Below are 57,671 nucleotides of genomic sequence, written 5' to 3'. Positions count from 1 at the left end.
GGACCAGAAAAAGCCCGTGACGCCGCGGCGGGGCAACTGGTGCAGACGCCCGTGCAGGCAGTTGGCGGAAAGATCCTTCACGTCGAGCGAGGTGATACCTTCGCCGAAATCCCAGGAGGCGACAAGACCGGGTGCGGCAGAGCCGGTGCGAGGCTGGCAGTCGTAAACCCTCAGCGCTTCGGCACTCAGCGCCAGCGACACGACCCGCGGCGCCTCGATCTTGCCGTCGAAGTGGGCAGTGTAACGTTTCGCGCCGTCCAGATGATGCGCTGCGATTAGAAAATCCAGGCCGCTGTCGAGTGCCGACATGTCGGAAAGGTCGAAAGTCTCGGCATGGGCAACAGCCGGACGCGTGCCGTCGGCAGGCACGATCAACGACAGCGTTGCAGTCTTCTTTGCGAAGTCGAGAGTTGCGGAGATGAAGGACCAGACACGCTCGCGCGCCTTGACGTCGAGGGTCAGGCTAAGGCTTCCGGTGCGCAGAACGGGATGGCCCTCGACATCGAGTTCGAGCGCATATCCTTCGGCTGTGCTTTCGCACCAGCTGCCCATGATACCTCGGGCGTTGTCGTCGATGCGGGTCGGATAAATGTAGCAGCCGAAAGACCATGCGGTACCGCTCGGTACGAGTGCGTCACCATGAGGGATCACCGCGCAGGAGCCGGGGCGGATTTCCTGGTCGAGGCAGGTGTGGACGCCATCGATGGTGCTATCCATCAGGTCGTACTTGAAGCCCGGTCCGTTAACGTCGACGTCACCGCAGCGGAGGCGCATGACTTCAACCTTGACGGCGTCGCGTTTGCTCGACAGCTGGAATTTGACGGTTTCTCCGGCCGGAACGCTGATGCGGTCGGGGTAGCCGAGATACTCGTTGGTCTTATAGATCACCTTGATACTCCGGGGGTAATGTTGCACCCGTCATGGCCTGCCAGCGGATCTTGAAGACATGCCATTCCGCCTCGGCCAGCGAGGTGAAGATGCGCTCGTCGACGAAAGGCATCGGATCGCCGCGCCGCTCGGGAATGCGCGACAGGCGCCAGGCCTTGCCGGCCTCCAGCACGACCAGCACGAGACGACCCTGGGCTTTGCCCCAGCGCATCTTGGCCAGCATCTTGCGAAGTTCGGCCCCATGCACGCCAAGCGGGCTGTCGCGGAACTCCTCCACCAGATCGAGCCGTTGCGGGTCGATGACATAGCGCAGCGCGTTCGGGTCACTGGTGTGATCCATGGAAATCGTCCTGTCGTTGCAGTCGTATGGATTTGCTTATCGGCATGTTGGGCCTTCCCCCCACAGACGGGGAGAAGGCGATGAGGAGCAGTTGTGACTGACCGTTTTAAAGCGATTAGCGGGTCAGCCAGGCTGTCCAGCGCTGACGCAGTTCGTCGCGATGGGCGCCGATCCATGTGAAGTCCGGTTTCACCAGCTTCTCGTAGTTCTCCGGCGAAGTCGCAAACAGCTTTGCTTCCTCCGGCTTCAGCTGGTCGTAGACGGTCTTGCTGCCGGTCGCGTAGTTCACGTCACGCATGAAAGGCACATGCGCTTCGGAATTGGCGTAGAAGAAGTCGAGATAGGCAAGCGCAGCATTCTTGTCGGGCGCACCCTTGAGGATCGCCATATAGCCGGTGTCGCGGATGGCTCCGTCCCAGGACATGGCAACCGGCGCGCCTTCCTTGACCACTGCCAGCGCGCGGCCGGAGTAGCTCATGGTCATCACGACTTCCTTGTTGCGCATGATCTGCTGCACCTGGTCGCCGGTCTTCCACCAGACCGCGACATGCGGCCTGATTTCATCGAGCTTTTTATACGCGCGTTCAAGATCGAGCGGGAAGAGTTCGGTCTGTTTCACTCCGTCTGCCAGAAGTGCGGCGACCGGAACCCACCAGTCGCGATCGCCCGTGTCAGGCAGGCCGCGCGGGCCGGGGAAGTCCTTGACGTTCCAGAAGTCCGCCCAGGTCTTCGGCGCCTTGTCCTTGAACACGTCGGTATTGTAGTTGATCAGCATGCCACCGGTGGTCCGGGCGACGCCGTAGGGCGTGCAAGCATCCGCAACGCCGAATTTCTGCACGCTGGGAAGCTGGCTACAGTCAATCTTCTCGAGCATGTTAGTGCGCGCGACGAGATCGGGGCCGGTGGCAGTGACGATATCGAATTCGACGTTTCCTGTGCGCGTCATCGCTTCCGCACGCGCCCACTGGTCGGGAACCTCGATGGCGACGGGCACCACTTCAACGTCCTTGGCCTCGGCGAACGGTTCGTAGAAATACTTGGCAAGCGAATTGCCCATCAGGCCGCCTGTCGTGGCGATGACCAGCTGCTCCTCCAGTTCCTGCGCGACGGCGGGCGTCGTGGCGGCTATTCCTGCGGCGATTGTGATCGCTGCGGTGGTCCATTTCCAGTTCTGTATCGGCATGATGGTTCTCCTCTTGTTTTTCAGTTTTACGCGTGGTTCCCAGTCAGGTTTTGGCTCGCGACCTCATGAGGAAGACGACGGCGAGTATTATTATGGAGAGGACGATCAGCAGCGTGGCGATCGCCGGAATGATGGGGGTCAGGTTTTGCTCGATGTCTTCGAACATCCGTCGCGGAAGGGTTTTGTAGCGGACACCGGACAGGAAGAAGGAAACGACCGGTTCATCGAAGGAGATGATGAAGGCAAACAGCGCGCCGCTCACCACGTTCGGCAGAATGAGGGGAAGCGTAATCAAACGGAAAGCGTTGAAACGGCTCGCACCGCAGCTCATCGCCGCCGCTTCCAGGTTCGCATCCACCTTCCCAAGTGCAGAGGCGGTTGTGAACACGACGAAGGGAAGCGCCAGGATGGTGTGGGCAAGCACAAAGCCTGGAACCGTCCCGGACAGCCCGATCGACTGGAAGAACAGGTAGAGACCGACCGCCAGCGCGATGTGCGGGACAATGATCGGGCCGATCAGCAGGATCTGGAAGAGCGTCGCGAGACTGCTCCTTCCGCGGACCATGGCGTACGTCGCCGCGGTGCCGATGACCGACGCCGAGATCGCGGTGAGGAAGGCAACCTGCACGCTGAGCCACATGGCGTTGCGCCATTGGCGGCTGGCGAAAAATTCCTCGTACCATTTCAGCGTAAAGCCGCGTGGAGGGAACTCCAGGTAGTCGCTTGTGCCAAAGGACATCGGGATGACAATGACCAGCGGAATGATGATGAAGGCGAGAACGGCGTAGACATATGCGCCGAGAGCCAGCGAGCCTTTGTCGACGGGTGGTTTCATGATTGCGCCCCCATCAAACGATCGAACCGGAGCGTCTTGCTGAAGATGATTGCGAGCAGGGTAACGAACAGCGTCAGGACGCCGACGAGTGCCGAGGCGAACGGCCAGTCCAGGACCTCGCGAATTTGCTGCGAGACAAGTGTGGCGATCATCAGTTCCTGCGGCGATCCGAGCAGTGCCGGTGTGATGAAGAAGCCAAGTGCGGTCAGGAATACCAGCAGCGAGCCGCTGGCGATGCCCGGCAGGCTGAGTGGCAGGATCACTTCTCGGAAGGTGGCGAACCGCGACGCGCCCAGAACTGCTGCGGCGCGTAGATAGTCGTTGGGAATGGCGCGCAGGGATCCGAAGATCGGCAGGATCATGAACGGCAGGAGCACGTGAGTCATCGCCACAACGACCGCTCCTTGCGTGTAGAGAAGCTTCAGCGGCTCTGATGTGATGCCGACAGCGATCAGGCCGGAATTCACTAAGCCTTCACGCTGGAAGAGGAACGACCACGCAGCAGTACGCACCAGCACGCTCGACCACAGGGGTAGAATGACGCAGGCGCCGACCAGGGCAGCCGTGGTGCCGCGGGCGCGGCTCATAAAGTAGGCGACCGGGAAGCCGAGCAAGATGCCAAGGCCGGTTACCAGCACAGCAGTCCACACGGTCCGCATCAGTACCCGCGCATAGACCGGATTTGTGACGACCCGTGCGTAGTTATCGAGTGTTGGGGCCGGTTCCATGAAGCTGATGTAAAGAAGCTGGGCGATTGGGTAGAGGAAGACGAATGCGATGATGGCGAAGAACGGCGCCAGCAGCAGCAGCGTTGCCAGTCCGCTGAGGCGTCGACCGTCAGAATGCCAGAACTGGGATCGGGTGCGACTGGTCACTTTGTCCCCTCGGCATAGAGCAGGATCGCTTCTTTCGGAACGCTGAAGGTCGCTGTCGCGCCGCGTGTCAGTGCGGCGAGATCGGAAGCGCCGGGAAGGCGAGCGCGGATTTCCGTTCCGTCGGGCAATGTGCCAATCAGCAGCAGGGCGGCCCCCGCATAGACGACGTCAGACAGGGTGACTTGCAGCGAGTAATCGGAAACACCGGTGCCGAGAGCCAAGCGCTCGGGCCTGAAGCCGAGAACGGCTTTCTGGCCAGTCTGCATTGTGTCGACGGCCGCAGCGGCCGGAACGGTCCAGCGTTCGCCCGACGGCAGCAGGACCGTCATCGTGTCGACGATGCTTTCCACCGTGACGTTGATGAAGTTCATCTCGCCGATAAATCCGGCGGTGAAGAGATTGGCTGGACGCTCATAAAGCTCGCGCGACGGTCCGATCTGCTGGATCTTGCCGTCCTTCAGCACCGCGACCCGGTCCGCCATGGTGAGCGCTTCGCTCTGGTCGTGGGTGACAAAGATCACGGTAATGCCGAGCTCGGCATGCAGGCGCTTGATTTCAAGCTGCATATCCTCGCGAAGGTTCTTGTCGAGAGCGCTTAAAGGCTCGTCCATCAGCAGGACACGGGGGCGATAGACGATTGCCCGAGCCAGCGCGATCCGCTGCTGCTGGCCGCCGGACAACTGGTTTGGAAAGCGCTCCCCGTAACCGGCGAGGCGTACGGTGGCGAGCGCTTCTTCAGCCTTGGCGTGTCGCTCGGCTTTCGCCATGCCACGCATCTTTAGGGGAAAGGCAACGTTGTCCAAAATGGACATGTGCGGAAACAGCGTGTAGTTCTGGAATACCATTCCCAGGTTGCGCTTGTTCGCGGGGAGATAGGTGAGGTCTTCCTCATCGACGACAATGTTTCCGCTCGTGGGAAACTCGAAACCCGCCACACTCATCAGGATCGTCGTCTTGCCGGAGCCGCTTGGTCCGAGCAGCGCCAAAAATTCTCCTGCAGCGATTTCGATGTCGACGCCGTTGACGGCGAAGACGCTCCCGAAGCGCTTCTCAAGACGACTTATGCGGATAGACGCGCCAGCCGCCGGTGCTCTGTTTGTTGCCATAGTCAATGAAGCCTGTTCCCACTTTTTTTGTTTGGCTTGGCTCAGGGCGCGAGACCCTTCAGAATGCGATTAGTATTGTACCTATACGTGGCGAACTCCGTTCGATATTTGATATATCGGGATGCTACTGCTTAATGAATGTTGCGACAAGGGCCATTTGCGCGTCGAGCATGGCTTTTCCGCCGATGGTGACGGCACCGCGCGCGCAGGCCGCATCCATCAGCCTGGTCACTGGCGGATTGACGATGATGTCGTAAACCACAGTAGAACTGGCGATGCCGCCGATCTCTGCCGGGACCGCATCCCCAGGCTTCATTCCGAGTGGCGTTGTATTGACGATCAGATCAAAGTCTTCCGGCGGAGCGGGTCCGGCCGATACCCTTGTTGCCGGGAACAGGGCCTGTACCGCGTCGGCGAGAGCGTGGCCGCGCGCTTCGTCACGATTGGAGATCCGCAGTTCCGCAGCGCCGGCTTCTGCAATTGCCATTGCCGTGGCGCGGCCGGCACCGCCCGCGCCGAGTTGCAGAACCCGTTTGCCTTCGACCGAGCATCCGTGGGCGTCGAGGCCGGCAAGAAAGCCTGGTGCATCGAGATTGTCGCCAACCAGCCAGCCGTCACGGCTTCGCCGGACGAAGTTCACGGCGCCAATCATCCGGGCCCGGTTGGTGACCTCATTTAGCAGCGGCATGATCGCCACCTTGTGCGGGATAGTGACGCCGAAGCCGACGACGTTGCCCATGCAGCGGATCGCGTCGACGACGGTGCCGAGGTCCCGCGGGCGAACGGCAAGCGGCGATGTCGCGAGGTCCTCGCCGCTCTCGGCGAAATAGGCATTCAGCACGGCGCTGGCGCGGACGTGGTCCACGGGATCGGCAAGTACGAACATGATCTTAGAGGTGCCGGTGATCTCCATGGTGCATCCTCCCCTTACGATCAGCCGGGCAACCGGCTGCGGCCGTAGCCCTTGTAGCGTTCCAGAACCCGTACGATCTCGTCGTCGGGAATGATTGCAGGCTCGCCGGCCTGACGGGCGAGAATGTACTGGCGGGCAAGCGTCTCGAGCTTCACCGTCAGGTCGAAGGCCTGCTGCAAGGAAGGGGCGGCAACGATCATGCCATGATTGGCGAGAAGGCACGCCTTCCGGTCCTTCAGCGCCGCGACGGCGCCATCCGCCAGCGCTTTCGTGCCGAACGTGGCGTAGGGTGCGCATGGCACGTCCGTGCCGCCGAAGCTGGCGATCATGTAGTGAAATGCAGGGATTGGCCTGGCGAGGCAGGAGAGCGCCACGCAGCAGTCCGCATGGGTATGAATTATCGCCTGGACATGCGGATAGGCTTGGAGAATTGCCTGATGCATATGCCATTCGCTGGACGGGATGCCATTGCCGACGTTGTCGCCATTCCGGTCCAGCCGCACCAGTTGCTCCACGGTCATGTTGCTGCTGTTGCCACCGGTCGGTGTGACCAGCATGTCGTCGCCGATGCGGCAGCTAACATTGCCGCTCGAACCGTGATTAAAGCCCTTGACTTCCAGCTTCGCGACGAGGTCGAGCATCGTCTTTCGCAGGTCCATCTCGTTCATACGATTTACTCCGGGTTCTTCATGGACGCCAGCGCCCGGGTGAAAAGGTCGACAGGGCCGAGTTTGCCGGACTTCAGGCAGAAAGCGACGGGATCGTCACCGTTCGTGGTTGCCGTGCCGACGCCCGGGCCGCCATAGGGACCGACATTCAGGCCGCGGATGCCAAGGCGCTCGACGACGGACCCGGACGTTTCTCCACCGGCGACGACGAACCGCCGCACGCCGGCGCCATGGAAGGCGACGGCAAGGTCGCCGACGATCTTTTCGCCAAGCGCCGCAGCGCCATCCCTGCCGTACCGCGCCTGCGCAGCGGCAACGGCCTCTGGCGCGGCGGATGTCGACAGTCCGACTGGGCCGGTCTCGAGTTTTGGCAGCGCCCAACGGAGGGCTGCATCGACCGCGGACTCGGCGCTGTCGATGTCAGTTAGATCGATCCGCAGGACGGGATGCGACCGCTCGAAGTCGGCGAGCTGTTCGAGTGTCCGTTCGGCGCAACTGCCAGACAGCACGACACCCTTGCCTGACACAGGCTGAAGGCTGCGCGTATGCGGTTCGCCGGTCAGGAGACCTCTCTGTCGCCACAGCGCCGGATAGTGCTGGACGATTGTGGCATTGCCGGTCATTAGAGGCCAGTCGCAGGTCAGTTCGGCGATGGCGTCGAGATCACGATCGTAGATCGTATCGGTAATGAAATAGCGGATGCCCTCTGCTGCTTGGTCGGCGACGGCCAGCCGGAGCGTCGTGCCGCCCTCGCTAACGGCGGGGTGGGCAAGTAGCCCGACTCGGGTCTTCGTCTGCCGCTGCAGCACGCGGACGAGGTCCGGATCGGTCATTGGTGTCAGTGGATCGTGCCGCTTGGGGGATTCCGAAATCAGTTGGCTGCCGAGAAACAGGTGCCCGTTGTAGACTGTACGCTTCAGTGCCGGCGAGGCAGGACAGAAGGCGGCATAGGGCGCGCCGGTGGTCGCCATCAGGATGTCAGCCACGGGGCCGATATTTCCGTCATCGGTCGAGTCGAACGTTGCGCAATACTTGAAGAAGATTTGGCGTGTGGCGCGCGCAAGCAATGCTCGGGCCGCTCTTTCGGTTCTTGCAACGGCTTGTGCCGCCGGAATGACGCGGGTTTTCTGCGCAACGACGATAGCGTCGACATCGCCGATTGTATCCACAGCCTCAGGATCGGTCACAAATGCGCAGTCGACGCCGTGCGCGACAAGCATTGCGGCAGTTTCCATTCCACCTGTGAGATCGTCGGCCACGACCCCGAACACCGGCTTGCCCATCATGTCTGCACGACCATCCCTGTTGCGCTTCAGATAGACGATACATGATATATCAAATATTTTATTTGGGAATGGGTGGCGGATAATTTTCCGCGGCATCGTGCCCGAGTTCGGCGTTGTCAACGGTTGCAGCCTTACCGATCGGACCGCTGGTGCCACGCATTTTCTCGCGCAAGACCGTCAAGAGGCCAGCGAAAATTATGATCGAGATACCGACAAGCGCAACGGCATCGGGAAATTCGTCGAAGATCAATGCGCCGAAGACCACAGCCCACGCCAGCTGCGAGTAGTGCATTGGCGCGATCTGGGTAGCGTTCCCGTGGCGCGTGGCCGACACGAAGGCCCATTGACCAAGGCCGTAAGACATGCCGGCAAGCGCCAGCAGGGCGCATTCCTTCAATGTCGGCACGATGGCGCCGTGGATGAGCATAACCCCCGCGTTGACTAGGAGAAGGTAGGCGATGAGTGTTCCCAGAACACTCGTTGTCTTAACCTTGCCGTTAACGCGCCGAAGAATGATGACCGCCGTGCCAGTGCCGAGGCCGGTGAATATCGCGACAAGATGGCCGCCCTCGAATGCCTCGTGGCCCGGCTTCACGACAAGGAGAACGCCGATGAAGCCGATAATAACGGCTGACCAGCGCCACATCCCCACATGCTCCTTCAGCACCAGTGCCGACATGATGGTCACGAACAGGGGCGCCATGAACACCAGCGCGTAGGCCTGCGCCAGCGGGATCGCGGTGAAAGCGTAGACACCTGTAAGACTGGCGACAACTCCGCAGATCGCGCGGCCGTGCACGGCAAGAGGATGGGCGGTGCGCCAGAAGTCGCGCCATCGTTCGCCGGGATGGCGGGTGAAGAGAACGGCCAGAGCTGCGAAGACGTTGACGATGAATGCCATCTGGAAGACCGACAAATGGCCGCCGCCGGCGGCCTTTACACTAGCGTCAGTGATGGAGAAGGCCGCATAGGCAAGGAGTGCATGGATGTTGACACGTCTCAAGACAATTCGATCCCATGGCATAGAGCATGGAAAATATATCATATTTCCACGCTTAGGGTCGCAGTTTCTGAGGATCCTTTATCTTGATCTGTTCGAGCTTCCCCAATGGTCATTCTTGATATGGTAAAATGTTACCGCGACTGACCGATCGTTACGCCACTCGCCCTTGCTGAGCCCTACTATGAACCGGCTCCTTCTTGCCGAGAGACCAGCGATTTGAACGCCTCTTTCTCGTTCAGATACGCGCGATAGGCGATCAGCCCGGACAGATAGTGTTCCACATCGTCGATCCTTACGCGAAACGCGTGGTGGCGGATGTAGAACGAACCCATGATCCGCCTTGGGTTGCGCATGAACATCGCCACCTCCGGGTAGAAATGACCGTTCAGCAGGTAATGAGCGCGTTTTTCGAGCGCTACCTCGAACGCTGCAAGGTCGATCTCGCCGAGGAGCGGAACCAGATCCGGGTGGTCAGCAATCCGCGACAGCGCCTGCCGGGTTGCCATCATCAGTTCCAGCAGTGTCGGAAAGGTGGTGATGCGATTGGCGACAAAATCGAGATAGGTGCTGACATTTTCGACGCAGAAGCGGAAATAGCGTTCCTCCGGCCGAAACAGCGTCAGTTCGTTGGCGCAATAACCCAGCCAGTGGTCGTGATATTGCGTGTAGTTCCGGCGCAGGAAATGCTCGAAAGCCTTTTCAACCGCGCCGAGCCAGCGGATATCGCGGGTGAGCGCATAAAGGCGCATCAGCGCGAAGGCGGCCTCGCCGTCGTAATAGACAGTGCGGAACTCGGCCTTGGTGGAAAGGTCCGGGTAAAGCAGGACGTGGCGGAATTCACCGGTCTTTGCGTCCTGCATATGAACGATACCGGTGGCGAGCTTATCCATCAGCGGCAGATATCGATTATCGCTCATGACACTTGTATATTTCGCGAGCGCCAGGAGGAAGACGGCATTGCCGCCGAGCTTTATCTCCGAACCGACGTCGATCAGAAAGGCGGCCTCGGCCCCATCAGGCAGTCTTGCGATCCGGGTAAGATGACCGGTTAGCTGCCCGAGCGAGCGCTCTATTGCCGCTCTCGTCTTGCTATCCCTCGTTACCTGGTAAGCTTCGATCATTGCATACGTCGTGCTTGCATGGCGCAGGACATTGTAGGTGCGGATCTCGCGGTCGAAGCACGGGTGATAGCCGTAGACGAACGCGCCGTCCGGCTTGACCTGAGACGCAAGATAGCTGGATGAGGAGTCGATCAGGCGATCGAGCATGGCACGATCAAGCGGATGACCTTCGCGCTGACCAATTCCCGCACCTTCGCCGCAAAGACGGTGGTGTCGGCCTTCCTCATCGAGAAAAAAACCCCTCGTTGTAAACGCCCAGAGCGCTCTCGCCTCGGCAAAATCCGTTTCGAACGCTTTTCCAAATCGTGTCTTCGCATAGAGCGCGAAGTTTCGTTCGTTTAGAACGCAGTGCTCGACCTTGTTGCCACCATAAAGCATGGCGTTGGCGTTCAGTTCGTTGTCCAGGAACGCGGTTTCGAATTGATTGTCCAGCGACAGTCCGAGCCGGAAGTAGTTTCTCTTGGTGCGACCAAGCTGTTTGTGGAGGGTCTCGACCGTGATCTTCTCGATCCGCACCGGCCAGTCGATCCGCAACAGACGGCCGTCGAGCCTCTGGCTGTCCAGGAGGTCGCCGGCGGCGCTTAAAGCTTTTTGCCAGACTGCGTCAAAACTGTCGGCGCCGACCGTTGCAACGGACGCTCGTCTGTCTCCGTCGCTGATCGAGACAAACAGCACATAAGCCGGATGCGGTGCGTCGAGTGGTTGGATGACCTGCCGAACAGGGTCTCGAAGGCGATCCAGTCGCGCAAGGCCGAAAGTTTCTGCGGGCATGGTCACCTATCGCTCGCGCAGCGCTTCACGCGCCTTGTTGAAGGGTTTGATCAAGTAGTCCAGCACACTCTTGCTGCCCGTGTTGACATCGACGGTTGCCACCATGCCCGGAACGATCGGCAGGCGCGTCCCTTGCGCGGTCACCAGCGCATCTGTGGTGGTCTGTACGAACACACGGTAATAGAACGTGTTGGGATCGACCTCGTCGCGCATCGTATCGGGGGAAATCGCAGTTACCCGTCCCTCCAGCCCGCCATAGACGGCGTAGTCATAGGCGCTGATCTTGACGCTGGCGCGCTGATCGGGGTGAATGAAGGCGATATCGCGTGGCGATATACGCGCTTCTATCAGCAACTCGTCGTCGAGCGGGATGATATCCATCAGCTTGCCGTTTGGCGGCACGACGCCACCGATCGTCGACACCTCGATATTCTTGACGATGCCCCGAACCGGTGAGCGATGCGTCAGGCGCTGCAGGCTGTCGGACCGTCCCTTGATGGTCGAGGACAGCGATGTGATGTCGGAATTTGCCTTGGCGAGTTCCTCGCGGGCGCTGAGGTTCTGCTTGGCGGCGATATCGACCTTCTTCATTTCAAGATCGACCAGTTCCCGCTTCAGCCGGATGATCTCGACATTGCTGGCGGCGCCGATCTTGGCAAGCGACTCGCTCATTTCCAGCTCGCGTTTGGCCAGCACGATCGCTTGTTCCATCCATTCCAGAGACTGTTCAAGGCTTGTCGTCCGCGCCTCGAATTGCTGGGTTTCCGAACGGATGAGGTCCGGATAGGCATTCAGCTCGGTCGGAAAGGTCAAAGCTGTCCGGTTGATCTCGGCCGTCAGGCGTGCGGCGGCCGCAAGCGAGGCACGGTATTTGGCCGATGATTCACCGACATCCGATTCGGTGATCGTCGGATCCAGCTGCGCCAGAAGCTGGCCGGTTTCTACAATCTGGTTTTCGCGAACAAAGAGCTCCGAAACGATGCCCCCCTCAAGCGACTGGACGACCTGTTCGCGCCTGATCGGAACGACACGACCCGCGCCGGTGGAGACCTCTTCAAGCATGGCGAAATAAGCCCAAACCGTCGCGATTGTCAGGAGGATCATGGCCAAAAGAATGACGGTCTTTGCCTTTGACAGCTGGACATCGTCCTCGTCACCGAAAGCCCACCCGTAGTCCGAAGCCTTGTCGCTCGAGATCTCTGCCATGTCTTCAAATCCCGCCAGACGTGTTGTGAACAGGAACCAGTTTGGGTGGCACTGTTTTTTCTGGGGCGAGCGGCTTTATGCCCTTCAGCGTCGTCATCGCATCTGCCTTTGCCTCGTCGAGCACCAGCTGACCCTTGTCGAACACCATCACCCTGTCGACCAGTTCCAGAACCCGCATGCGATGGGTTGCGATGACAACCGTCTTGTCGCGCGACCAGGTCTGGAAGCGCGCTATGAACAACCGCTCCGTCGCCTCGTCCATGGCGGCTGTCGGCTCATCGAGCAGGACGACATTGGGATCGCGCACCAGCAGGCGGGCGAGGAGGATCGCCTGCAGCTGCCCGCCGGACAGCCCGTTGCCGCCCTCCTGCAACGGGTAGTCGAGTCCCTTTGGCAGAGCGCGGATAAATTCGTCGGCACCGACGATCGAGAGCGCGTCGAGGATTGCGGACTGCGAGGCGTTGGAGGCACCGAGCGTAACGTTCTCCCTCAGGGTCCCGTGGAACAGGCGGGAATTCTGGGTCAGCAGCCCCACGTCACGGCGCAGATCCGACGGATCGATATGCCTCAGCGCAATATTGTCGAGCATGACTTCGCCGGAACTCGGTTCCATCATCCCGGATAGCGCCTGCAGAAAAGTTGATTTCCCTGCACCGTTCTTGCCCAGTACGGCAATCTTGTCGCCGGCGGCGATCTTGAGGCTTCTCAAGACCAGAGCCGGTTTACCGGCAGGCTCCGCGTGGTGGAACGCGGTCGATCGAAACTCGTAGGTTCCGGCAATGGCGGAAATAGAGATGCGTGTCTCGGCGACCGGATGGTCGACGGGCATCTGCATGATCGCGTCAAGGCTCTTCAGCCCGATTTTCGCCTGCTGGACACGGCTGAGAACCTGAGTGAGCTGCGCCATCGGCGCCATCATTCTGGAGCCGAGAATGGAGCAGGCAACAAGCGCACCCGTTGTCATGTCCCCAGCCATGACGATCGGTGCGCCGAAGAATACGATGAACGCGTAAACGCTCGTCTGAACGCTGTGGCTCCAGCCGGTCAGAGACGACGTCAGCACGCGCATCTTCAGTTGGGCGTCGGCATTGACCGCGTTGTAGTTATTCCATTTCTGCTGGAAGCGCTCCTCCGCCTGCAGCATCTTGATGTCTTCGATGCCCTGAATGCTCTCCACCAGGATCGCGTTGCGGAGAGATGCCTCGCGCATTGCAGCGCTGGCGCTCTGGTGCAGTCTTCGTTGGGACAGAATTCCAGGCAGGACAAGCAGCACGAGTGCGACCGCCGGGATGACGACCAGCATCCCGCCCACGAACCAGAAGATGACCAGAAACAGGAAGAAGAACGGCAGGTCCGCGACCGCGGCAACGGTGGTCGAGGTGAACACCTCGCGGACCTGCTCAAGATCCCGCAACTGAGCAATGAATGTTCCGGTCGATCTTGGGCGGACGCTGTTTTTCACACGCAGCGCGTGGCCGAAGATCAGATCGGACAGTCGCAGATCACAGCGCTTGCCGAGGATATCGATGATCGAACCTCTGATCTTGCGAACGATAAAGTCGAACAGCACGGCGAGCATGACGCCTGCAAACAGCACATAAAGCGTGCTCATGGAGTTGGCGGGGACAACGCGGTCATAGACCTGCATCGAAAAGATGACGCCGGCGAGTGACAGCGCGTTGGCGATCAGTGATGCGACCAGAACATAGCCATAGGGGCGCAGGTCACCGAGCGCGAACCGTCTGAACCAGCTTTCGTCATGCGGGGCGATATAGGTGTCCACCCTCGAGTCAGGTGTGGAGCGTGCCGGCCTGGGAATGGCCGCAAGCGTTGCCTCGGCACACAGCACATCGATCGCGAGCGTCGTTTTCAGACCGTTGTCGCCGGCAAAGACGACCGCGCCATTGCGTTGCGCATCGATGGCGACGACCGTTGCAACCGACCCGTCCTTGAGCTGCACGATGACGGGAAGCCTCCAGCTGGTCATCATGTCCAGACTGGGTTGAGCCAGCTTCACACGAAGCCCGAATTTTTGCGCGAGCCGCTGGACGTATTTCGCCTGGTCTTCCAGCGAATAAGCCGCCGCAGCCTTGCGGGCCGCTTCGATCGAGAAGCCCAGTCCGTAAATCCGGGCAACCTGCTCAAACATTTCGATCCAGCCGTCCGCCTGGTTCTGCTGCGCGACGTCGAACTGAGGTGTTGCTTGGGTCAATGCCGTGCCTTTCAAGCGTCTGCAAACGACGGGCGAGCGGGTGTCGTGCCGCTGCCGCAGAACCGGCAGCAGCACGACTGAGGGCTAGATCACTGAGGTACCGGCATGGTGCAGAGCGTCGTCGTCGAGCAGGCTGCCCACAGTTCCCCCCAGCAAGCCGCCATGCAGCACACTGTCTGCGGCCGAACCGTCCAGCAGGTCCACGGTCGTGTCCTCCAAGACCGTGGGGACGAGGTTGCCGGCAAACTCGGGCAGGTCGGCAACACCGACGGCTCCGGCGAGCCCGCCGATATCAAGGTCACCGTCCACGACAAGGCCCTGGTCTCCGCTTAGAAGTTCGTGGAGGCCAACGTCGATCGGCAGTGCGCTGACGCTCCCGAGATCGATGAACTCACCGAGATCGGTGCTCACACCATCCAGCGAGATGACGTCTGTCAGATCGCCAAACCGGCCGTGACTTCCGGTATCGAGATCCAGGAGGTCGAAGTCTGCGAACGCGGACGTCAGCATGCTCGGCTGCAAAGCTTCAGAGCTTGTATCGGCCGCCATCATCATCGACGTTCCGGCGATGGGCTCGGCCTGGTCGATGAGGATCGTCAACTCTGCTTCAACGACCTCTCCATTGGGATGAACGAGACGGTAGGTGAAGCTGTCGGTCATTCCATCAAGGCCGAGTGTGTCGTGCGGCTCATAGGAATAGCTGCCATCGGCAGAGACTTTGAGCGTGCCGTGATCACCCACGATGACGGTACCTGCGGCGGCCGGATCGACAAACACTGTCCCATTGGATACCTGGAAGTTGGTGAAGTTGGAGCCGAGCGTATCACCGTCCAGAACGTTGCCGACTGCCGCGACTACGCCATCGGAAATGACCGTTCCGAGGTCACTCGTCGACGTGGCGAGCTGAACGTCGATGTTGCCACCGATGTTCACGCCATCCTGCGATACCGTAACGCGGTAGTTGCCCGCGTCCAGGTCCTGCAGTTCCAGGCCTGTGGAGCCGCCAAGCAAACCGGCAAGCTCGGCCAGATTGGCACCTGTGCTGGTTTCGACGACCGTCCAACTGAGGTCAGCCTGCTGCATTTCGACGGCGATCGTCGTTGTCCCGAGGAGACCCAGAAGCTGGTCTGTGTCCGCGCCGATCTGAACCGTTGCCACGGATCCGGCGGCCACCGTGAACATTCCCGTTTCACTTCCCCCAAACAGTCCCAACGAGACATCGAGGAAGTCGGCGTTCACGGCCTCCGTCACCGGGTGAGTGGTCACGACGGTCGCCGCCCCAGCGTCGTCCGTGGCGACAATTCCAAGGCTCGCATCCGCCGTTGGATCAATCGTCGAGAAGGTGAGGTTTTGTCCCTCGCTGTCGATCTGGACATGCAGTTCCGCAGTCGAAGTCGCCTGGGTTTGCGGATCGAAGATCGTGTATTCGAAGGAGTCTACCCGTCCGATGCCGGCTGCATCGGGGTTCGGGGTGTAGGTGTAGCTGCCATCCTGGCCGATGACCAGTGTACCGTGATCTCCCTGGATGGTTGCGCCTGCAGCGGTCACCGGTGTGGCATTGATGCTCTGAATGATGGTGCCGGGATTGACCGCGTCGATTTCGCCGCCGATACCTGCGTCGGTGATCACGTTGCCGCTGGTAGCAACTACGGCGATGGCGCCGATACTGGTTGTGTCGGTATCCGTCCCGGTGATCGTCAGCTCGCTTCCGAGGCCCGCACCCAGCAAGCCGTCATAGGCGATAAAGGCGCGGTACTGGCCCGGTCCAAGATCCTCCAGGCTCACTGTCGGTGCACCATCCAGCAACTGCAGGTCCAGCAGTGTGGCATTGCCGGTGCCGGTGCCTGTGACGTTGGTCCACTGGACACCGTCAAATCGTTGGATGACCACCTGATAATCGGACAGAACGCCGAGACTTAGGCCCTCGTCGAGTTCAAAACGTGCATCGAGCGTATGGCCCTCCTCGACGTTGAAATCGATCGTTTCGACGTTCGGAAGCACCTGGAGATCCAAGCCACCAAGGCTGACGGCAACGCCGTAAGTCTGGGTACCTATATCAACGTTGGTCACCACGGGGGAAAGGTTGATCGACGCGACGGCGGTATTGTCGTAGGCGGTTGTGTCTGCATCGGCATCCGCATCCGCATCGGCATCGGCATCGGCATCCGCATCGGCGTCGGCATCGGCGTCTGCATCGGCATCGGCGTCGGCGTCTGCGTCGGCATCCGCATCGGCGTCTGCGTCGGCATCCGCATCGGCGTCTGCGTCTGCGTCGGCATCCGCGTCTGCGTCTGTATCGGCATCCGCGTCTGCATCGGCATCGGCGTCGGCATCCGCATCGGCATCTGCGTCGGCATCTGCGTCGGCATCTGCATCGGCATCTGCATCGGCATCAGCATCCGCGTCGGCATCAGCATCGGCATCCGCGTCGGCATCTGCATCCGCATCCGCATCGGCATCTGCGTCTGCGTCTGCGTCAGCATCCGCGTCGGCATCCGCATCGGCATCTGCATCCGCGTCAGCATCTGCGTCCGAGTCATCGTTGTCGTCGCCACCGCCGCCGCCTCCGGAAGCGAGAGCTATTCCTCCAGCTCCAAGCGCGCCGAGTGCAGCAAGGCCGAGAATGGATGCACCGCCCCCACCTTCAGCGCCACCCACCAACTGGTCGCCGTCGGCTGACTCGGTGAATGAGAAATCGGCTTCTCCGACGGTGTGGTTGCCATCCCAGACGACCCCGTTCTCATCCACCAGGACCAGCTTGCTTGATGCTTCACCAGGGCCGCTGGCGTAGAAATCGGCAACTCGGATCGCCTCACCGTTCTGCAGGCGGATGACGAGATCGTCGCCCTGACGGATGGTCGCAGCAATGTCTTTCGGGCCGACCTCAAGCTGAATAACACTTGGTTCACGGACAGAGATGTTTCCCGATGCGACGGTAATGCTTTCACCACTTGCGATATTCGTTACAACGGCAACCATGGATACATCCTCTTAAGGCCGTGAGCGTCACAGCGAAACTGAACGGACCTGGCGGATGGGCAGCGAGATGCGATGACACGGACCGTCAAAGGTCTGCGCCGGGCAAAATGTTGAATACCGAACTGGCTGGTCCGGCAGTGTCTCGATTGCTGTCAATCCTACCAAGAAACTCTGGGATAAGACTTGCTCAATTTTAGAACGTTATCAATTAGCGATAACTAATTCTCGCATCGGACGGTTGATGCAGGGTTAATGCCGGTCAGCGTATTTGCGTTTATGAAAGGCGGACAAAAACGAATTTGACCCCTGCGGGCTAGAGAGCGCCGCGCAAAGCAAGCTCTTCGAACCGGTTTCGCTTGTCCTTAACGTCCGCGCCGATAATGGAGGCTTGAAGCGAAACGGCAAGCGCCTCGCTGAGTCCGGTCTCAACGTCTGCTCCGCGTTCGGCATTCTCTGCGGCAGCTGGTCCTGCCTCTATCGGCAGTGCTTGTCGCGCAGGCATCGTGACCGCCATTTCGATTGGCGTCTCCGACCTGGATGCGCCGCCGTTCAGGACGGTCGCGGCTGTGCCCGGCTTCTTTTCGAGCTCGAAGATGTCCCGCAAGCGCCCCGCTGCGGAGGCACACTCGATATTCAGCTTATGGACATCGAACTGGATGTTGATTGCGTCGAAACGTGCGGCATGTAGCTCCTGATCGGCATTCAAGACATCGAGGAGAGTCCGCGTTCCCAGGTCGAGGAACTGCCTTTGATAAAGATCTCGGGTTTCGCGCATCAGCGTCTGTCGCGAGGCAAGTGTCGTGAGCAAAGCGCGCATTCCAGACAGCTGCGTGCGCGATTCCATCCAGCTCCGCTGCGCGCCTGTCCTGGCACTGGCGATGCCGGCCTCAGCGGACTGAACCGCGAACTGGCCAGCTTCGCTCCGGGCCTTATAGGAGCCGCCGTTGTAAAGCTTGCCGGTCAGTTTCAGACCGATCGTATAGTCCGGGCTGCCTGGTGAATTTCCGAGCAAATCCATGCTGCTACCGCCTTCGAGCGCCAGGGTGGGCAGGACATCGGCCTTGCTGAACCGCAGGTTGGCCTCGGCGGCCGTCTTCTTCGATGCCGCTGCCCGGACGCTCGGCACCGTATCCCAATCGGGCTCTTTGGCAGAGCAGGCATTGGGGAGGTCTGAGGGAATACTCGCTCCGAGATTGATCTTCCCGGACATACCCAACAGCGACGCCATGCTGCCCTGCCAGCGCTCCGACTGAGACCTGATCTCCAGTGCCGTGGTCTGGGCCATCTGCACCCGCGCTTCGGCCTGAAGCTTGTCCGATCTCGTGCTGGCTCCCTGTTCCGTTCGCGCGTTGACGAGCTCGAGTATTTCCTTTGTGTCGCGCACCTGATCGGACGCGACAACCGCCAGACTGCGGTTTCTCAGGGTTTCGAGGGACGCAAGCGCGGTGTCCCTGATCACGTTGTCGACCACGGCAATGAACTCGGCGCGCCGGGTTTCCTCTGTCGCCGTGGCACTGGCGACCTGACTGGAGACTTTCCCGAAGTCGTAGATCATCTGCGACGCCGTCACGGTGGCGGCCGGCTGAAAACCGTTCCCGAAAGCGCTGCGCCTGCCGACATCGATCCCGCCCCCGATCGACGGAAAATATCCCGATCGTGCATCCCGGATCGCCGCGCCTTGCTGGTTGAGTTCGCCCGCCGCCTGCATGATCGATGGCTGATAGTCGACCGCCCGCCGGACGGCCGCCTGCATGGTCAAATTCGTGTTCCGGTCCTTCACTGCGGGCCGAGAGCTCGGGACTGATGCGGTCGCGATACTGTCGACCGATGTCGTCCGCGCCCGCGTCTGCGTCTGCGCGCAAGACGCAACGCTGAAGGCGAGCGGCACAAATATCGCCGTCCGGACAACACGGGAAAGCATGCTCATCGTATCCCCCAAGCCCGCAGGTCCAGACGGACCTGCAAAGACAAACCACCGCCGCTCGACTACTTTCCAAGCCGAAGCATTTCAAGCAATTCTAATATACGTCTGAAGATGGTTAATGACTGCTTAACTGAGACCTCGTCAGTCTCTGGAGCATGATGATTGTGTTGTCGGAGTGGGCGGGAGAAGGCCGCGCCGCGGGCCGGACGAGAGGGCGAAGCTAAACTGGCTTCTGGTAAATGCTATGCTCGACAATGCGGGAGTAAAGAAACCCTTATACTGCCTTCAATGGTTCATGGGATGGTGGTTCGAATGCCATCGAGGTTGCGGAAGTTACCTTCTCCGTCCCATCAGGACCGCGCTGCCACAGTCTGTCGGGACGACACCATGCGATGGACAAACATACCGGCAAGCATGGCCGCGACGAACAGTGCTGCTTCCCAGCGGCCTGTAACGAGAGAGGCGATTGCGGGACCCGGGCATAGACCGACGAGGCCCCAGCCGAGACCAAACAGTGCAGCGCCTGCGACAAGCGGACGGTCGATCATGCGGCTCGTCGGCACATGGAACTGGGTTTCGAAGACCGGTTTGCTGCAACGACGCCGGATCGCATAGGCAATTGATGACGGGATCAGTGCCCCGCCCATCACGAAAGCAAGTGACGGATCCCAGTTACCGGTCACATCGAGGAACGCCAGAACACGGGCAGGATTGACCATGTCGGACACGACAAGGCCAATGCCGAACAGAATTCCGCAGGCTATGGAGACGAGAATGCGCTGGGTCATCATGCCACTCCCATCAAATGTCGGGTGATGAAGACGGTTGCTGCCGCCACGATCATGAACGTTGCCGTCGCGACGATGGACCGGGGCGATAGGCGTGCCAGTCCGCAAACACCGTGGCCGCTGGTGCAGCCGGAACCAAGCCGCGTCCCGAAGCCGACCAGGAGCCCGCCTACCACAAGAAGGGGAGGCGAGGCGGTAATCGCGAACTCTGCGTGCCGTAACAAGGTAAAGGCGGCGGCAGCTCCACCGAGTATGCCAACCAGAAAACCGACCCCGAGCGGACTGATTCCACTGCCTGTCCATCCGACAGCAGATGCTGCCAGACCGGAAATTCCGGCTATTCGACCGTTCAGCAGCAAGTAGATCGCGGCGGAAAGGCCAATCAGAAGGCCGCCGGACAGCGGCCAGATGAAGCTGAGATCAGACATGGGTCGTTTCCTTGGTGCCGACATCGCGTTGACCGATATCTTCAGATAATGGATGCCGTTGTCTTCGGCCAGGGGGGACTGGCGCGCAGTCCCCACACGCTCAAATGACAACGCAGCAGCAGCGCGGTAATGCTAAACGCGTGATGGCCGTAAGCGCGTCCGAAACGACGCCAAGCAAGTTCCGTTACGATGACGCAGCGGTGGACGCATGCGTTTAAGTCTGCGCGTGGGGTCTTCCTGCCGGGGCATGGCATCAGAATGCAAAGCCCCAGCGTAACCTGTCCCCTTCAGGTTCGAGCCATCCGGGAGACGTATGCTGCAACGTCCTGGCGAGGAAGAGGTCGCGACATCAGAAAGCCCTGAAGATCGTCGCATCCAAGCCGTTCAAGTTCGGCACGCTGCTCGATTGTCTCAACGCCTTCAGCCGTTATCTTCAGCCCTTTCGCTCTGGCCATGCCAATCATCGCAACAACAACGGCTCTGCTGCCGCTTTGGTGCATTTCGCCGATAAACGACCTATCGATTTTGATGCGATCCACCTCGATATTCTGCACGCGCGAGAATGAAGAATACCCGGTTCCAAAGTCGTCTATGGCAAACCGGACGCCTGCTTTTCGCAGCATGGCTATGGTTCGCTTCAGGTCGATTGTGTTATCCGCAGTTGCAGTTTCGGTCATCTCGATCTCAAGCCTCTCAGGGCTTACGTTCATGTTTGCGAGGGTCGTCAAAACCCGCAGACTGTAGCCGGGAGAACTAAGCTCAAGCGGCGAAGCGTTGATCGCAATAGAGATGCCGGGAAGATCAGCGAGAGTTCTGCATGCATTGTCCAGCACAAGGGCGCCGATGTCGTTGATCAACCCGATGTCCTCCGCCAGAGGAATGAACTGGTCGGGACTTATGTAGCCCATCGTCGGGTGCTTCCACCGAGCAAGCGCTTCGAGAGAACAAATGCTTCCGTCGGTCGCATTGAAGACTGGTTGATAAAAAGTCTCGAGCTGGGTCCTGGTCTCGACTGCAAAACGGAGATCGCTTTCCAACGCCCTGCGCCTGCGTAGCAGTTCGTCCATATGTTCACCAAACACCGCATGGGTATTCCTGCCGGCTGCTTTGGCATGATAAAGCGCGATATCCGCCTGGCGCGTCAGTTCGATGGGGTCACAGGGGCCGGTTGCGAGAGCTGCTCCGACGCTTGCGCCAATGACGACATGCGTCGTTCCGATTTCGAACGGTGCCCGCAGTGACTGCACAATTTTCGATGCGAGATCTTCAGCATTCCTGGCATCATTTTCTCCCAGCAGAATGGTGAATTCGTCGCCTCCCACCCGCGCCAGAAGAGATTGCGGCAGGAGATCGCGCATCCGGTTCGCTGCCAAGCAGATCAGCTTGTCGCCAACCGGGTGACCGAAAGTATCGTTCACAGCCTTGAAGCGATCAAGATCAACGAACAACACACAGTGGAGGGCGTCGGCGTGTCCGTTCGATAGTTGACGATTGAGTTGCTCGTTGAAGTAAGCGCGGTTTGCAAGCCCGGTCAGGGCATCGTGGGAGGCTTGATGTTTCAGTTCTGCGCGGCTTGCAGCCAGCCGCTCGGAGCGGCGCCAGATTGCACCTCCAGAAAAACTGGTCCCAGCGAAAAGTGCAATAAACGCGATAAAAAGGGCGGGGGCAGTGGCTTCGAATACATATTGTCCGGGTTGGAATGGGTTCCAACGGAAGTATCCGAAGACTTGCCCGTCTCGTGCGACCAAGGGTACGTACGCAACATTCCGTTCCAGAGGTCGCTTGGAGGTGAACTCCAGTTTGGCGAACTCATATTCGGTACCGATGGCCAGAGGAAGATCGCCGTCGAGAAAGCGTATGCTCACATGCAGCATTTCCTCGCCAGGCGTCTGTTCCAGATCACCGGTGTCTGAAACGATTGGCTTTATGCTGACAATTGCAGGTCGAAATCCGACATAGCTCAGATCAGCTTCGCCAATCGAAAGCGTCCGTTCGCTGATACCCTCGGTATCTTCGGCAAGTAGACGCGCCTGAAGCTTTTTAGCGAGCGGCAAGTAGGCGTTGCGGAGATCATCTGGGGTAGGGGAATAGTCTGTCTCGGATGAAAACAGATATTGCACAGAGAGGTCCGGTCGAAGGACTAAAGCGCCATCATGCCCAAAATAGCTGTGCATCCATGAACCGAGGTTCGTCTCGATCCATTTCAGGTCGCCACTGGTTGCATGCCTCACGGCGTCGTCCCAGACAGTTGCGCTTTCCTGGTCATGGGCAATGCCAGCCGTCAGTTTCGCGACCGTAAGTTTCATGAGATCGCGCTGCCTTGCCGCGGCCACCTCATCGCTTGTAGCAGCCGCCCAACTCAAACTCAGTAAAAGCAGACCACAGACGACCAAAGAAACGAGAGCCGGCAGGCACCATCGTAGAAACCACTGACTCTGAAACTGTATCTTCATCCCGCAACCGTCATCTCGTATTTTACGTGATGGTAAAACAGAGGCTATTAAAGCACGGGTAAGTAAGGTGGTTACGTCTGCGTTAAACGGAGAGACAGCGGCACGACTTCCTCAGGCAACCTCCAATTAACGAGTGTGACCTGAGCCCCTGACCTTCCTCCAGATTTTGGTAGAGTCCGTCACATCAAGGAGACGGACGAATGAAGCGTTCACGGTTCACGGAAGAACAGATCATCGGGATATTGAAGGAGCAGGAGGCGGGCGCGAAGACGGCGGACGTCTGCCGCAAGCACGGCATCTCGGACGCAACCTTCTACAAATACAAGGCGAAGTATGGCGGCATGGACGTGTCCGATGCGCGCAAGCTGAAGGCGCTTGAGGACGAGAATGCCAAGCTGAAGAAACTGCTCGCCGAAGCCATGCTGGACAATGCGATCCTGAAGGATGTCGCTGCAAAAAAATGGTGACGCCCGATGTGAAGCGGGATGCGGTGGCTCATGTCTGTGCGCAGCATGGGGTGAGCCAGCGTCGGGCGTGCGAGGTTCTGTCGGTGGATCGGTCGAGCATGCGATATCGCAGCGTGCGGCCTGACGATGCGGCCATTCGTGAGGCGATGAAGAAGGTGGCATCTGAACGACGCCGCTTCGGTTATCGCCGTATCCACGTCATGCTCGACCGGCAGGGGATCGTCATGAACCTGAAGAAGCTTCGGCGTCTTTATCGGGAGGAGAAGCTGACGGTGCGCAAGCGCGGCGGCCGGAAGCGAGCCTTGGGGACAAGGCGTCCTCTGGCTCTGCCCTCGCGTCCCAATGAGCGCTGGAGCCTGGACTTCGTCAGCGATGCCTTCACCGACGGTCGCCGCTTTCGGGTCCTGGCCGTCGTTGACGACTTCACCCGCGAATGCCTATGCCTGGTCGCCGATACATCCCTGTCAGGCGCAAGGCTTGCCCGTGAACTGGATAGTCTCATCGCCAGACGCGGAAAACCGAGGACGATTGTCTCGGACAACGGGACGGAGATGACCAGCATGGCCATCCTCAAATGGTGCCAGGAGAGCAAGGTCGAATGGCATTACATCGCCCCCGGCAAGCCGATGCAAAACGGCTTCGTCGAAAGCTTCAACGGCAGCTTCCGCGACGAGTGCCTGAACGAGACGCTGTTCTCGTCGCTCGCTCAGGCCCGCGCCGCAATCACTGCATGGAAGGAGGATTACAACAGAAACAGACCGCACTCGTCGCTGGGCAATATCACCCCCAGCGAATTCGCAATGAAAATGGCCATGGAAAAACAGGCCGCATGAGGCCAGATTAAAAATCCAAGACTCTCCCGAAAACTGGAGGGAGATTGGGTCTCAGGTCACCTGGACAACACCCATCAACCATTCACGGGCGCCCGACGCCGTTTGGCGGTCTTCCAATCGGAAAATACCGCCGCACAAACTGCGTCCACCACAACGGTCGCGCGCTCTTGGAACTTCTGGTCGTGTGGAATTGCGGGAGCTGGTATTCAGTCACCATTCAGGCCCGATGACTAGTTTGACATCCAACTTAACAATGGGAGGCATGGACTCATGCTCGCTACGCGATGCAAAAGTGTCTTCGATGACTTCTCAGTCCGCGAAGAACAGGATGGAAACCTTGGAGTCGATAAGGAGCAACTTCTGTTGGCTTTCCATCAGGGAACCCTCGCCGCGAAGGCAAACCGCGATGTCGGCCACTGTCCTTTCAGCGCGCTGACACAACCGTCCGAATTTCTCGCGTGGTTGGAAGGCTTTCAATGCTGTTCGGCGTCACGCTAGCGAATTCGTCGGAGCGGTCCTCCGGCATCGCATCTCTGCATGAGGTGGGCTGTCCAAGGATTTCTCTGTTTACGGCGAGACAGGCTCTTCGCCGTCGAGGACGCACTAGCACCGAGATTGCAGAAATGCCTTCGGAAAAGTTCGTTTCTGGAATGAAGTAGCCCCCGGGCGGTGACGCTGCTTCGGGATATCAGTCCGGGAGCAACCGCCTGCCTCGTCCACTGCCAAAAGCCGATACGACGACGGTGGGACACCTTCTTTCGTGAAAGATTTTCACTGGCATGATCGACGATTGACCCTCTGGCTGCCTTGCTGCTTGCTCACACAGCCAGCGTGGAGGCGCTGCATTTGACTGCAGCTCACAAGGGGAGATCCAGGACATGAATGCGATCAGGAACGTTGCCATCGTCGGCGCAGGTCTGGTGGGGCAGGGCTGGGCGATTGTCTTCGCGCGGGCCGGCATGGACGTCACCGTTTATGATGCCCGCGAAAACGCCGAGACTGTCATCGGCGCGCAGATCGACAAGGCCGTCGGCGATCTTGCCGCCGGGGGGCTTTGCGGCGACGTGCCTTTGGTCCTGTCGCGCATCCGTTTTGCGCGGAGCCTCAGCGAGGCTGTGTCGGGCTGCGACTACGTACAGGAGTCGGCGTTCGAGCGGATCGATGTGAAGCGCGAGGTCAGTCTTGCGATCGATGCGGTGCTTCCCGCTCATGCCATCGTCGGCAGTTCCACCTCAGGATTTCCCGGGTCGGCGTTCTATGAGGAGTGTGGCAACCGGGAGCGGTTGATGGTGGTGCATCCCGTCAATCCTCCGCATCTCGTGCCGCTGGTCGAAATCGTCCCAACGCCCTGGACTGCGCCACAGGCGGCGAGCCGTGTCCGGCGCCTGATGGAGGATGTGGGGCAGTCAGCCGTGTCGCTGTCGCGCGAAACTCCCGGCTTCGTGCTGAACAGGTTGCAGGGCGCCTTGCTGGACGAAGCGTTTGCACTGTTTGCGGAAGGCTATGCTACGGCCGAAGACATCGATCGCACGGTGCGCGACGGGCTTGGGTTGCGCTGGTCGTTCATGGGACCGTTCGAGACCATCGATCTCAACGCGCCGAAGGGGCTTGCAGATTATGCCGAACGGCTCGGGCCGATGTATGCCGGATTTGCCGATCAGCGCAGGGCAGACCGAGGCTGGGCGCCGGATGCGGTGACACGGGCGGATGCGGAGCGTCGCGAACTGCTCGCAGAGCAGGATCTCGATGCCAGACGCTCCTGGCGCGATGAAATGCTGATGCGGATCGTCCGGGCGAAGCAGGCGGTGGCGGACTAGTCCGCCGTCCAGCCGCCGTCGATCATCAACGCCGAGCCGGTCATCAGGGACGACGCGTCGGAGGCAAGGAAAATGGCGGCGCCGACGACGTCTGCCGGCTGCCCCAGGCGACCTAGCTTGATCTTGGACAGCGTCTCGCGGCGAAACTCCTCATCCTCGAAATACGAGGCGGTCATGGGTGTCTCGATAAAGGTGGGGCAAAGGGTATTGATGCGGATGCCGGCAGGTCCAAGTTCGACCGCCAACGCCTTGGTAAAACCTTCAATCGCAAATTTTGAGCCGCAATAGAGTGTCCTGTTGGCCGCGCCGACATGGCCCATCTGCGAGGACATGTTGATGACGGTGCCCCGCCTACCATGCCTCAGTATCACGGCCGTCACGGACTGGGCTGCAAAAATTGCAGCCTTCGTGTTCAGGCCGAAGACGGCATCGTAGTCGTCTTCAGTGACCTCGGTCAGCGGCTTGGGGCGATTGGTGCCGGCATTGTTGACAAAGATATCGAACGGCGCTTGCGCCTCGACATGCTGGCGGAAGCCGGCAATGTCGGTGACATCGCACACAAGCGGCCGCGCCCTCCAGCCGCGCGTAGACATCACAGCGCAGGCCTCCTCGATCTCCGGCCGCGAGCGCGCGCAAAGCGTTACTTCGGCACCCGCCTCGGCAAGGCCTTCGGCGACCGCGCGTCCAATGCCACGGCTGGCGCCGGTGACGAGCGCCCGCTTGCCGGCAAGATTGAAAAGGCCGCTCATTGGGCTGCTTCGCCATAGGCGACGTCGCGGTTGCCGTAGCGTCTCACCCGTAAGTTCGCCTGTTCGGCATGGCCGACGAAACCCTCGAGCATGCTCAGCCTCGAGCAATAGGCGCCGACCTCAGCCGCCGCTTTGTCCGTTGTGACGCGCTGGTAGGAATGGGTCTTGAGAAACTTGCCGACCCAGAGACCGCCGGTATAACGCCCCGCCTTTTTCGTCGGCAAAGTATGGTTGGTGCCGATGACCTTGTCGCCATTGGCAACGTTGGTGCGTGGGCCGAGGAAGAGCGCGCCGTAGGAATGCATGTTTTCGAGAAACCAGTCGTCGCGGTCTGTCATAACCTGCACGTGCTCGGAGGCGATGTCGTCGGCGACGTCGAGCATCTCCTCGTAAGTGTCGCAGACGATGATTTCGCCGTACTCGCGCCAGGATACGGAAGCGGTTTCGGCAGTTGGCAGGATTCCGAGAATACGATCGATTTCAGCGATCGTCGCTTTGGCCAGCGTCTCCGAATTGGTCACGAGAACCGCCGGGGAATTGTAGCCATGTTCGGCTTGCCCCAGAAGGTCGGTGGCGCACATTTCCGCGTCCACAGTCTCGTCCGCAATGACCATCGTTTCGGTCGGGCCGGCAAAGAGATCTATCCCGACACGCCCGTAGAGCTGGCGCTTAGCTTCCGCAACAAACGCGTTGCCGGGGCCGACGAGCATGTCGACGGGGCGAATGGTCTCGGTCCCGAGCGCCATCGCGCCGATCGCCTGAATGCCGCCGAGGACATAAATTTCATGGGCCCCGCCGAGATGCATTGCAGCGACGATGGCGGGGTGGGGTTCGCCTTTTTGGGCCGGAGCCGCTGCTGCGATGCGGGGAACTCCCGCCACCGAGGCCGTGAGGACAGACATATGCGCCGACGCGACCATCGGGTACTTGCCGCCTGGAACATAGCAACCGACCGACTGGACCGGAATATTGCGGTGGCCGAGGAAGACCCCCGGCATTGTCTCGATTTCGATATCGGTCATCGACGCTCTTTGGGCTTCGGCAAATTTGCGGATCTGAGTCTGGGCAAACCTGATGTCGTCCATGTCGCGAGCCGACACCTTGTTGATTGCCGCCTCGATCTCGGACGTGGTCAGTATAAACGAGGCCGGAGAGAAGTTGTCGAATTTCGCCGACAGGTCGCGTACTGCGGCGTCGCCTCGGGTTTCGATGTCCTTGAGCGTCGCTTCGACAAGCGTCCTGACTTTGGCGTCATCCTCGGCGCGTTCGGCGGCCGCCTTCCCCTGTTTTATATAGCGAATTGACATGTCTCACCTCCCTTTTGACATCGAGCGTAATGTGCTAGCGACGTTGAATGCAAGTTTTCATCATTGCGTGAAAAAATTTCATGGAGTCTGTTTTGAAGCCGACAGCCAAGCAGGTCGCTCATGAGGCGGGCGTTTCCATCGCCGCGGTATCACGCGCGTTTTCGCCGGGATCGTCCATCGATCCGTTGAAAAGACAGCGTATCCTTCAGGTCGCAGCGCAGTTGGGTTATAGCAGTCCGGCGCGCCGTACTGCCGAGGTGATCTCCGCCGGTACAGTGACGTTGGTGGCAGGCGATCTCGCCAACCCGTTCTATCCACTCGTTCTCGACACGCTCGCAAAAGCACTGCAGGCGGTCGGGAGACAATTGCTCGTCTATGCCATCCCGCCGCAGGCGGACATGGACCAGCTGACGCCGCAGATCCTTGCCGCTCGCCCCAGCGCACTTGTCGTGACCTCCGCAAGCCTGACGTCTGGAATGGCCAACGCCTGCCGGCAGCATGGCATCCGGGTGGTGCTGCTCAACCGGATCCAGCGCAATGTCCGCGTTAATGCGGTCGCGTGCGACAATCACGCAGGCGGTCGTGATGCGGCACTGTTTCTGCTCGGCAGGGGGCGCCGACGGATAGGCTTCATCGGCGGGATCTCCAACACGTCTACCCACCGTGACCGGGCGGAAGGCTTTTCCGAAGCATTACGCGAGAGCGGGCATTCCGTGCTTGCCGAGGGAAACGGGGAGTTCACCTACCGAGGCAGCTACGGCGCAGTGCTATCACTGCTGACAGCAAAAAACCGTCCGGATGCGCTGTTCTGCTGCAACGACATCATGGCGCTCGCCGCCATAGATGCTGCCCGCGAACTTGGACTGTCCGCACCTGAGGATCTTTCGATCGTTGGATTTGACGACATTCCCATGGCCGGTTGGAGATCCTATCGTCTGACGACGATCCGGCAGCCGATTACCCGCATGATCTCCGAGGTCGTGGGCCTGATACAGGCCAGCAAGACCGTTCCACTCGACGTGACGACGACCAGCATCCTGCCTGGCAAATTGATTGTGCGCGGCAGTGCCTGAAGACGATCCTGCGCAACCGGGAAAGAAGGATATTTCGCGCGTCGGCAGAAAAAACTTGACGGGACGGGCAAATTTGCGAAAGTTAATGCACACGTTTGCGCATCTGCAGCGGCGATAAGGAGGTCGCAGCTGAGTAACCGGATGCAAGCTTTGACCGGGAGGGATAAGATGAAGCTCAAGACACTTGCTGTCGTTCTGGCAGCTCTTGTGATGGGAACGGGACAGGGTTTCGCCGCCGAGCGGGCCCTTCGCGTCGCCACCAGCGTTCCGCACAATCACTACCTCACCAACGTCATCAAGGAGTTCGCAGACAACGTGTCGAAGCGGACCAACGGCGAAATTACCTTCGAGTTCTATGACTCGGGTTCACTCGTCAGCGACCAGCACATGGACGAGGCGGTTGCAAACGGCACGATCGATATCGGCATTGCCTCGGCATCCATCCTTGCCGGCACCGTGCCCGCTCTCAACGTGTTCGCCGTGCCATTCTTTTTCGATACGCGCGAAAAGCTTGATCGCGCTGTGCTGCCCGGAACCCCGATCAGGACCATACTCGACAAGAGGATCAACCAGACTGGGTCGCGCGCGATGTTCTGGATCCCTTATGGCTTCATCACGATGATTACCCGCGACAAGGAAGTTCATGTCCCTGCGGATATGCGCAACCTGAAGATCAGAACGTTCGGCTCTACCGTCAGCGAATTCGTCGAGGCCGTGGGAGCCGCTCCGGTCGTCACCAGCGGTAGCGAACAGTTCCTGGCGCTTCAGCGCGGTATCGTCGATGGCGGGCTGACGGGATGGCCGTCGGTCGAGGAGCGCCGCCTTTTCGAGGTTTCGCGCTACGTCATCGCGACGGACCACATGTATGAGACGCATTTCGCCCTGATGAGCGAAAAAGCGCTCGAAAAGATGCCGACCGAACTTCGTGCGATCTTCCAGGAGGAGGCCGCGAAACTCGAGACGGTGCTCATGGATCGCATCTTCGATGCCACCAAGCATACGCGCGAGGTTCTCGCCAAGAAGATGGAGATCATCGATCTCACGCCGGATGAAATCGTCCAGTGGAAAGAGGAAACGGCACCTGTCGCAAAGTCGTTCTACGACAACGGAAACGACCTTGCGAAATCTGTTTTCGACGAAGCGCAAAAGCTTCAGTAGCGGCAATTGGCTAGCCGCGCCGCCTCGCACAGAGTCGGCACAATGTAAAAGCACGACACCAAAAACAAGGGCGGGGCGCAGTGCCACCGTCGCGGCGAAACGCGCATTCGCGCAGCGTCTGAGAGGGTCAGACGCAAACGTCTGGGAGGAACGGCACCATGCCCCCGCAAGAAAAGAAATGGGTCGGTACAATCGAGTCGACCATCATGAGGATCGGTGAATACAGTTCATGGATCTACCTCTTCATCGGCATCATCGTCGCCTATGAAGTGGCGTCGCGATACTTCTTCAACAGTCCGACGGACTGGGTCGAGGAGACCTCACGTCTCGGCATGGTCTGGGCAACATTCCTGCTGTTTCCAGCCTGCATGGGGCGCCGGCAGTTGATCTCGATCACGCTTTTCTCCGATGCGGTCGGCGAACGCGCCAAGGTCGTTCTCGAAGGCATAAGCTTTGCGATCATCGCGCTCGCCTGTGCCGTCGTCTCCTTCGAGGCGCTTGTTGCCGCAATCGACGCGGCGACAGTCGGCCGCGCTACGGCGAGTGTCCTGCGCATCCCCTATTGGCTCTTCTACCTGCCGGTCGCGATCGGGTTCTTTCTTTTCTTCGTCCAGGCTGCGCTGGAACTGATCCTGCTTGTTGCGACGGGGCAGCGACGCAAGCTCGAACTCGCGCACGAGGAGATCTGATATGGAAAGCGTTATCGTACTAGTCGCGCTCTTCGTCTTTCTGTTTGCGGGCATACCGGTCGGTATCGCGCTTTCGACGACGGGTATCGTTCTTCTCCTGATGAAGGACGTGCCGCTCGCCAGCGTGTCGATGGAATTCCTCGGCTCGGTCAACAATTTCATCCTGCTGGCGGTGCCGGTGTTTCTTTTGACGTCGAATATTCTGCTGAAGGCGGGGGTCGCGAAAGACCTGTTCGACGCGGTGCAGCGATGGGTCGGCGGCGTGCGCGGCGGTGTCGCGATCGCAACGATCATCTCCTGCGGCATCTTTGCCGCGATCTCGGGCTCTTCCGTGGCCGTTGCGGCCATGATCGGCACCGTGGCAATTCCCGAGATGACCAAGCGCGGCTACGATCGTCGCTTTGTCATGGGAACGCTCGCCGCTGGCGCAACGCTTGGCATCCTCATCCCGCCGTCCATTCCGCTGATCATCTATTCGGCGGTCGCGGAGCAGTCCACCGCCTCGATGTTCCTTGCTGGCGTCGGGCCCGGGCTGTTCTTGATCGTGCTGTTCCTGATCTACTGCATCGTCAAGTCGTTCATGGGGGCGGCACCGAAGGCGGAAAAAGGTGAATCCGGTTCGGGTGGTCGGATGGCTGCAAGCCTTCGCGCCCTGCCGACCATGGTCATTGCGCTGACGATGATCGTCGGGATCTATGCAGGCGTCTTCACGCCGACGGAGTCGGCAGCTGTGGGCCTCGTCATGACCCTGATCTACGTATTCGGCATACGCCGGGGCGTGTCTTTTGCAGATTTTCGGGGGGCGGTGTTCGGCGCGGGTCTTACCACGGCGAACCTGCTGCTGATCATTGCGGGGGCAAACGTATTCGGCAAGGCGATCATGCTTTACCGCATTCCCTACGAAATCTCCCAGTGGATCGCCGTCAATATCGAGACGGCTGGCATGTTCATGCTGGCGGTCACAGCGGTGTTGCTCCTGCTCGGCCTGTTCCTGGAGGGTATCGCGATGATCCTGATCGTGCTTCCGGTGCTCCTCCCGTCGCTCGGCGTGCACGGAATCGATCCAATCTGGTTCGGCATCTACTTCGTGCTGATGATCGAGATCGCGCTGATTACGCCGCCGGTGGGTATGAACCTCTTCGTGATCCAGTCGGTGGCGAAATCGAGTTTGAAGGAGGTGATGTACGGGGCTCTGCCATACGTCGTCATCATGCTGTTCGCCGTGCTTGCCATCTACTTCTTCCCCGCAATCGTGATGTATATTCCGAAAGCGGGCGGATAGGCTGCACCGACAACTGGTCGAGAAAGGGCGCTTTTCGCGCCCTTTTTCATGCCCGGCCGGTGGAGCCGCGAACAATCAGCTTGCCGCGCATGGCGATCAGTTCGTCCGGCAGGCTCGGATCGACCGTGCGCGCTCGCAGCAGTTCAAAGGCGCGCTGGATCATCAGGGGCAGGGGCTGCTGGATTGTCGTGAGGTCGTAGATCGGCCGGGCGGACGCCGCAACGCCATCGAAGCCTGCAACCAGGATGTCGCCGGGCACATCGATCGACGCCAGGCGCAGTGCGTCGAGGACGCCCATGGCCATGATGTCGCTCAACGCGAAGATCGCATCCGGGCGCTCCGCCGAGGGGATCGCCGCGATCTCGCGACCGGCCTCGAAGCCGCCGTCGTAATTGGAGTGGCCGTCGATTCGAAGGGAGAGTGCCAGACCGGCCTGTTCCAGTTCGGCGACAAATCCTTCCTCGCGTTCGCGAGACGTCGAACTGGTGGAGGAGGTGTAGATCAGTCCGAAACGACGGCATCCTCGCAACATCAGAAGTTTCGCCATCTCAGCACCGCCAGCACGATTGTCGCAGGTGACGAAGCATCCATGCGAAAGTGCGACGCGGTTGACCATCACGAGCGGGACGTTGTTCTGGGCGCAGATGTCGGCGGCCTTTGAAGACAATATGGCCGACGAGATGATGCAGCCATCGACCTGGTACTGAATCAGCGCCTGCGCAGTGGTATCCTCGATAGGCCCGCCGCCGGCATGAATGATGAGGAGGCGAAAGCCGAGCTTCTCCGCTTGTCGCGTCGCTTCGTGCAACAGTTCCGTATAGAACGGGTTTTCAGCCGGTCCGAGGACAAGTCCGTACAGACCGCTCTTCCCCGAAGACAGCGTGCGCGCCAGAACGTTCGGCATGTAGCCGTGTTCTTTCGCAAGCCCGATGATCAGGTCCCGCATTTTTTGGGAAATCCGCGTGTCGCCTTTGAGCGCGCGGGTCACCGTCGATGGCGCGACTCCCGCCAGTGCTGACAGGGTAACGACCGTCGCTCGGCGCGGTGTGGAAGGCGGCAGTGTTGAGTTCATACCGATTCATAACAAAACAGCTGCGCCCTGTCGCGCCACTCCGCATCCGCACCGATGCGAAAAAGAGGGGCTGCATGACAAAATATTCGCTCCCAACTTGACATCTCCTCCAGAAAGCGATTGGATCGGAGTGCGCAAACGTTTGCGCACATATTTGCGATTGACGATGACACGGGAGGAACGATGTCTACTTCAAAACGCCAGATGAAAATGGTGGGCTTCCTGCAGGCGCAGAACTGCTCGATTGCGCCCGGCTCATGGCGGCATCCTGCCGGCGCCACCGATTTTCTGTCCGCCGAATATTTCCAGCGCATCGGACGCATCCTCGAGGACGGCAAGTTCCATCTCGCCTTTTTCGACGACCGTCTGGCCATGCCCGACATCTACGGTGACGATCACCAGGAAGCGGTCGAGAACGGCGTTCGCGTCGTCAAGATGGATCCGGTCTCGATCATCACGGCGATCGGCATGGCAACCAGCCATATCGGCCTCGGCATCACCTATTCGACCACCTATTACGAGCCCTTTCATGTGGCGCGCCTGTTCGCAACGCTCGACCTGATGACCAAGGGCCGTGCTGCGTGGAACGTCGTGACCTCGCTCAACAATTCCGAGGCGGCCAACTTCGGCCGCGTCGCGCATCTTGCCCATGACCTGCGCTACGAGCGGGCCGACGAGTTCCTGGACGTGGTGACAGGGCTCTGGAACAGCTGGGAGCCTGATGCGCTGATCGTCGACAAGGAGACCGGCCAGTTTGCCGATCCGAAGAAGGTCCATCGGCTCGATCACAAGGGCAAGTATTTCAGCTCGAAGGGTCCGCTGCCGGTGCCTCCGTCAGCGCAGGGCCGCCCGGTGTTGATCCAGGCAGGCCAGAGCGGCCGCGGTCGGGAGTTCGCCGGCAAGTGGGGCGATCTGATCTTTGTTGTCTACCCGACGCTTGAGGCAGGGCAGAAACAGTATGCCGCCGTGAAGCAGGAGGTCGCTGCCGCCGGTCGTAATCCCGACGAGGTTGCAATCTGCCCGGCCTGCTACGTCTGCGTCGGCGAAAGCCAGGAAATCGCCGAGGAGAAGCGCGAGTACATTCGTGCGCTCGCCAAGCCGATCGATGCTGTCGTGCTGTTGTCGGAAGCGCTCAACTTCGATTTCGCCAGCAAGCCGATGGATAGCGAATTCACCGACGAGGAGCTGAAGAAGCTGTCCTGGTCGGGCTTCAAGGAGCGCGTCATCTCCCTGAGCGGCAAACCCAATCCGACCGTGCGTGACTTCGTGCACTATTCGGGCCGCGGCACGATCGGCGAGTTTCCGATCTTCTGCGGGACGCCGACCATGGTCGCCGACCAGATGGAAGAGTGGTTCACATCAGGAGCCTGTGACGGTTTCGTGCTGGCGGCCACCCATACACCGGGCGCCTACGAGGACTTCGTCCGCTACGTGGTGCCGGAGCTCCAGCGTCGCGGCGTCTATCAGAAGGACTATGCCGGCACGACGCTGCGCGAAAACCTCGGCATTCCCATGCCGGTTCATCCCGCCCAGCGCCAGGCGGCGGAATAAGCGAGCAGTCGGAGAAGAGTGATGAAAGAATTCAGAATGCTCTCGACGAGCGGCATCCTCGGCTATGGCTATGCCGAGGAATCGCTCAAGATCGGAATGTCGTGGCAGCCGCATGTCATCGGTTGCGATGGCGGCAGTACCGATCCCGGGCCCTACTATCTCGGTGCCGGAACGTCCTTCTGTTCGCGCCTTTCGGTCAAGCGTGATCTGCGGCTGATGCTGCAGGCCAGCATCGCGGCCGGTATTCCCTGCATCATCGGCACGTCCGGTGGGGCAGGGGGCGAGCCGCATCTGCAGGATACGGCAGCACTTGTGCGGGAAATTGCACGGGAGGAGGGGCTGTCGTTCAAGATGGCGCTGATCCATTCCGAGCAAAGCAAGAGCGACCTCGCCGGCTGGGCCGAGAAGGGCCTCACGAAACCGCTGGCAAAGATGAAGCCGCTCGACCGCCAGATGATCGACAACTCTACCCGCGTCGTCGGCATGATGGGGCCGGAGCCGTTTGCAAAGGCACTCGACGAAGGCGCGCAGGTCATTCTTGCCGGTCGAAGCAGCGACCCGGCGCAGTGGGCGGCCCCCGCCATCCGGGCCGGCATGGCGCCTGCACCGTCGTGGTATGCGGGCAAGATGCTGGAATGCGGCGCCGAGCCGACCGTGCCAAAGGAGCCGGACTGCATTTTCCTTCGCGTTCGCGACGACCATGTCGTCTGCGAGCCGCCGAACCCGATTCGGCGCTCGACGCCGTTGGCCGTCGCGAATTTCGCGCTGCATGAGAATTCGAGCCCGATCCACCATGTCGAGCCCGGTGGTCTGCTGGATACGACCGATTGCCGGTTCGAGGCGATCAGCGACCGCGCCGTCAAGATCGATGGCATGACCTGGACGCCGGCCGATCGGTACACGATCAAGCTCGAAGGCGTCGAGATGGCCGGTTACCGGTCCATCGCGATCTGCGGCACGCGCGATCCGATCCTGATCTCGCAGATCGACGACTATCTCGCCACCCACCGCGAGAAGGTTGCCGTGAAGGCCGAATCCTTCGGCGTTCCGCGCGACGATTACCGGATGATCATCCATTGCTACGGCAAGGACGGCGTCATGGGCGGCTGGGAGCCGGTCAAGCAGATCACCAGCCACGAACTCGGCTTCGTGATCGAGGTTGTCGCCAAGACGGCGGATGTCGCCAATGCGGTCATCGCCATGGCGCGCACCTCGATGCTGCATGCGGATTTCCCCGGACGTCTGTGCAAGGAAGGCAACATGGCGTTCCCGTTCAGTCCATCGGATATCGACATGGGCCCGATGTATCGCTTCAGCATCTTCCATACGGTCGAAGTCAGCGATCCCTGCGCCCTGTTCCCCATCGAATACGAGAAGGTGTGACATGGCCCTCATCAGAGACATCGCCCAGATCTGCAAGAGCAAGAATGCCGGTCCTTTCAACGTCACGATCGACGTCCTCTTCGAGGATCACGACCTCTACCGCCGCGTGAAGGCGACGGGAACGCTCAATGCGGCCCTTTTCTCCAGGCTCTACGGCGTCAAGGAAGAAGACGTTCTGTTCACGCCCTACGATACCGCCGCCGCTTTCAAGGCGACGTTCCCGCGAGCGATTCCCGCCGGCGATATCGGCGATACCGACGTCTACGGTGCGCAGCAGCACGCCCCCCTGCTGGATGTCGATATTCCGCTCGAAAACTAACCACGACCTGCGCATGGGTCTTCCGCTGGAGGCTTGAGGGAGACCCATGCGATTGCCAATAACAGCTCGGGGAGGAGCTTCATGGCCACGCAAACATCCGACATCCGCAAGGTCGCACTGGCGAGCTTTATCGGGTCGACCCTGGAATGGTACGATTTCTTCATTTTCGGTACTGCCACGGCACTCGTCTTCAACAAACTGTTCTTTCCGGAATTCGACCCGGTCACAGGTATGATCGCGGCCTTCGCGACCTTCGCCATCGGGTTCATTGCCCGGCCTCTCGGAGGCATCGTGTTCGGCCATTTCGGTGACCGGATCGGCCGCAAGGCGATGCTGATCCTCAGCCTCACCATGATGGGCGGAATCACATTTCTGATCGGTCTTATCCCGACCTATGCAGTCCTCGGCGTCGGGGCGCCGATCCTGCTTACCGTGCTTCGCTTCCTGCAGGGCTTTGCGGTTGGCGGCGAATGGGGTGGAGCGACCCTGATGGTCGTCGAACACGCGCCCAACGAGACGCGCGGCTTTTTCGGCAGCTGGCCGCAGATGGGCATTCCGGCGGCTCTTCTTCTTTCGTCCGGCGTGATGGCGCTTGTCGGCGGGTTGACGACGCCCGAGCAGTTCATGGCCTGGGGATGGCGCTTGCCCTTCCTGTTCAGCGGTATCCTTCTGGTCTTCGGCATCTTCCTTCGCCGGCGCCTCGCGGAATCACCAAGCTTCCAGAAGCTGAAATCCGGTGGCGAACGCCAGCGCCTGCCGATCGTGGACGTGCTGGGCAAGCATGGCAAGAAGACAGCGCTTCTGGTCGCCTGTCAGGCCGCGGAAAACACCAGTTTCTATATCGTGGCGGTGTATTCGCTGGTCTATCTGACGACGGTCGTCGGCATCGACCGGGCGACGGCGCTTAATTCGCTGATGATCGCAGCCGTCTTCTGCTTTATCGCCCAGCCCCTGTTTGCCGGACTTTCCGACCGGATCGGCCGCAAGCGGGTGTTCATGGGGGGCATGATCTTCAACGGCCTCTTCATCGTGCCGTTCTTTCTTCTCATGGATACGGCGAGCGTATTCTGGATCACCGCTGCGATGACCCTGTCCATCATCTTCGGGCAGGCCACGACGCAATCTACCCAGCCCAGCCTTTTCGCCGAGCAGTATGGGGCGTCGGTCCGCTATAGCGGCGTGTCCGTCGCCTATCAGTTCGCAACCGTGCTCTGGAGCGGACCGACGCCGATGATCGCAGCCGCGCTCTGGGCCTGGTCGGGAAGCTGGATACCGCTTGCCTGCTACATCATCGCCGCCGCCTGCCTGTCGGTCGTCACGATCATTCCGTTGCGCGAGGCGGCCGGTGCCGATCTCGAGGACGAACAGACCGGCTCGCTGCCCCAACCGGCATCACCCGCAAAGACCATTCATCACCATCAATAAGACAGGGAGCAATCACCATGTCCAACGACCCCCGCATTCTGCGTAACGCGCTTGGATCCTTCGCGACCGGCGTGACCGTCGTCACCACCCGATCCGCGGACGGGCAGGATATCGGACGCACAGCAAACAGCTTCAGTTCGGTGTCGCTCGATCCGCCGATGATCCTCTGGAGCCTTGCCAAGACATCCTCGAGCTTCGACGATTTCCGGCAGGCGGGCCATTTCGCAGTTCACATCCTGTCAGCCGAACAGAGCGACATCTCCGGTCTTTTCGCCAGCAAGAAGGAAGACAAGTTCGAGGGGCTGACCGTGGAGAGGGGAGACGGCGACATTCCGCTGCTCAAAGACTGCGCTGCCCGTTTCGAATGCCGGACCGCCCATCAGTATGAAGGCGGGGACCATATCATTTTCGTGGGCGAGATCACCGGGTTCGAGCATTCGAGCACACCGCCGCTGGTCTTCCATGGCGGGCAATACGGCCGGCTCATTCGCCACGCCGGCGAAAACACCTCGTTCGAGAAAACGGAAAGCAGTCTTTCGCCCGATGATTTCATCTACCAGATCTCACGGGTCTTCTATCAAATCCGCAACGACGCGGTGGTCGAACGCCGGCGGCGCGGATGGAGCGGCGCGGACTATGCCGTGCTGACGCTGCTCGGCCATGAGGATGGCAGGACACTCGACACCATCAGCGAGATCGGTCGCTCGCGCGGAGACGAGATTACCGACGAGACGATGGCAAAGCTCGAGGCCGAAGGGTTGATCGAGATCGACGGGACAGCCCCACGGCGTGCGCATCTGACGGGCGCGGGACGCAAGGCGATGATGGAGATCGTCGCCATGCTGAAGGCTGCCGAAGCCGACTGCCTTGCGCTTCTCGACGAAAACGAGGTCTGGGTGCTGAAACAGCTGCTGAACCGGCTTGCGACATCGACTGATTCCGGTTGGCCGCCGGTCCGGCAACAGGCAGCTGTCGCGAGCGCGTGAGCAGGCCCGAACTTCGGAGAATTTCATGACCCGTTTTGCCATTGGAGACATCACCGTTTCGGCCATCTGGGAGCTGGAAGATACATCGTTCCGGATGAAGACGTTCTTCCCTCTCGTCACGGACGAGATCCTCGAGCGCGAGCGTTCCTGGCTTGCACCGGCGTTCTACGATGCCGATAGCGATCGGATCAGGCTCAGCATCCATGCCTGGCTGGTCGACACCGGCCGGCACAAGATCCTGATCGATACCTGCGTCGGCAACGACAAGGAACGGCACGCTCGCACCCAGTGGTCCAACCTTTCGACCCCGTTTCTCGAGCGTCTTCGCGCAACAGGCGTTGAGCCCGAGGACATCGATTATGTCTGTTGCACCCATCTCCACGCCGATCATGTCGGCTGGAACACAAGGCTGATCGACGGACGCTGGGTTCCGACCTTCCCGAATGCCAAATACATCTTTGGCCGCACAGAGTACGATTACTGGGCCGAGAAATACGGCTCCGATCCCGGCGGCCATCATCTTGCAGCCTATAGCGACAGCGTTCTGCCCGTCGTGGAGACCGGTCAGGTCGTGCTGGTCGACGATGGGTATGAACTGGATGGCTGCCTCACGTTCAAACCGGCGCCGGGCCACACGCCTGGCCATGTCGCGATATGGCTGCATTCCAATGGCCGCGAATGCGTGTTTTCAGGCGATATCATCCATCACCCGATCCAGCTCAAATATCCGCAACTGAGTTGCATGGGCTGCGAAAATCAGGCCCAGTCCGCGCTTACGCGGGCAGCATTGCTGGGCGATATCGCCGACACCGAGACTATGCTGATGACGGGGCATTTCCTGGCGCCGCACGCCACGCAGATCGAAACCGACGGCGGAAGTTTTCGCATGCGGTGCAGACAATGCTAGTTTTCACGCGCCGCATTCCAGATTCCAGAGAGGTATGACATGAAGATCCGAGCCGCAACGCTTCGCCAGACAGGCGCGAGCATGCCTTATGCAAAGAGCAAGCCGCTTGAAATCGCCGAGCTGGATCTCGATCCGCCGGGGCAGGGAGAGGTGCTTGTGCGCATTCGTGCCGCAGGGCTCTGCCACTCGGATCTCTCGGTGATCAACGGAAGCCGGCCGCGACCGCTGCCGATGGCAATCGGTCACGAGGCCGCGGGCGAAGTGGTGGAGCTGGGTGAAGGTGTCGACGATCTTGAGGTCGGCGATCACGTCGTGCTTGCCTTCGTGCCAAGCTGCGGCCACTGCCTTCCCTGTGCGGAAGGAAGACCGGCGCTCTGCGAACCGGGTGCTGCAGCAAACGGCAAGGGCACACTACTGACAGGCAGCATTCGGCTGAAATCGCATGGCGAGCCGGTCCATCATCACATCGGTTGCTCGGCTTTTGCCGAACACGCGGTCGTGTCGCGCCGCTCGATCGTCAAGATCGACAAGGACCTGCCGTTCAACGAAGCAGCGCTCTTCGGCTGCGCGGTCCTGACCGGCGTCGGCGCGGTGGTGAATACGGCGAAGGTCCAGGCAGGCCAGACCACGGTGATCATCGGCCTCGGCGGGGTCGGGCTTGCCGCTCTGCTGGGAGCTATTTCGGCGGGTGCGGCGCAAGTCATCGCCGTCGACCTCTCGGATGACAAGCTGACCATCGCCCGAGATCTGGGCGCGACGGCGACTGTCAATGCACGCGATGCGGACGCGGTCGACAAGGTTCGGCAGCTCACCAATGGCGGCGCTGATTTTGCTTTCGAGTTTGCCGGTTCCGAAAAGGCGCTGGAGAGCGCCTACAGGATGACACGGCGCGGCGGGACGACGGTGACGGCCGGACTGCCGGCACCCACCGCGACGCTTCCCCTCAACATCGTCAGTCTTGTCGCCGAGGAGCGAACGCTGAAGGGCAGCTATATCGGCACCTGCGTCCCCGTCCGCGACATTCCGCGCTACGTTGCTCTCTACAAGTCCGGGCGCCTGCCGGTGAACAAGCTTCTCAGCGGCGAGATCCCGCTCGACGAGATCAACGAAGGTTTCGACCGCTTGCATCGGGGCGAAGTGATCCGGCTGGTTGTGCAAATGTGACGGCGGGCTTGAGCGGTAGAGACTATCACCATCGGGCGTCGCTCGGTGTGAATTCTATGTCGTCGCCGTGCCCGGTGTGGACAGCTTGAACGACATTCGAGGAAATCCATCGCATGATGCCGTCGAGGAGCGGCATCCTTTAGGACGATAAAGCCGCTGATAACCGCCATCAATCGCTTTTTGCCTCTGCGCGCGCCGGTGTTCGGCAGCCCGCGAGGATTGAGATGGTCCGGCTTCACTGGAACGGATGGATGGTGCCGTCGCAGCGCAACTCGACAGGCCAATGCCGAGGCTGACCGCCAGAGCTGAAAGACGCAAAGTTGTGCCAATCCTGAACATCTGAATCTCCTCGGTCAGTGCTTTATGCTTCGATGGATCCGGTTTCTCGCGCAAAGTGATTGGATTGCCTTAATTAGACCTACGAAAAGTACCTTCACCGCCACTTTTAGTTAAAAATCTTTTAACTCTCCTACTGACATTTGGCATCAGGCGAATGACTCCGACATGAATGTCCCACTCAGGAGAAGTTCAGCTCACTCGCGTCATGCCGCTACCGAACGCCACGTTCGACAAAATTTGAGGAACCCCATGAAAACCGCAGGTCTCTTGCTCGCATCTCTCCTTATGGCCTCGGCCGCCCAAGCAGACGATATCTCGCTTGGCACACCAGGCTATGGCGGAAGTGGTTGCCCTTCTGACAGCGTATCGGCGACCATCAGCCCTGATGGAAAGGCTCTCAGCCTGCTGTTCGACAACTACATTGTTGAAGCCGGCGGTGATACCGGCAAATCCCTGGACCGCAAGACCTGCAACGTTGCCATACCGGTCCATGTCCCGCAGGGTCGCAGTGTTTCGGTCCTCGCGATCGATTACCGCGGGTTTAACCAGCTCCCACGCGGCGCGCGCTCGCAGTTCAATGTGGAGTACTTCTTCGCGGGCAGAAGTGGTCCGGCATTCACAAAAACGTTCAACGGCCCGGTCGAGAAGGATTATCTGATTTCAAACAAGCTCGTTGCGGAATCACTGATCTGGTCGGCGTGCGGCGAGGACGTAAACCTGCGCACCAATTCCAGCATCCGCGTCAATACCACGCGCAAGCAGGAGGCCATGGCGACAGTTGATACGCAGGACGTGAAGGCAGCGATCGTCTACCAACTTCAGTGGCGCGACTGCCGCTAAAAAGGAAAATCCGGGGCAGCACGGTCGCTGCCCCCCCGATGCCGGGAATATTTTGTCATGCGTATCCGCCGTTTCCTCCCGCTGCTTGCTGTGGTCAATTTCTCTGTTCCAGATCTGGTGCTCGCAGCAGACGGATGCGCTGAAGGGACATACTCGCGCGTCCGATCACCCGACGGCAACGCGACCAGTTATCTGTTCGACGATTTTTCGGCGACAGCGGGCGGTGCCTCCGGTATCCGCCGCGCCACGACACGCTGCTCGCTCAGCGTACCGGTGACACAGCCGGATGGTCACTCAGTTTATGCGATGGACTATCGCGGCTTTGTTTCGACGTCGGAAGGGCAGGCCGTGTCCATTCAAGCTCTCAAGGATCGGATGGAGATACTGAAATACGAGGCGTCCGGCCCAGTGGATGCCGACGTCGCGGTTGGTGGCAAGGTCGGGGTCTCGGGATCGAGCACACTCGACCTTACAGTGCTCCTCACATCCGCCGGGCCCTTGGACGATGAGGCCCAGGACGCAATCCTGTTCCTCGATACCATCGATTTCGCTCGCCTCGGCTTCACCACAACCCGCTCCGTGGTGGACTCGATGAACCAGATTGCACATCAGCGGCAGTCCATTGCACTCGATCTTTCTCAAACAGCACTAACGCTGTTAGGCCAATCCGAGCGCTTCGACAGCGGAAGCTATGTCTCTCTCTCGGGCAACAGTGACGCGGCGGCGGGCTTTAACGCTCGCTGGGAAGCAGGCAGCGGCTTCAGCCTGCTTGGGGGCGCAACACGCGTCAGCGCGAGCGCGTCGGACGCTCTCTCGGACGACCTTGCGCTCTTTGCCGGAGGTATCCGATACACGACTGCGCCGGCAACATGGCGTGCTTTCGGGGAGGCTGGCGCATGGGGATCGCCCGATGTTTCCGCGTCGCTCACCCGAAGCTACATGAACATCGATGAGATGATCCAGACCGGGGGTGCGACATCTGGATCGTTGTTTGCGTCCTACGCTCGGGTTGGTGTCATCTACGCGCCCGACGATACCAACGAACTGGCGCTGTCGACCCGTTTCGCTCGATCCTGGCTCGACCTCGATGGCTATGGGGAAGACAAGACCGACAATCTCTTCGCCGCCAGGATGGGATCCGGCTCAACGATCACTGACAGTCTCGGCGCCGAATTAGCTTGGAGCCGCAAGCTCGATGAGCGGTTCGACCTGACGCTTTTACTGGGTGTAGGACGCACGTCCGCAGACAAGAAGGGCGTAGAAGCCTCCGTCGACTGGGTCGGCGATGTCAAGGGCAGCACAGAGGACCAGAATTATGCGGCGCTTGGCGGACGCATCGGGTGGATGGTTACCGAAAAATGGCAGGTCAACACCTCTGCCGCAGCAACGTTTCGCGAAGACGCCGATCCTGTATGGAGCATCGGCGGCCAGCTGAAGGCGTCGTTCTAGGTCCCCGCAACGAAAGCGCTTACGTGGAGGTTCGGTTTCATGCGAACGACTTTACAAGGCTCTCTGCTTGCCGGCCACAGTTAGCTTGAAACTGGAACGCGACGTTTGAAGCGCTCTTCCATTCTCTGCATGACGACGAAGAGCGACGGTACGAAGACGACGGTCAGGCAGGTTGAGCCCATCATGCCGGTCAGAACCGCGATCCCGATCGACTTTTGCGCGCTCGCTCCCGCCCCGGTCTGCAGCACGAGCGGCACGACGCCGAGGATGAAGGCGACCGACGTCATCAGGATCGGTCGAAGCCGCGTGATCGCAGCCCTTATGGCCGCATCCACGGTCTCTGCGCCGTCATGCAGCCGCAGATGCCGCGCGGTTTCAACGATCAGGATCGCGTTTTTGGCCGACAGTGCGACGAGCAGCACCAGACCGATCTGCGTGTAGAGGTTGACGGCGGCATTGAGCGACAGCAGCGTCGTAGCCGTTCCGATCAGCGCGAGCGGGACGGTCGCGATGACGCTGATTGGTGCGTACCAGCTCTCATATTGGCCAGCCAGAACGAAATAGACTAGAAGCAGGCTCAGGCCGTAGACCAGATAAATCTGTCCGCTGAGTTCTCGTTCCTGGTAGGACACAGCCGTCCATTCCCGTTCGAAATTGTGAGGCAGCAGCGACTTTGCGATCCCGTCGAGTGCATCGAGCGCCTGGCCGGTCGAATAGCCTTGCGCCTGCGAGCCGATGATTTGAGCGGATGGATAGAGATTGTAGAGGCTGATCAGCGCAGGCCCGGTGGCCGGTTTTACGTCTGCGATCGAGCCCAGCGGCACCATCTGGCCGGAGGCGCCGCGCAGCCGAAGCCGCTCCAGGTCGGCGACTTCGGCGCGCCTTGAGGCGTCTGCCTGCACATAAACCTGGAAAATGCGGCCGAAGAGGTTGATCTGGCCGGAATAGGACGATCCGATGTACTGGCTGACAGCGTCATAGGCGCCGCCGACATCGATCTCGGCGCGCTGAGCCTTGCTTCGATCAATCGAGACGGCAAATTGGGGGGCGTCGGCACGGAACGGACTGAAGGCTTCGCGGAATGTCGGATCAGACCCTGCTGCACGGGCGATGCTGGCCGCCACTTCTTCCAAAGCCGCATAGTCGAAGGCGCCGTCACGGGCCTCTACCTGCATGGTGAAGCCCGCCGCGTTGCCGATACCCTGGATCGGAGGCGGCGGAAGCACGAGCGCCTGTCCGTCCGGGAGATCGGCAGTCAGCCTCCGCAGGTAGGTGTAGAGCGACAACAGGTCATCTCCCTGTTGGCGAAGGCTCCAGTCCTTGAGGATCACGTAGAGGACACCCGCGTTGGAAAGGCTGGCATTGTTGTTGAGGGCGGAGACGCCGCTGATTGCGACCGCCGTTTCAACGGCATCCAGCTTCTCGACCCGCCCCCGCAGGTTCTCGATTGCGAGGCGTGTGCGCTCGAGCGACGCGCCCTCGGGCAACTGGACCGATACCAGAAAATACCCCTGGTCCTCGATCGGCAGGAAGGCCGTCGGCACCTGCGCCAGCAGGGAGAGCGAGAGCGCGACCAACAGCAGTGCCACCAGCGAGACCGTCACACTGAAACGGGTCATGACCCTCACCAGCCCTGCATAGACCCGTTCGACGGCATCGTAACTTGCGTTGAAACCGCGGTAGACGACGTTCTTGCGCGGCTTCAGGGCATGTGGTTTCAGCCATAGGGCGCATTGGGTCGGCTTCAGGGTCACGGCGTTGACCGCGCTGATCAGGGCCGTGGCGGCAATGACCAGCGAGAACTGGCGATACATTTCGCCACTGAGGCCAGGCAGAAAGGAGGCCGGGAGGAACACGGCAAGCAGCACAAGTGTGATGCCGATGATCGGGCCCATCAACTCGTCCATGGCAAGCGCCGCAGCCTCCGTTGGCGTTTTTCCGTCATCGAGATGGCGAGCAGCGGCCTCGACCACGATGATTGCATCGTCAACCACGATGCCGATGGCAAGGATGATGGCGAACAGGGTGGAAAGATTGATGGAGAAACCGAACAATGCCAATGCGCCGAAGGCGCCGATGATGGTGACAGGCACCGTAGTGGCAGGCACCAGCATCGCGCGCCAATCCTGCAGGAAGATGAGGATGACAACCAGCACGAGGAACGCGGCTTCCACCAGGGTGTGGTAGACATCATCGATGGCGGCCTTGACGAACAGCGTCGTGTCGAACGGCACGGAGTGGCGAAGCCCTTCGGGGAAGTCGGTCGACATGACCTCCAGTTTTGCCTTGACCGCCGCTACGACGTCGAGCGCATTGGCCTCGGGCAACAGAAACAGTGCGAGGCCTGCCGCCGGCTTTCCATCGAGACTGAAATCCTGGCTGTATTGCTGAGCACCCAGCTCTACCCGTCCCACGTCGCGCAGGCGCACGAGATCACCATTGTCATTTGCGCGCAGGACGATGTCTTCGAAGGCCGCCACATCGGCGAGCTTGGAGTCGAGCTTCAGCGTGTACTGGAAATCGCGCCCATCCGGCACCGGTGGAAGGCCGAGCTGGCCGGCGGACGATGTACGGCTTTGCTGGCGGATCGCGTTGTTCACATCTGACGGCATGAGACCGCGTGCCGCCATTAGGTCCGGATCCAACCAGATGCGCACCGCATAGTTGCCGGCGCCGAAAACCGAGACACTACCGACGCCGGGGATGCGAGCGATCTGATCGAGCAGGTTGATGGTTGCATAATTGGTCATGAACAGGCTGTCATGATCCGGGTTGTCGGAGGTGAGTGCTACAATCGCCAGAATAGCCGTCGAGCGCTTGGCCGTCTGCACGCCTTGTGCCTGTACGGCATCCGGAAGGGAAGGCGTCGCACTCGCCACACGGTTCTGCACAAGGATCTGCGCCGCGTCGGGATCGGTGCCGATGGCAAAGGTCACGGTGAGTGCGTAGGTGCCGTCACTGGTGGAGGTCGATTGCATGTAGAGCATGCCCTCGACCCCATTGACCTTTTGCTCGATCGGCAATGCCACATCATGGACGATCGTCTCGGCGTTGGCACCGGGATAGCGTGCCGTCACCTGCACCGAGGGCGGTACGACATTCGGATATTGTGCGACAGGCAGGCCGACCAGCGCCACCAGACCGAGTATGACGGTCAGGAGCGCGATCACGTTCGCAAGCACCGGTCTATCGATAAAGAACCTGGCCATCCTGGGGCATTCCCTGTTTCTGTAAGCAGATCAATCGAGTGCCGTCACGACTTCGACGACTTCTCTGGCACGCAACCCAGCCCCGCCCTTGACGATCACGCGGTCGCCCTCTCTCACGCCATTGACAACCTCCCGTCGGCCGCCGGCGGCTTTTTCTCCGAGCGCGACTTTGACGGCTGCGACCTTGCCTTCGGCATCGACGATTTGAAGCGTTCGGCCCAACTGGGAATTGCCGATCGCGGCCTCCGGCACGGTCAGTGCCTTGCGCGTGACGATCGGGACTCGGACGCGGGCAAACATGCCCGGCGATAGCAAGCGGTGCGTGTTGGCAATAACGCCGCGAAGGGTCATGGTCCCAGTCGCGCTATCCAGCTCTGGCGCGATGTAGTCGAGATATCCACTGTAAGGGTAGGTCGCATCACCCTGAAGACCGGCTTCAACTCGGATCGCCCCGAGGCTCCTCAGGTCTATATGGCGCTCAGCCATCGCGCGGCGAATGGCGATTACCTGCCGCTCATCGGCCGAGAAGAGTACGTGGAGCGGGTCCGGTTCGACCAGCGAGGCGAGCTTCGGAGCCGATGCGGCATTGATAAAGGCGCCGAGATCGGCCGCGCGTGCGGATAGGATACCGTCGAACGGCGCCTTCACTTCCGTGTAGCTGAGGTTGATGTCAGCACTTCGCACCTTGGTCTTGGCGGCCTCGACCTGTGCCTCGGCTGCCAGTCTCTGTGCCACCGCCGATTCATTTGCGCTTAGCGATACGACCTGCTTGGCAGAAAGTCCTTCCTGCCGGGCCGCGTTTGAGACCGCCTGTTGCAGGTTGGCCTGTTGCTGACGCAGTTCTGCTTCGGCAGCTGCGAGGCTGATGCGATAGGGTTCGGGCTCTATGAGAAAGACGACGTCACCTTTTCGCACGGTGTCGCCTTCATTGAAGTTCACTTTCTCGAGCGTACCGGAGACTCGGGCGACGAGGTCAACCTGGTTGACCGCGCGGAACGTTCCCGTCGTCTCCAGGTACAGCGTCACCTCGACGAGGGTAGGTGCCTCGACCATGACTTTCCGCTTCTCGGCCTGGGCGCAGGCCTGCCCGACCCAGCCAATCAGCAGAGCTGCGGCCACCAGGGGCAACAGTGCATGTTTCATGGAAAGATCCTTCCCTTGCGCATGTCGTGGCAGGCCTGCTCAGGGAGCGGCAGCTATTTCAGCGACTGCAACTCGTTCGGCGTCAGGAGTCCGTTCTTGTCCTTGTCGATCCGGCCAAACGCCAGGTTGTAGCGACCGGCCTGCTTGACCTTGAGTGCTATCGGCTTTCCGGACGCGGCCATCGTGTCGATGAAAACCTTGAATTCGGGTTGGTCCAGCATCGTGTCGGCGTTCTTGTCTGCGGTCATGAAGGCCTCCTGTTGCGCATAGCCGCTCGAAGCGACGGCCAGCCCCCCGAAGACGATCAGAACAGGGGTGATCAGCTTAACGTTTGCCATTTCGATCTCCTTTGAGTGTTGCGATATCCGCCAGGTTGATCCCTGTGTCGGGAGCCTCCTGCCGGGCGGACGCGGTCAGCAGTCCATTCTTCAGTTGCGGAACTGCCAGCATCAGCTAATCCGGACCAATTCTTCGCGACGAGGCCGCAGGACCTGCTCCAAGGGACTGGTCAATGTCCCTACGATGCTGGACGGCACGATCAACCAAAGGCTGCAGTGAAGCCATCCCATGTTCATGGGGTCTGCACCTCGTCCAGTGTGCCAGCCACCGGGGCTGCCGTGGCGCGCCTTTCAGCAAGAGAGACGTGGACGCCATCTGGCGCGAGATCGAAGCCGGAGGCTTCGAGCACTTCAAGCAGCAGAGAGCGGATCAGGGGAAGGGCGGTCACCGCTGCGGCACTCGCCAAATTGAAGCTCAACACCAGCTCCCTGGTCTGCAGATGGGCTTCAGGCGGGCTGATCGCGATCTTGCCGACGATATCGGCCTGAAGCCTGGTTTCGCTTCGAAGGGTCGACGCCGCCAACCGCAGTAACCGCGCGTGCCCGACGGCGTCCGTGTCGTTCTCCAGTCTCAGGCTAACCCGAGCGAGGACGAGTCCGCGACTGCGGCTGACAACGGTCTCGATCTGGCCGTAGGGAATTGTATGCAGCCTGTCATCCAAGCCGCGCAGTCTGAGACTGCGGATCAGTATCTGCTCCACCCTGCCGGGAGTGGAGTCGATTTCAATCTCTTCGCCGAGCCGGAACGCATCGTCCAGCATCCAGAAAATGCCCGATATTACGTCCTTCACCAACGCCTGGGACCCGAGACTGATGGCCAGACCCAAAATGCCGGCGCCGGCTATGATGGGAGTGGTGTCGACCCCAAGAACCGACAGGGTCACGAGCGAGAAAATCGATCCGATGAGCCCCAGCAAGACCACACGAAGGATCGGCAGAACCGTTGTCATACGCGCAAGGTGCAACTCCGCGTCTTCCAGCGAGGTGAGAGCCTCCTTCGGCATCATGCGCGACTCTACCCATGCGTGGGTAACCGCGGCGAGTACGGCAGCGAGCACCAACACCAAAAGCGAAAAATTGATCTGCCGCGAGTAATGCGGCCAATCCTGTTGCGGGATGACCGCAAGCGTGCCGACCAGCCAGTACTCGACGATCAGCCTGAGGATGACAGCTGCCGCCAAGGCATCGATCACCACCCGCACCACGAACAGTCGACGCATCACCTCGGGCTTGCGCGACAGCTGGATCGAGAGGGCGATCGAGCGATCGAAGGCCAGCGCCAGCATAAGGGCGATCGTTGTTCCCTTGATGCCCTGGTACAGGTCAAACTGCTGCATCAGCCAGCCCCATATCCACAAGCCTGACACCAGCAGGATCATCCAGGCGGCGACTATGTGTAGCAGCGGCGTCAGGCCGTGCCGGCGCAGAAGATGCAGCAATCGAAGAGCCGCCGCCGTCATGGCAAACGCGCCGAGTATCGCCAGCAGCCGCACTGAGTTCGGCGGCATGCCGACGCGGGCGGCTGCTGCCAGAAGGCACACCATCAGGTATCCGCACGCCAGGATCACGGCGCTTCGCCGAAGTCCTTTTTCCGCGCCGCTCTCGTCCAGCGGCAGAAGCCGCACTTGAGGAGTGCGGGGCGAAAAGACAATGCCGAGAAAGGTAATGGCAGACAGCCAGTAGATGACGGAAACGAGAAACTCCCTGGCAAAGCCATCCCCGAGCGGATCGGCGCTCAGCAGTCGAACGGCTATTGCGCGCCCCACCGCGATGGCGGCCAGCAATGGCACAAGGCTCCAGGCCGTCCGTTTCAAGACGGCGAGGAATGGGACGCGTTCGCGCGCGGCAGCCTCGCGTCGGCCTCTGAGCCCGTAACTGCTCAGCATAAAAATCAGCATGACGACACCGCCGGCGCCAAGGCTGAGGGCAAGAACCCTGGGCGCCGAGGTCATGGACACCGTGCCCGCCCATAACAGTTCCCGATCAAGATGTGGCAGGGCGAGCGCCGTGTCCACCAACGCCGTCTCGAGACGCTCGACGACCTGCTCTGCACTGACGATCCAGTCCGCGACGTTGACGACAGACTGATCGGGGGCCGGGGACGGGCCTGTTGCAGTCGCGGAGACGTCCATCGTGCCAGTCCCGTTCGCACTTGCAGAGAAACTACGGCTCGCCCGGCAAACCGGCCTGGCGAGCAATCGATAGTTTCAACCATTAAGTGCGTTTAAGATGCGCATCCACCCCATGTTCATGGCGTATTCGCGGTACCGGAAACGGGCATGATGGGGTCAAGCCGGTATCCGTCGGCGCAGTTTAGAATCCGGGAGACATTCGCCATGAAACATCGCCCAAATGGTTTCAAGGCCGCATTGGCCCTTACCTATCTTGCCGTGCTGGCAGCGCCAATTTTCACGGCCGCGCCGGCGGCGGCCGTCGTGTATTGCAACGCCCTCGGCGTCCCAAAAGGCTGCGTGGTGCGCCCCCCGGCCGCGGTGGTCGTTTACTGCACGGCGCCGGGGGTTCCGCTTGGTTGCGTGGCGCGTCCCGTGGCAAGGACCGCGATCTATTGTACTGCTCCGGGCTTGCCGGTTGGGTGTGTCCGCAGGCCGGGCGTTCGCGCACCTGGTCTCGGTGTCGCGCCGGTCAATCGTGGTGGCCCGAGGAACCGTCTCGGCATCAGATAGTCCAGGCGATGGAAGTGTCTCCGCGCTCGGTTCCTATCACCTTATCCGCGCGCTCCCCGCTGGCATCAGCCCCCTTGGGTGGCTTCGGGGAAGTCGGCGGGTAGCAGCAGCGAGACCGTCGTGCCGAGCGGTGCGCTTGTGACGGACAAGGTCACATCGCAGAGGGCTGCGCGCTTTTTCATGTTGAGCGAGCCTCGGCCCTGCACCGTCCCCGCCCCATTCACCGCATCGACCGCAAAGCCGCAACCGTTGTCCCTGACGGAGATCTGGCCCCTCGCGTCGCCGTCGGGGCCAGGTATGGTCTCGATCATGATCGTCACCATCGATGCGCCCGAGTGTTTGATCGCATTGGTGACAGCTTCGTCAAGCAGCCTGATAACCTGGATAACGTGCCTTGGACGAAGGCCCGGATAGACGGGAAGTCCGTGTGGCGACTGCACGCTCCAAACGAGCTGCATGTCGTGGGCGCGCAACTGGCCTGATATCCGCTCCCTCCAAGAACCAAGGGCAAGCATGAGGTCGCCATCGATCTCTTCCATTGCGTTGATGACCAGACGAAGATCGCGCAGCGCAGCGCGAGCGGCATCTCCGATTGTATTCGTTGTATCTCTCGGCTGTTCGGCAAGAGCGACGATGCTGACGAGTTGCCCGCCCAACCCGTCATGCAGGTCCCGCATCAATCGCGTCCGCTCCGATGCCAAAGCCGCCGCCCTTGCGCGTTCTTCTTCGCGGGAAAAACTTGCCCTGAGCTTGACCTCGGCCTCCGACACTTGCTTCACCAACCGGTCGGCGAAACTGTCGGCATCATTCAAAGCCTGGACGAAACGCCAGGTCAGCCAAACTCCGATGACGATCAGGACGATCGAATAACCGAACCAGCCGATAAAGATCCGTTCACCCGGAAGGAGCCGGCTGACCGTCAGGATATCGTTCAGGGCGCATCCCAGCATGACTGAGAATACAGGCGCCATTATCAGCGCCTTTCGGTTTCCGCGCAGAGCTGCGTTGCCCAAGAGCACGCAAGCAACGGCGGCGCAGAGAGCAATCGTTGGTGGCCCTAGCGGCAGGAAGATGGCGTGAAGTAAATCATGCTGTCCCGAAAGGCCCGCAAAGGCAATGATAATGCCGGGTACGAATGTGAGATGAAGCCATCGCGGTGGCGGCATGTCGATGAAGCGCACGATGAAGTGCAGAACCAGCGGCGCTTGCGTAACAACGGCAGCGCCGACGAGGCCGAGCGTCTGTGGCGATGCTGGCATCGAGACGAAATACTGAAAAAAACCGATCAGCATGGCGAGCGCAAGCAGCCCATAGCTGCGATCGTTCCGGCGGTTGATCCAGATCAGGCCGAGGATCGCTCCCAATGTCGCCTGTCCGGCAACAAGGATGAGGGGCAGGGTCTCGAACATGATCGACCGCTGATCGTGAACCGGTCTCAGGACCTTGTCCGGACCGGCATAAACGCTGTCCAGATAGCCGCCGACCGGCCCCCATGTGACGAGGTGAATGATCAGCTCATTGCGCCCCTCATGCAGCAGGCTTTCCGGAATCGTCGCTATGGCGGACGTATTGCGGTCGGGTCTGCGGCTCATAACATTCCGGTGCGTATCGTGGATCATTGAGCCGTTGACCTCGAATTGTACGCCCGTGGTAAAGCGCGGCACGAAAATGCTCCATGCCACATCTTTCTGCGTGGTCGGTCGTTCGAGTGAGACGCGATAAATCGCAGAGGAGGTCGCATCTTCGGAGACGGGGCGAAAGTCCGGGAGGTCCACAGAACGGAATTGGCCTGTCGCGTCTTGAAGCTCAACGCCGCTCAGTTCATAGACCGCGGGAGGCAGGGGCGGGCCGATCTGGCGGGCCAGGATGCAAAGGACGATGATGACAGGTTGCAGCGCCAGGTACAGCAGCAGCCAGCCGATCCTGCCACGCGGTCGAGCCATCCTTCCAACTTGGTGAGCGGCAGCTTTCATCCTAAAGCTTTATCAAGCCCTGCTGCAAGGCTTCGAATACGGCCTCACCGCGGGTATTCACCTCGAGCTTGCGATAGATGTTCTTTATATAGCCGGGAACGGTCTGGCGTGAAATACCCAGATAATCCGCGATGTCGGCGTAGCTGAAACCCTTGGCGATGCCCCAGAGAATGTCGATTTCCCGCGCTGTCAGCTTGGCGGTATTCAAGTCCGTCCCGACGACGGGATCCTTGACGCCTTGCGTCCGTTTGACGATGAAACGGGCAATCGAGGCCGAGATTGGCGAGTGGCCCCGCATAAGATCGCGCACCGTGTCGGCGATGTCGGTCAGCAGAGCGTCCTTCAGCAGATAGCCGTTGGCACCGAGTAAAATAGCGGAAATGACGCTTTCTTCATCGCCCAGGATGGAGATGACCAAGATCTCGGTGGTCTGGCTATGCTGGCGGACGTCGCGTATCAGGTCCATGCCATGGCCATCGGGTAGCTGGAGGTCAGTCAGAAGCACATCAGGATAACCAGACCCCAGCACTTGGCGCGCCTCCGAGAGCGTTCCCGCCTGAAGAACCGAAAATGCGGAAGCATCGGACAGGCCGTCAGCGATACGCTGACGTGTTGGTCCATCGTCCTCGACGATGACAACGGATATAGGTCCGGCTCTCTCCGTTTGGGTGTTCAAGATGACACTCGCTTTCAGGCCTCGGCTTGGCCAGAAAGGATTATTGAGCAAATTCCCAAACCGCGCCAGCCATGAACATGGGGGTGTGGCGGGTCAGAATTGGCGGACCGCAAGGGGAAAATGCGGAGAAGAAAGCCGCAGCGGAAAAACAACGGTGCCAGCTGCGCTCAGCAAAACCGGCCAGAACGATTTCTGAAAGCCGTCGGACGCAGCCACCCGGCTCAAGCGCGTGGTTACGCTTGTCGCCACAGGCATCAATCATTCAATCCGACTGTCCGTTTCCGCATCGAACAGATGAATGTGTTCCTGCAGGAAATTCAATCCGACGGTTTGACCGCCGGTTATTGGAACTCGTCCGTTCACGACGACGACACATTCGGGCGTCGTTGCCGTTGTGACGAAGGTCGTTGACCCTGTCGACTCGACCAAGGCCACTGGTGCTTCCAACAAACCCTTGCCGTCTTCGGCGATGGTAAGATGTTCGGGCCGCAGACCGACGACAAGATTTCGATTGGCCGGAATGGTTCTGTCGAGACCGATCGTCTGTGGCCGGCCAAGATCCAGGATGAGGCTTCTTCCATCCGGTCCTGTCGTTGCCGGAATGAAATTCATGGCCGGCGATCCTATAAATCCGGCAACGAAACGGTTGACCGGTCGGTCATAGAGTTCAAGCGGCCGGCCCTGTTGCTCGATCACGCCTTGGCGCATGACCACGACGTGATCAGCCATTGTCATCGCTTCGATCTGGTCGTGCGTGACATAGACCGAGGTCGCGCCAAGCCGGTCATGCAGTGCCCTGATTTCCTTGCGCATATGGACACGCAGGGCGGCGTCGAGGTTGGACAGTGGCTCATCGAACAGAAAGGCCTTGGGATTGCGGATAATGGCCCGGCTCATAGCGACACGCTGCCGCTGTCCGCCCGAGAGTTCGCGGGGATAGCGATGCAGCAGGTCCGACAGGCCGGTAATGGCGGCCACGTCCTCTGCCGCCTTTTTCGCTTCCGCCTTCTTGGTGCCGCGAATGCGCAGGCTATAAGTGAGGTTTTCCTCAACCGTCATATGCGGGTAGAGCGCATAGGACTGGAACACCATGGCCAGATCCCGCTTGCGGGGTGGTACGTTGTTCATGCGGTCGCCGGCAATAACCAGGTTTCCTTCGGAGATCGATTCAAGCCCTGCGAGGGCGCGCAGAAGCGTTGATTTGCCACATCCGGACGGTCCCACCAGGGCGACGAAAGCGCCTTTGCGAATGGTGAGGTCGATGTTCTTCAGCGCGTGATAGGCACCGTAATATTTGTTGACGCCCGACAATTCGATTTGATTGGTCATTTGAGAGCTCCCGATGTGAGGCCGGAAACGATGCGGCGCTGCAGAAGGACGAAGATGGCAAGGATCGGGGTTACGTACATCGTTGCGTACGCCATGATGTTGTTCCATTCGCTGGTGTTTGGACCCATGAACGAGTTGAGACCGACACTTGCGGGCTGCAATTCGATGTTCTGGATCATCGACTTCGAATAGACGAACTCGCCGAATGCCTGCATGAAGATGAGGATGGCGCTGACAAGAATACCGTTGCGGGCAAGCGGGAGCACGATGTTGAAGAAGGCACCGATGCGCGAATTGCCATCGACCAAAGCGGCCTCCTCAAGCTCCATCGGCACAGCCATGAATGTTGCCCGCACGAGAACCACGAAGAACGGCATGCTCTTTGCCGCTATCGCCAGGATGACGGCAAAGCGCGGGTAGTCCAGCAAACCGACTTGAGAGAACCCGACGAAGATCGGCGTGATCATCAGCGATGCGGGCAGAACCTGCAGCATCAGAATGAGGAACAGGCCCACATCCACCCAGCGGTTACGGTACCGCGCCAGTACATAGGCACAGCCGGTACCGAGAACGGCGATGAGCGCCACCGATCCAAAGGCGATCAGCGTTGAGTTCCACAGGTAACGGCCCATGTTCCGGCTTTCCCAGACATACGCGAAAGTGCTCCACTGCGCTGTCGATGGCCAGAAGCTGGGCGGGGTGGCAAACATCTCCGAACCCGTTTTGAGAGCCGTGACGTACATCCAGTAGAGCGGAAACAGGTAGATCGCCGCCATGATGATGGCGATGGCGAGCATCAGGCGGTTTCGGTTGGTTTCAGTCATCCGCGCACCTCATGACGGGTCGAGCGCACATAGACGATAGCCGCAAACATCACGAACACGGTCATGATGACCGAGATCGTCGCGCCTTTGCCAAAGTCGTATTGCCGGAAGGAGAGGTCCCAGGCCCAGTATTGGGCGACATTGGATGAGTTGTTCGGCCCGCCATCCGTGATTGCCGCGAACAGATCGAACTGTTGCAGTGTGAAGATAAGCCCGAGCGAAATGATCGCGCCGATGGTGGAGCGCATCATGGGCAGTGTGATGGTCCAGAACCGCTGCCAGGCGTTTGCACCGTCCAGCTCGGCTGCTTCATAGAGATCGCCGGGTATGGCGGAAAGACCGACGGACAGAAGGATCATATTGAACGATGTGCCAAGCCAGATATTGGCGAGCACGACCGCCCACAGCGAGAAATTGGGGTCTGAGCGCCAGAAGATATTGCTGTCGATCAGGCCGCTTTCACGCAGAAAGAAGTTCAGGACGCCAAAGTCCCCCGAGAGTATCCAGTTCCAGATCGCACCGACGACCAGACCCGGCATGACCCAAGAGACCAGAAACAATCCACGAAGCCACGATGATCCCGGAAAGTTGACCCAGAAAAACAGCGCAAGGCCAAACCCGATGAGAAACTGGCCAGCGATCGAGCCGACCACGAAAATGACGGTGTTGAAGAGAATAGGCAGGGTTTCGGGCTGCTTGAACAGATCGATGTAATTCTTGAAGCCGACGAATGGCCTGATGATGCTTCCCAGACTGAACATGTCCACTTCCTGAAAGCTCATCAGGATATTGTAGAGCAAGGGCAAGCCCGCAAGAATGAACAGGAAGGCAAAGGGAACTCCGACCAGGCCAATGTCGAAGCCGCGGCCGTCCGTGATGCTGGAAAGTATCCTTTTCATGGAAACCCCATAAGATCCGGTGTGGAGCTGTCCGCTCTTGACGAACAAGACAGCTCCTTCCGGGAGGAAAAGGTGGATGGCACGAGTGCCCTCGGCTCCTGAGAAAGGCAGTCCTGCCTCAGCCTTCGATAAGCTTGATCTTCTCTGCAGCCTGATCGAGCGCGGCCTTAGGCTCCATCTGTCCGGTCAGCGCCGCCTGGACGGCATCCTGAATTGCCTTGGAAATCTTCGGCCATTCTGGCGAAGGGCCGCGTGGCTTGGCATATTTCAGCTGTTCCACGAAGGTCTTGAGGGCCGCATCCTTGAGCGCATTTCCGGTCGGCGGGATCGGCAGGTCGGAACGGGCAGGGATCTGGCCGAAATCCTTGTACATGGTGACGTCTTTGGAGGCGAAAAACTCAAGCGCCTTGAACGCCTCTTCCGGATGTTTGGTATTGGAGAAAATCGCTCAGTTGTAGTCGCCCATAGCGGAAGAGCGCTCGGCACCTTCCTGCGGCACCGGCAAGAGCGCGGTTCCCCAGTCAAACTTGGCATCGGTCACCATGCGGTCGATTTCCCAAGGTCCGGATATCGCCATCGCCGCATTGCCCGCATTGAAGGTTGCCGTGGAATCCCACTGGCTGCGCGTCAATGTGTCGGGAGATGTCATTTTGCCGTCGAGCAATTGCTTCCAGATCGTCAGCGCCCGGACAGCCCCATCACTGTTGATGGACTTGTAGGTGGCGCCGCCCATCTGTGCCCAGGGCAGGAACTGGAACGTGCCTTCCTCATTGGCTTTGGCCGAGAAGGTGATGCCGTAAACATTCT

The 57,671-nt window shown here is 60.0% G+C and carries 47 protein-coding genes and 1 pseudogene (2 of these 48 running past the window's edge); 16 read left to right on the top strand and 32 right to left on the bottom strand.

Features of this window, described 5'->3' with window-relative positions:
* The 18 genes from J3A65_RS03990 to J3A65_RS03905 form a co-directional block, all read right to left on the bottom strand.
* On the bottom strand, positions 1 to 888 hold the 5' end (the start) of the coding sequence (locus J3A65_RS03990) for a N,N-dimethylformamidase beta subunit family domain-containing protein (protein WP_209899606.1). Its footprint begins 1,359 nt before the window's first position; the window shows 888 of its 2,247 coding nt (coding positions 1–888); its start codon is at positions 886 to 888; its stop codon lies off the left edge, out of view.
* Positions 878 to 1,228 (bottom strand): hypothetical protein, encoded by a 351-nt coding sequence (locus J3A65_RS03985; RefSeq protein WP_062577779.1) that lies wholly within the window; start codon positions 1,226 to 1,228, stop codon positions 878 to 880. Before J3A65_RS03985 ends, J3A65_RS03990 begins: the two co-directional genes overlap by 11 nt.
* A gap of 115 nt (positions 1,229 to 1,343) precedes the next feature.
* Positions 1,344 to 2,411 carry an extracellular solute-binding protein gene (locus J3A65_RS03980; protein WP_082471756.1) on the bottom strand — a complete coding sequence of 356 codons (1,068 nt, stop codon included), beginning with the start codon at positions 2,409 to 2,411 and terminating at the stop codon, positions 1,344 to 1,346.
* Between the two features lie 43 nt (positions 2,412 to 2,454).
* Complete coding sequence (locus tag J3A65_RS03975; protein ID WP_209899602.1) at positions 2,455 to 3,246, bottom strand: ABC transporter permease; 792 nt, start codon at positions 3,244 to 3,246, stop codon at positions 2,455 to 2,457.
* A complete protein-coding gene (locus J3A65_RS03970; RefSeq protein WP_245341471.1) occupies positions 3,243 to 4,064 on the bottom strand; it encodes an ABC transporter permease in 822 nt (273 codons plus the stop codon). The genes J3A65_RS03975 and J3A65_RS03970 overlap by 4 nt, the downstream gene beginning before the upstream one ends.
* Before the next feature lie 53 nt (positions 4,065 to 4,117).
* Positions 4,118 to 5,227: an ABC transporter ATP-binding protein gene (locus J3A65_RS03965; RefSeq protein WP_062577782.1), complete on the bottom strand. Its 1,110-nt coding sequence runs from the start codon at positions 5,225 to 5,227 to the stop codon at positions 4,118 to 4,120.
* A 124-nt stretch (positions 5,228 to 5,351) separates the two neighbouring features.
* Entirely contained in the window at positions 5,352 to 6,140 is a 789-nt protein-coding gene (locus J3A65_RS03960) for a shikimate dehydrogenase (RefSeq protein WP_062577784.1), read from the bottom strand.
* 20 nt (positions 6,141 to 6,160) lie between these two features.
* Positions 6,161 to 6,808 carry a class II aldolase/adducin family protein gene (locus J3A65_RS03955; protein ID WP_062577786.1) on the bottom strand — a complete coding sequence of 216 codons (648 nt, stop codon included), beginning with the start codon at positions 6,806 to 6,808 and terminating at the stop codon, positions 6,161 to 6,163.
* 5 nt (positions 6,809 to 6,813) lie between these two features.
* Positions 6,814 to 8,094, bottom strand: coding sequence for a 3-oxo-tetronate kinase (gene otnK / locus J3A65_RS03950; protein ID WP_209899595.1), 1,281 nt, complete (start codon positions 8,092 to 8,094; stop codon positions 6,814 to 6,816).
* A 58-nt stretch (positions 8,095 to 8,152) separates the two neighbouring features.
* Positions 8,153 to 9,097, bottom strand: a complete 945-nt coding sequence (locus J3A65_RS03945) for a DMT family transporter (RefSeq protein WP_209899591.1) — start codon at positions 9,095 to 9,097, stop codon at positions 8,153 to 8,155.
* Between the two features lie 179 nt (positions 9,098 to 9,276).
* A complete protein-coding gene (locus tag J3A65_RS03940; protein ID WP_209899587.1) occupies positions 9,277 to 10,989 on the bottom strand; it encodes a hypothetical protein in 1,713 nt (570 codons plus the stop codon).
* A gap of 6 nt (positions 10,990 to 10,995) precedes the next feature.
* On the bottom strand, positions 10,996 to 12,195 hold the full coding sequence (locus J3A65_RS03935; RefSeq protein ID WP_092662839.1) for an HlyD family efflux transporter periplasmic adaptor subunit: 1,200 nt from the start codon (positions 12,193 to 12,195) through the stop codon (positions 10,996 to 10,998).
* Positions 12,196 to 12,199: 4 nt separating this feature from the next.
* Positions 12,200 to 14,407 (bottom strand): type I secretion system permease/ATPase, encoded by a 2,208-nt coding sequence (locus J3A65_RS03930; RefSeq protein WP_245341435.1) that lies wholly within the window; start codon positions 14,405 to 14,407, stop codon positions 12,200 to 12,202.
* An 84-nt stretch (positions 14,408 to 14,491) separates the two neighbouring features.
* On the bottom strand, positions 14,492 to 17,386 hold the full coding sequence (locus J3A65_RS03925) for a BapA/Bap/LapF family large adhesin (protein ID WP_209899584.1): 2,895 nt from the start codon (positions 17,384 to 17,386) through the stop codon (positions 14,492 to 14,494).
* A gap of 313 nt (positions 17,387 to 17,699) precedes the next feature.
* On the bottom strand, positions 17,700 to 19,313 hold the full coding sequence (locus tag J3A65_RS03920) for a TolC family protein (RefSeq protein ID WP_209899581.1): 1,614 nt from the start codon (positions 19,311 to 19,313) through the stop codon (positions 17,700 to 17,702).
* Between the two features lie 347 nt (positions 19,314 to 19,660).
* Positions 19,661 to 20,098 carry a YeeE/YedE family protein gene (locus J3A65_RS03915; RefSeq protein WP_062459126.1) on the bottom strand — a complete coding sequence of 146 codons (438 nt, stop codon included), beginning with the start codon at positions 20,096 to 20,098 and terminating at the stop codon, positions 19,661 to 19,663.
* On the bottom strand, positions 20,098 to 20,526 hold the full coding sequence (locus J3A65_RS03910; protein ID WP_062459130.1) for a YeeE/YedE thiosulfate transporter family protein: 429 nt from the start codon (positions 20,524 to 20,526) through the stop codon (positions 20,098 to 20,100). Before J3A65_RS03910 ends, J3A65_RS03915 begins: the two co-directional genes overlap by 1 nt.
* A gap of 287 nt (positions 20,527 to 20,813) precedes the next feature.
* Positions 20,814 to 22,832 (bottom strand): EAL domain-containing protein, encoded by a 2,019-nt coding sequence (locus J3A65_RS03905; RefSeq protein WP_245341434.1) that lies wholly within the window; start codon positions 22,830 to 22,832, stop codon positions 20,814 to 20,816.
* A gap of 347 nt (positions 22,833 to 23,179) precedes the next feature.
* Between J3A65_RS03905 and J3A65_RS03900 the strand changes: the two genes are divergently transcribed.
* Positions 23,180 to 24,279 (top strand): IS3 family transposase gene (locus J3A65_RS03900; RefSeq protein ID WP_209899056.1). Its coding sequence is split into 2 segments (ribosomal slippage): positions 23,180 to 23,432 and positions 23,432 to 24,279, totalling 1,101 coding nucleotides; the frame shifts between segments, so codons are not numbered across the junction.
* Positions 24,280 to 25,157: 878 nt separating this feature from the next.
* Positions 25,158 to 26,096 (top strand): 3-hydroxyacyl-CoA dehydrogenase, encoded by a 939-nt coding sequence (locus J3A65_RS03895; protein WP_209899574.1) that lies wholly within the window; start codon positions 25,158 to 25,160, stop codon positions 26,094 to 26,096.
* Here the strand turns inward: J3A65_RS03895 and J3A65_RS03890 are convergent.
* Complete coding sequence (locus J3A65_RS03890; protein WP_209899571.1) at positions 26,093 to 26,845, bottom strand: SDR family oxidoreductase; 753 nt, start codon at positions 26,843 to 26,845, stop codon at positions 26,093 to 26,095. The two genes, J3A65_RS03895 and J3A65_RS03890, sit on opposite strands and share 4 nt — an antisense overlap.
* Complete coding sequence (gene hisD, locus J3A65_RS03885; RefSeq protein WP_209899568.1) at positions 26,842 to 28,152, bottom strand: histidinol dehydrogenase; 1,311 nt, start codon at positions 28,150 to 28,152, stop codon at positions 26,842 to 26,844. Before hisD ends, J3A65_RS03890 begins: the two co-directional genes overlap by 4 nt.
* A 92-nt stretch (positions 28,153 to 28,244) precedes the next feature.
* Between hisD and J3A65_RS03880 the strand changes: the two genes are divergently transcribed.
* The 4 genes from J3A65_RS03880 to J3A65_RS03865 all read left to right on the top strand — a co-directional run bounded on the left by J3A65_RS03880 (position 28,245) and on the right by J3A65_RS03865 (position 32,354).
* Entirely contained in the window at positions 28,245 to 29,225 is a 981-nt protein-coding gene (locus J3A65_RS03880; RefSeq protein ID WP_209899565.1) for a substrate-binding domain-containing protein, read from the top strand.
* A 168-nt stretch (positions 29,226 to 29,393) separates the two neighbouring features.
* Positions 29,394 to 30,383, top strand: coding sequence for a TRAP transporter substrate-binding protein DctP (gene dctP, locus J3A65_RS03875; protein ID WP_184655853.1), 990 nt, complete (start codon positions 29,394 to 29,396; stop codon positions 30,381 to 30,383).
* Between the two features lie 158 nt (positions 30,384 to 30,541).
* Positions 30,542 to 31,072, top strand: a complete 531-nt coding sequence (locus J3A65_RS03870; RefSeq protein WP_062459152.1) for a TRAP transporter small permease — start codon at positions 30,542 to 30,544, stop codon at positions 31,070 to 31,072.
* A 1-nt stretch (position 31,073) separates the two neighbouring features.
* Positions 31,074 to 32,354 (top strand): TRAP transporter large permease, encoded by a 1,281-nt coding sequence (locus J3A65_RS03865; RefSeq protein WP_092662859.1) that lies wholly within the window; start codon positions 31,074 to 31,076, stop codon positions 32,352 to 32,354.
* Between the two features lie 46 nt (positions 32,355 to 32,400).
* Here J3A65_RS03865 and J3A65_RS03860 read toward each other — a convergent pair whose 3' ends face one another.
* Positions 32,401 to 33,426 carry a LacI family DNA-binding transcriptional regulator gene (locus J3A65_RS03860; RefSeq protein ID WP_082476356.1) on the bottom strand — a complete coding sequence of 342 codons (1,026 nt, stop codon included), beginning with the start codon at positions 33,424 to 33,426 and terminating at the stop codon, positions 32,401 to 32,403.
* A gap of 183 nt (positions 33,427 to 33,609) precedes the next feature.
* Between J3A65_RS03860 and J3A65_RS03855 the strand changes: the two genes are divergently transcribed.
* From J3A65_RS03855 to J3A65_RS03815, 9 genes are all read left to right on the top strand, one after another.
* Positions 33,610 to 34,977, top strand: coding sequence for an LLM class flavin-dependent oxidoreductase (locus J3A65_RS03855; RefSeq protein WP_245341433.1), 1,368 nt, complete (start codon positions 33,610 to 33,612; stop codon positions 34,975 to 34,977).
* Between the two features lie 21 nt (positions 34,978 to 34,998).
* Positions 34,999 to 36,360 carry an acyclic terpene utilization AtuA family protein gene (locus J3A65_RS03850; RefSeq protein ID WP_209899562.1) on the top strand — a complete coding sequence of 454 codons (1,362 nt, stop codon included), beginning with the start codon at positions 34,999 to 35,001 and terminating at the stop codon, positions 36,358 to 36,360.
* A 1-nt stretch (position 36,361) separates the two neighbouring features.
* Positions 36,362 to 36,679 carry a DUF4387 domain-containing protein gene (locus tag J3A65_RS03845; RefSeq protein WP_062459166.1) on the top strand — a complete coding sequence of 106 codons (318 nt, stop codon included), beginning with the start codon at positions 36,362 to 36,364 and terminating at the stop codon, positions 36,677 to 36,679.
* Positions 36,680 to 36,760: 81 nt separating this feature from the next.
* Positions 36,761 to 38,104 carry an MFS transporter gene (locus J3A65_RS03840; protein WP_209899560.1) on the top strand — a complete coding sequence of 448 codons (1,344 nt, stop codon included), beginning with the start codon at positions 36,761 to 36,763 and terminating at the stop codon, positions 38,102 to 38,104.
* A gap of 17 nt (positions 38,105 to 38,121) precedes the next feature.
* Entirely contained in the window at positions 38,122 to 39,090 is a 969-nt protein-coding gene (locus J3A65_RS03835; RefSeq protein ID WP_062459172.1) for a flavin reductase, read from the top strand.
* A gap of 25 nt (positions 39,091 to 39,115) precedes the next feature.
* Positions 39,116 to 39,997 carry an MBL fold metallo-hydrolase gene (locus J3A65_RS03830; RefSeq protein WP_062577822.1) on the top strand — a complete coding sequence of 294 codons (882 nt, stop codon included), beginning with the start codon at positions 39,116 to 39,118 and terminating at the stop codon, positions 39,995 to 39,997.
* 39 nt (positions 39,998 to 40,036) lie between these two features.
* Positions 40,037 to 41,161, top strand: a complete 1,125-nt coding sequence (locus J3A65_RS03825; protein ID WP_209899557.1) for a zinc-dependent alcohol dehydrogenase family protein — start codon at positions 40,037 to 40,039, stop codon at positions 41,159 to 41,161.
* A 588-nt stretch (positions 41,162 to 41,749) separates the two neighbouring features.
* Positions 41,750 to 42,340 carry a DUF4360 domain-containing protein gene (locus tag J3A65_RS03820; RefSeq protein WP_062577828.1) on the top strand — a complete coding sequence of 197 codons (591 nt, stop codon included), beginning with the start codon at positions 41,750 to 41,752 and terminating at the stop codon, positions 42,338 to 42,340.
* Positions 42,341 to 42,397: 57 nt separating this feature from the next.
* Positions 42,398 to 43,789, top strand: coding sequence for a DUF4360 domain-containing protein (locus J3A65_RS03815; RefSeq protein WP_113469222.1), 1,392 nt, complete (start codon positions 42,398 to 42,400; stop codon positions 43,787 to 43,789).
* Between the two features lie 80 nt (positions 43,790 to 43,869).
* On the opposite strand, the gene J3A65_RS03810 is transcribed toward J3A65_RS03815, so the two are convergent.
* The 4 genes from J3A65_RS03810 to J3A65_RS03795 all read right to left on the bottom strand — a co-directional run bounded on the left by J3A65_RS03810 (position 43,870) and on the right by J3A65_RS03795 (position 50,611).
* The gene (locus tag J3A65_RS03810; RefSeq protein WP_209899554.1) at positions 43,870 to 46,998 is read right to left on the bottom strand and encodes an efflux RND transporter permease subunit; all 3,129 of its coding nucleotides are present in this window, start codon (positions 46,996 to 46,998) and stop codon (positions 43,870 to 43,872) included.
* 30 nt (positions 46,999 to 47,028) lie between these two features.
* Positions 47,029 to 48,141, bottom strand: a complete 1,113-nt coding sequence (locus tag J3A65_RS03805) for an efflux RND transporter periplasmic adaptor subunit (protein ID WP_209899551.1) — start codon at positions 48,139 to 48,141, stop codon at positions 47,029 to 47,031.
* Between the two features lie 53 nt (positions 48,142 to 48,194).
* Complete coding sequence (locus tag J3A65_RS03800) at positions 48,195 to 48,479, bottom strand: EF-hand domain-containing protein (RefSeq protein ID WP_113111390.1); 285 nt, start codon at positions 48,477 to 48,479, stop codon at positions 48,195 to 48,197.
* Positions 48,480 to 48,712: 233 nt separating this feature from the next.
* Entirely contained in the window at positions 48,713 to 50,611 is a 1,899-nt protein-coding gene (locus J3A65_RS03795; protein ID WP_209899547.1) for a mechanosensitive ion channel domain-containing protein, read from the bottom strand.
* Between the two features lie 204 nt (positions 50,612 to 50,815).
* On the opposite strand from J3A65_RS03795, the gene J3A65_RS03790 reads away from it, so the two are divergent.
* Positions 50,816 to 51,163, top strand: coding sequence for a hypothetical protein (locus tag J3A65_RS03790; RefSeq protein WP_209899544.1), 348 nt, complete (start codon positions 50,816 to 50,818; stop codon positions 51,161 to 51,163).
* 65 nt (positions 51,164 to 51,228) lie between these two features.
* Here J3A65_RS03790 and J3A65_RS03785 read toward each other — a convergent pair whose 3' ends face one another.
* From J3A65_RS03785 to J3A65_RS03755, 7 genes and pseudogenes are all read right to left on the bottom strand, one after another.
* Positions 51,229 to 53,106, bottom strand: a complete 1,878-nt coding sequence (locus J3A65_RS03785) for an ATP-binding protein (protein WP_209899541.1) — start codon at positions 53,104 to 53,106, stop codon at positions 51,229 to 51,231.
* Between the two features lie 31 nt (positions 53,107 to 53,137).
* Entirely contained in the window at positions 53,138 to 53,812 is a 675-nt protein-coding gene (locus J3A65_RS03780) for a response regulator transcription factor (protein ID WP_062459961.1), read from the bottom strand.
* A 40-nt stretch (positions 53,813 to 53,852) separates the two neighbouring features.
* Positions 53,853 to 54,074: a hypothetical protein gene (locus tag J3A65_RS03775; protein ID WP_209899538.1), complete on the bottom strand. Its 222-nt coding sequence runs from the start codon at positions 54,072 to 54,074 to the stop codon at positions 53,853 to 53,855.
* Positions 54,071 to 55,141: an ABC transporter ATP-binding protein gene (locus tag J3A65_RS03770; RefSeq protein ID WP_209899533.1), complete on the bottom strand. Its 1,071-nt coding sequence runs from the start codon at positions 55,139 to 55,141 to the stop codon at positions 54,071 to 54,073. The genes J3A65_RS03775 and J3A65_RS03770 overlap by 4 nt, the downstream gene beginning before the upstream one ends.
* On the bottom strand, positions 55,138 to 55,965 hold the full coding sequence (locus tag J3A65_RS03765) for a carbohydrate ABC transporter permease (RefSeq protein WP_062577842.1): 828 nt from the start codon (positions 55,963 to 55,965) through the stop codon (positions 55,138 to 55,140). The genes J3A65_RS03770 and J3A65_RS03765 overlap by 4 nt, the downstream gene beginning before the upstream one ends.
* Positions 55,962 to 56,864 (bottom strand): sugar ABC transporter permease, encoded by a 903-nt coding sequence (locus J3A65_RS03760; protein WP_062459955.1) that lies wholly within the window; start codon positions 56,862 to 56,864, stop codon positions 55,962 to 55,964. The genes J3A65_RS03765 and J3A65_RS03760 overlap by 4 nt, the downstream gene beginning before the upstream one ends.
* Before the next feature lie 118 nt (positions 56,865 to 56,982).
* A pseudogene (locus J3A65_RS03755) lies at positions 56,983 to 57,671 on the bottom strand (sugar ABC transporter substrate-binding protein) (it continues 547 nt past the right edge of the window).

The organism is Rhizobium sp. PvP014, assembly GCF_017876855.1.
Lineage (GTDB): Bacteria > Pseudomonadota > Alphaproteobacteria > Rhizobiales > Rhizobiaceae > Neorhizobium > Neorhizobium soli.
The sequence above is the reverse complement of the archived record's forward strand: the minus strand, read 5'-3'. Positions and strand labels throughout refer to the sequence as shown.

What these genes read in the sequence shown, in the direction of transcription:
- J3A65_RS03985 (WP_062577779.1), bottom strand. Translation starts at nt 1,228, where the DNA reads ATGGATCACACCAGTGACCCGAACGCGCTGCGCTATGTCATCGACCCG.
- J3A65_RS03980 (WP_082471756.1), bottom strand. Translation starts at nt 2,411, where the DNA reads ATGCCGATACAGAACTGGAAATGGACCACCGCAGCGATCACAATCGCC.
- J3A65_RS03975 (WP_209899602.1), bottom strand. Translation starts at nt 3,246, where the DNA reads ATGAAACCACCCGTCGACAAAGGCTCGCTGGCTCTCGGCGCATATGTC.
- J3A65_RS03965 (WP_062577782.1), bottom strand. Translation starts at nt 5,227, where the DNA reads ATGGCAACAAACAGAGCACCGGCGGCTGGCGCGTCTATCCGCATAAGT.
- J3A65_RS03960 (WP_062577784.1), bottom strand. Translation starts at nt 6,140, where the DNA reads ATGGAGATCACCGGCACCTCTAAGATCATGTTCGTACTTGCCGATCCC.
- J3A65_RS03955 (WP_062577786.1), bottom strand. Translation starts at nt 6,808, where the DNA reads ATGAACGAGATGGACCTGCGAAAGACGATGCTCGACCTCGTCGCGAAG.
- otnK (WP_209899595.1), bottom strand. Translation starts at nt 8,094, where the DNA reads ATGATGGGCAAGCCGGTGTTCGGGGTCGTGGCCGACGATCTCACAGGT.
- J3A65_RS03940 (WP_209899587.1), bottom strand. Translation starts at nt 10,989, where the DNA reads ATGCCCGCAGAAACTTTCGGCCTTGCGCGACTGGATCGCCTTCGAGAC.
- J3A65_RS03935 (WP_092662839.1), bottom strand. Translation starts at nt 12,195, where the DNA reads ATGGCAGAGATCTCGAGCGACAAGGCTTCGGACTACGGGTGGGCTTTC.
- J3A65_RS03925 (WP_209899584.1), bottom strand. Translation starts at nt 17,386, where the DNA reads ATGGTTGCCGTTGTAACGAATATCGCAAGTGGTGAAAGCATTACCGTC.
- J3A65_RS03920 (WP_209899581.1), bottom strand. Translation starts at nt 19,313, where the DNA reads ATGAGCATGCTTTCCCGTGTTGTCCGGACGGCGATATTTGTGCCGCTC.
- J3A65_RS03915 (WP_062459126.1), bottom strand. Translation starts at nt 20,098, where the DNA reads ATGACCCAGCGCATTCTCGTCTCCATAGCCTGCGGAATTCTGTTCGGC.
- J3A65_RS03910 (WP_062459130.1), bottom strand. Translation starts at nt 20,526, where the DNA reads ATGTCTGATCTCAGCTTCATCTGGCCGCTGTCCGGCGGCCTTCTGATT.
- J3A65_RS03905 (WP_245341434.1), bottom strand. Translation starts at nt 22,832, where the DNA reads ATGAAACTTACGGTCGCGAAACTGACGGCTGGCATTGCCCATGACCAG.
- J3A65_RS03895 (WP_209899574.1), top strand. Translation starts at nt 25,158, where the DNA reads ATGAATGCGATCAGGAACGTTGCCATCGTCGGCGCAGGTCTGGTGGGG.
- J3A65_RS03890 (WP_209899571.1), bottom strand. Translation starts at nt 26,845, where the DNA reads ATGAGCGGCCTTTTCAATCTTGCCGGCAAGCGGGCGCTCGTCACCGGC.
- hisD (WP_209899568.1), bottom strand. Translation starts at nt 28,152, where the DNA reads ATGTCAATTCGCTATATAAAACAGGGGAAGGCGGCCGCCGAACGCGCC.
- dctP (WP_184655853.1), top strand. Translation starts at nt 29,394, where the DNA reads ATGAAGCTCAAGACACTTGCTGTCGTTCTGGCAGCTCTTGTGATGGGA.
- J3A65_RS03870 (WP_062459152.1), top strand. Translation starts at nt 30,542, where the DNA reads ATGCCCCCGCAAGAAAAGAAATGGGTCGGTACAATCGAGTCGACCATC.
- J3A65_RS03865 (WP_092662859.1), top strand. Translation starts at nt 31,074, where the DNA reads ATGGAAAGCGTTATCGTACTAGTCGCGCTCTTCGTCTTTCTGTTTGCG.
- J3A65_RS03860 (WP_082476356.1), bottom strand. Translation starts at nt 33,426, where the DNA reads ATGAACTCAACACTGCCGCCTTCCACACCGCGCCGAGCGACGGTCGTT.
- J3A65_RS03855 (WP_245341433.1), top strand. Translation starts at nt 33,610, where the DNA reads ATGTCTACTTCAAAACGCCAGATGAAAATGGTGGGCTTCCTGCAGGCG.
- J3A65_RS03850 (WP_209899562.1), top strand. Translation starts at nt 34,999, where the DNA reads ATGAAAGAATTCAGAATGCTCTCGACGAGCGGCATCCTCGGCTATGGC.
- J3A65_RS03845 (WP_062459166.1), top strand. Translation starts at nt 36,362, where the DNA reads ATGGCCCTCATCAGAGACATCGCCCAGATCTGCAAGAGCAAGAATGCC.
- J3A65_RS03840 (WP_209899560.1), top strand. Translation starts at nt 36,761, where the DNA reads ATGGCCACGCAAACATCCGACATCCGCAAGGTCGCACTGGCGAGCTTT.
- J3A65_RS03835 (WP_062459172.1), top strand. Translation starts at nt 38,122, where the DNA reads ATGTCCAACGACCCCCGCATTCTGCGTAACGCGCTTGGATCCTTCGCG.
- J3A65_RS03830 (WP_062577822.1), top strand. Translation starts at nt 39,116, where the DNA reads ATGACCCGTTTTGCCATTGGAGACATCACCGTTTCGGCCATCTGGGAG.
- J3A65_RS03825 (WP_209899557.1), top strand. Translation starts at nt 40,037, where the DNA reads ATGAAGATCCGAGCCGCAACGCTTCGCCAGACAGGCGCGAGCATGCCT.
- J3A65_RS03820 (WP_062577828.1), top strand. Translation starts at nt 41,750, where the DNA reads ATGAAAACCGCAGGTCTCTTGCTCGCATCTCTCCTTATGGCCTCGGCC.
- J3A65_RS03815 (WP_113469222.1), top strand. Translation starts at nt 42,398, where the DNA reads ATGCGTATCCGCCGTTTCCTCCCGCTGCTTGCTGTGGTCAATTTCTCT.
- J3A65_RS03810 (WP_209899554.1), bottom strand. Translation starts at nt 46,998, where the DNA reads ATGGCCAGGTTCTTTATCGATAGACCGGTGCTTGCGAACGTGATCGCG.
- J3A65_RS03805 (WP_209899551.1), bottom strand. Translation starts at nt 48,141, where the DNA reads ATGAAACATGCACTGTTGCCCCTGGTGGCCGCAGCTCTGCTGATTGGC.
- J3A65_RS03800 (WP_113111390.1), bottom strand. Translation starts at nt 48,479, where the DNA reads ATGGCAAACGTTAAGCTGATCACCCCTGTTCTGATCGTCTTCGGGGGG.
- J3A65_RS03795 (WP_209899547.1), bottom strand. Translation starts at nt 50,611, where the DNA reads ATGGACGTCTCCGCGACTGCAACAGGCCCGTCCCCGGCCCCCGATCAG.
- J3A65_RS03790 (WP_209899544.1), top strand. Translation starts at nt 50,816, where the DNA reads ATGAAACATCGCCCAAATGGTTTCAAGGCCGCATTGGCCCTTACCTAT.
- J3A65_RS03785 (WP_209899541.1), bottom strand. Translation starts at nt 53,106, where the DNA reads ATGGCTCGACCGCGTGGCAGGATCGGCTGGCTGCTGCTGTACCTGGCG.
- J3A65_RS03775 (WP_209899538.1), bottom strand. Translation starts at nt 54,074, where the DNA reads ATGATTGATGCCTGTGGCGACAAGCGTAACCACGCGCTTGAGCCGGGT.
- J3A65_RS03770 (WP_209899533.1), bottom strand. Translation starts at nt 55,141, where the DNA reads ATGACCAATCAAATCGAATTGTCGGGCGTCAACAAATATTACGGTGCC.
- J3A65_RS03765 (WP_062577842.1), bottom strand. Translation starts at nt 55,965, where the DNA reads ATGACTGAAACCAACCGAAACCGCCTGATGCTCGCCATCGCCATCATC.
- J3A65_RS03760 (WP_062459955.1), bottom strand. Translation starts at nt 56,864, where the DNA reads ATGAAAAGGATACTTTCCAGCATCACGGACGGCCGCGGCTTCGACATT.